The sequence below is a fragment of the Cryobacterium sp. PH31-AA6 genome, from assembly GCF_030063195.1.
Taxonomy (GTDB): domain Bacteria; phylum Actinomycetota; class Actinomycetes; order Actinomycetales; family Microbacteriaceae; genus Cryobacterium.
The window spans coordinates 1-57,671 of the sequence record NZ_JASISS010000010.1 but is presented as its reverse complement, the minus strand read 5'-3'; the positions used below and the strand labels follow the sequence as shown (position 1 = coordinate 57,671).

Below are 57,671 nucleotides of genomic sequence, written 5' to 3'. Positions count from 1 at the left end.
CCTCGCTGATCGCGACCGCGCCGCTCGGCGCCGAGGTGTGGGAGAGCATCGGCTGGGACGGCCTCGAGACCCTCGGGGACATGGCGCACGCGTACATGTACGCGCAGCGAACGGCCGACGACCGGATCGCGATCGGAGGCCGGGGCGTGCCCTACCGCTACGGCTCGCAAACCGATTCGGACGGGCACACCCCGGCGAGCACGGTCGAGGCGCTGCGCGGCATCCTGACCCGGTTCTTCCCGGCGACCGCCGGAGTGGCGATCGACCACGCCTGGTCCGGCGTACTCGGTGTGCCGCGCGACTGGGCGGCGACCGTCGGGCTCGACCCGGTCACCGGTCTGGCCTGGGCCGGCGGCTACGTGGGCACCGGGGTGGCCACGACGAACCTGGCCGGGCGCACCCTGACGGATCTGATCCTCGATCGGGACACCGCGCTGACCGGGCTGCCGTGGGTGAACCACCGGGTGCGCAACTGGGAGCCGGAGCCGCTCCGCTGGCTCGCCGTGCACGCGCTCTACCGGGCCTACTCGTTCGCCGACCACGCCGAGTTGACCCGGCGGCGGACCACCTCCCCGCTGGCCAGCCTCGCCGACGTGGTCTCGGGCCGAGGCCACTAGTCCGTCGGGGTTACGCATAACTCCTGCAAATTCTGCCGAAAGGCCCATTTTCGGCCGATGTCGGCGGAAATTATCGAAATTGCAGGAGTTATGCACGACGGACGGATGTGGTCTACTCGTTGCATGAGCGTTGCGCCCGAGATTGTCGCCGAGGCCTACCGGCTGGCGGATGCCGCTGCCGAGGCGGCCGGCGTGACCGTGCGGATGGCCGAATCCGGCGACATGGCCCCGGTCATCGGTCTGTTCGAGCGCACCTGGGGGGCGGGGCGCAGCCCGGACCGGTCGATGCTCCTCGCCCTCGACTACGCCGGGAACACCGTGCTGATCGCCAGCGAGGGCGGCAAGGCGGTCGGCGCGACGCTGGGCTTCCTCGGCTGGAGCGACGGCGTCCACCTGCACTCTCACATGGCCGCGGTCGTGCCGTGGCGGCGCAGCGGCGGCGTCGGCTACGCCCTCAAGCTCTTCCAACGGGCGGTCTGCCTCGAGCATGGCGTCACCGAGATGCGCTGGACCTTTGACCCCTTGATCAGGCGCAACGCGCACTTCAACCTGGTCAAGCTGGGCGCGGAAGTCGTGCGGTTCCTGCCCGACTTCTACGGGCGTCTGGATGACGTCATCACCGGCAGCGACCGGAGCGACCGCTTCGAGGTGCGTTGGCTGCTCGTGTCCGCGCGGGTGACGGATGCCCTCGCCGGCACCCCGCGACCGATCGGGGAGGCGCGCCTGCGACTGCCGCTCGACGTCGACTACGAGCGGCTGCGGGCCGACGACCCGGCCGCCGCGAGCAGCCTGCGCGCGCGCTCCCGGGCGCTGTTCACGGAGGCTCTGGGCCAGGGCCTCCGCGCCGAGCTGGACGCCGACTCCGGGTACGTCTTCATGTCGCCGACCCCATAGGCGACGACGGATGCGCCGAAGCCCGACCCGGCTCCCGAACCGGCCCGACCGGTCGGTTCGGATTCCCCGACCGCGCAGGGCCTCCCGGGTCTAGGATTCAGGCCATGAACCCGAGCGAACCCGTGGACCAGGTATCGGAGCTGAAGGCCCAGGCGGAGGCCGCGATCGCCGCCGCCCGGTCGGCCCAGGCCGAGGCGGGGGCGGCCGTCGCGCGCGCCGAAGCCGCCCAGAGCGCCGCCCAGGCTACCGCTGCGCAGGCCGCCGCCACCGCCGAAGCCGCCGCCGCAGCCGCCGCCGCGGCACCGCCGGCCACCGAAGCCACCGCAGCCGCCGCCGCCGCCGCCGCAGCCGCCGCAGCCCCCGCCACCGCCACCGCAGCCCCCGCCCCCGCAGCCGCAGCGGCTCAGCCGGCCGATGGCCCCCTGGGCGCAGCGCAGGTGGAGGCCATCCGCGCCGGTTACAGCTTCGATGGCCCCGCGCTCGAAATGGGGGCCCTGGTCAACGGTGAGGCCCGCGCGGACGTGCCCGTGCGCATCCCGCTGGCGATGACCAACCGGCACGGCCTGGTCGCCGGTGCCACCGGAACGGGCAAGACCAAGACCCTGCAGATGCTCGCCGAGCAACTCTCCGCCCACGGGGTGTCCGTGTTCGCGGCCGACATCAAGGGGGACCTCTCCGGCATCGCCACCGCGGGCACCCCGAGCGCGAAACTGCTGGCCCGCACCGAGGGCATCGGCCAGGACTGGTCGGGCACGGCGTCACCCACCGAGTACTTCTCGCTCGGCGGCGTCGGCCGCGGCGTGCCGGTGCGCGCAACGGTCGCCGGCTTCGGCCCGTTGCTGCTGAGCAAGGTGCTCGGCCTCAACGACACCCAGGAGTCCAGCCTCGGCCTCGTCTTCCACTACGCCGACCAGGCCGGCCTGCCCCTGCTCGACCTGACCGACCTGCGGGCCGTGCTCAGTTACCTGATCAGCGACGCCGGCAAGGGCGAACTCACCGAGCTCGGTGGGCTGTCCCCGGCCACGGTCGGTGTCATCCTGCGTGAACTCATTGTCTTCGCCAACGAGGGCGCCGATGTCTTCTTCGGCGAGCCGGAGATCGATACCGCCGAGTTCCTCCGCACCACGGCCGACGGTCGGGGCATGATCAGTCTGCTCGAGGTGCCCGGCGTCGCCGACAAGCCCGCCCTTTTTTCGACCTTCCTGATGTGGCTGCTGGCCGACCTGTTCAACGACCTGCCGGAGGTCGGCGACCTCGACAAGCCCAAACTGGTCTTCTTCTTCGACGAGGCACACCTCCTGTTCACGGACGCGTCGAAGGACTTCCTCGCCTCGATCACCCAGACCGTGCGGCTGATCCGGTCCAAGGGCGTCGGCATCTTCTTCGTCACCCAGACTCCGAAGGACGTGCCGGGCGAGGTGCTCGCCCAGCTCGGCTCCCGGGTGCAGCACCAGCTGCGGGCGTTCACCCCGGATGACGCCAAGGCCCTCCGAGCGACCGTCTCCACCTACCCGAACTCGGGCTACGACCTCGAGGAGGTGCTCACCGTGCTCGGCATCGGCGAGGCCATCGTCACGGTGATGAACGAGAAGGGAGCCCCGAGCCCCGTCGCCTGGACCCGCCTCCGGGCGCCGCAGGGTTCGATGTCGCCGACCCCGGCGGAGCAGATCGACGCGACCGTCTCGGCCTCCCCGCTGCTCGCCGTCTACGGTGCCGCGATCGACCGGGACTCGGCGCGGGAGATGCTCGCGAACAAGCTGGAGTCCGCAAACAAGGTCGCGCTCGCCGAGCAGGCCGCCCTCGACCGTGCAGAGGCCGCCGCCGAGCTGGAGAAGCAGGCGGATGCCGCCGAAGCGCAACAGGCACAGGCGCAGAAGAAGGCGCAGGCCGAGTACGACCGCCTGATGAAGCAGACGCAGGGCTCGGCCCGCGCTCGCACGACGTCACGCCCGCAGAAGAGCGTGCTCGAAGAGGTGCTCGGGTCATCCGTGACCAGGACGATTCTCACCGGAGTCGTCAGCGGCATCTTCGGCACCCGGCGCCGGCGGTGATGGCCGCCGGACGGGCTCACCCCGTGTGGTGGGTGAGGCGGCGCTCGAACCAGTAGAGCAGTTCGGGGCGCACCCGGTTGAGGTCTCGCAGGGTCATCGGCTCCGGCACGCGCACGACCGGCGCGTCGAGCATCTCGACCACGGTCTCCATCGCGCCACGGGAGTAGTACTGTCCGCGCATCCGGATCAGCAGTCTCCCGTCGGTGCCGGTGAGGAAGAGCTGCGGATGCGTGTCCATCGCGCCGCTCTGGTACAGGTCGAGCAGTACGACACTACCGATCTCATCCGCGGCGAATTCGGTGACGCGGCCGAGGAAGCCGCGCTCGGAGATGCCCTCGGTGTCCACCCAGATCACCGTGCGGTAGAACGCAATCGTCCCAACCAGGCAGAGGGCCACCACGACAAGGTCGGCGACAGCGACCGGCTGCCAGGAGTTCGTGGGAATGGTCAGCCAGTACAGTACCGCCGACAACGGTGCGATCAGGGCGAGAACGGACAGGGCGGACTGCAGCAGCAGTCGCCCGTGGGGTCGCAGGGCGTGAGCGCGCGTGCGCACCCCTCTGCTGAACATCACCCGTAGTTCCCCCTTGCCGGTGTAGTCAGATTATCGCGGATTCGGCCGTCGTGTACCAGCCACCGAACCGGGGGTCACCGGGGGGAGCCGGCCCCGATAGCAACCCGTGACCATTCCTTCCGCGATCGTAAGCCCAGCGGGAGGACAACACTCCTATAGTGAGCAGGTGAATGTCCGCGCGACGCAACGCCGCACCCGGCGGCTGGGGGTCCGGCTGCATCCGGCCCAGGTCGTCGCAGCCGCCTTCGCCACGACGATCCTGATCGGCACCGGCCTGCTGATGCTCCCGATATCCACACCGGGCGAAGGGGGCGCCACCTTCTTCGACGCGATCTTCACCGCGACCTCCGCGGTCTGCGTGACCGGGCTGATCGTCGTCGACACCGCCACCCAGTGGTCCGGTTTCGGACAGGTGGTCATCCTGTTGCTGATCCAGGTCGGCGGCCTCGGAATCATGACCTTCGCATCGGTGATCGGGCTCGCGGTGATGCGCAAGCTGTCGCTGCGCTCCCGGATCACGGCGGCCGCGGAGGCGAAAAGCGTGGGCCTTGACGACGTCAAGGGACTCGTCTTCGGCGTCGTGCGGATGACACTGGTCATCGAGGCGAGTGCCGCGCTGTTGCTCAGCCTCCGCTTCCTGCTCGGCTACGGCGAGCCGCTCGGCCGCGCCGTGTGGCTGGGAGTGTTCCACTCCGTCTCCGCGTTCAACAACGCCGGGTTCGCGCTGTTTCCGGACAGTCTCATCTCGTACGCGACGGACCCGTACATCTGCCTCCCGATCGCCGCGGCCGTGATCCTCGGCGGCCTGGGCTTCCCGGTGATCGTGCAGTTGCGCCGGCACCTCCGAACGCCCCGCCGGTGGAACATGAACACGCGCCTGGTGCTGGCCGGCACCCTCACCCTCCTCGTCGGCGGCACCGCGTATCTCACCATCGTGGGGTGGTCCAACCCGGCCACTCTCGGGCCGCTCGATTGGCCGAGCAAGCTCCTGGTCGGTTTCTTCCAGTCCGTGCAGGCGCGCACGGCCGGGTTCAACAGCGTCGACACGGGTGCGATGGACTCGGCCAGCCTGCTCGGCACCGACATCCTGATGCTGATCGGTGGCGGCCCCGCCGGAACGGCCGGCGGAATCAAAATCACCACCTTCGGGGTGTTGTTCTTCATCCTCCTCGCGGAGGTGCGCGGCGATACCGCCGTGAACGTGTTCGGCAAACGGCTCTCCCGCGCCGTGCACCGCCAGGCCATCACGATCGTGCTGCTGGCCGTTGCGGTGGTCACCGCGTCGACGGCGGCCCTGATGCTGATGACCGATATCAGCATGGACAAGCTGCTGTTCGAGGTGATCTCGGCCTTCGGCACCGTCGGCCTGTCCACCGGGATCACGGCCGGACTTCCCGAGCCGGGCAAGATCATCCTGATGCTGCTCATGTTCATCGGCCGACTGGGGCCGATCACCTTCGCGTCGGCGCTCGCCCTCCGCGAACGCCCGACGGCATACGAGCTACCGAAAGAGAGGCCGATCATTGGCTAAGTTCTCCCTGTTTGGGTCGCACGACCCCGCCCGTATCGCCGAATCGGAATCGGTGGTCGTGATCGGCCTCGGCCGGTTCGGCAGCTCCCTCGCCCTCGAACTGATGGAAAGCGGCACCGAGGTGCTCGGCATCGACGGCGACGAAGACATTGTTCAGGCACACAACGGGCTGCTCACCCACGTCGTACGCGCCGACTCGACCAGGGAGGAAACCCTCAGACAGCTGTCCGTGACCGAATTCCCCAGCGCAGTCGTGGCGATCGGCGGCGACATCCAGGCGAACATCCTCACCGCGTCGCTGCTGCTCAAACTCGGCGTCCCCAATATCTGGGCGAAGGCGGTCAGCGACCCGCACGGCGAGATCCTGCAGCAGCTGGGGGTCGGTCACGTCATCTACCCCGAGAAGGACATGGGTAAAAGGGTTGCCCACCTGGTTCGCGGGGTGATGCAGGACTACATCGAGATCGGCGAGAACTTCGCCCTCGTGAAGACGACCCCGCCGCGGGAGATCATCGGCGTGCCGCTCGGCAAGACCCGTATCCGGCCCAATCACGGGGTCACGGTCACCGCGTTCAACCGGGACGGCGTGTGGAGCTACACGACCCTGGAGACCGTGATCGCGGCGACCGACATCATCCTGATCGCGGGGGAGTCCAGGCGGGTCGAGGCGTTCAGCCGGCTGATCTGACCGGCCCTGGGCTTTCGACTGCGGGTAGGCTCGGCCCAATGAGTGCAGCAGCAGCCCGGTTCGTGATGGACGCCGAGCCGGGAACCCGGATCGTCGTGCGGCGGCGCATCGAGGGCGGGGTGACGGATGCCGTCGGCTACCTGCGCTCCTGTGACGAGTCCGAGTGCGTGGTCGAGACCAAACGCGGCCTCGTCTCGATCGCGCTGGCGGACATCGTCGCGGCGAAAGAGGTGCCGCCGCCGCCGGCGCCGCGGCCGCGCCGCCGCCTGGACGACTGAGCAAAGCCCCGGTGAGCGAGCCTGTCGACATCACGCGCCGGGTCTCGACAGGCTCGACCACCGGTGATTGAGCCTGTCGACATCACGCGCCCGGTCTCGACGGGCGCGACCACCGGTGATTGAGCTCGTCGAAATCACGCGCCGGGTCTTGACGGGCTTGATGCCGGTGATGGAGCTTGTCGAAATCACGGGCCGGGTCTTGACGGGCTTGATGCCGGTGATTGAGCTCGTCGAAATCACAGGGCGGGTCTCGACGGGCGCGACCACCGGTGATTGAGCGTGTCGAAATCACGCGCCGGGTCTTGACGGGCTTGATGCCGGTGATTGAGCGTGTCGAAATCACGCGCGGGGTCTTGACGGGCGCGATGCCGGTGATTGAGCTTGTCGAAATCACGCGCCGGGTCTCGACAGGCTTGATGCCGGTGATTGAGCTCGTCGAAATCACGCGCGGGGTCTTGACGGGTGCGATGCCGGTGATTGAGCTTGTCGAAATCACGCGCGGGTTCTCGACAGGCTCGACCACCGGGGTGACGTGTCTTCTTGGCGGAGAATGGGGGATTCGAACGCCGCGAGTGGGCACTGTGCGCGCACCGGGGTGACGTGTCTTCTTGGCGGAGAATGGGGGATTCGAACGCCGCGAGTGGGCACTGTGCGCGCACCGGGGTGACGTGTCTTCTTGGCGGAGAATGGGGGATTCGAACCCCCGAGGGCTCTCACCCAACACGCTTTCCAAGCGTGCGCCATAGGCCACTAGGCGAATTCTCCTGGCCGGCCGTATCCGTGAGGAACGGCCAAGAAAGAATCTTACCTGTTTCCGGGGGCCGCTGTCACACCGGGCCGGGATCGGCGGCAATTGCCCCGCGGTCGCCGGGTTTTGGGGCGGGGGTTTTTCCGCCTAAACTGGCAGTCGGCTCCTCGCGTGGCGCCATCTCGGCCAACTCCCCCAGGACGGAAACGTAGCAAGGGTAACCGGGCTCTGGTGGGTGCGCGAGGAGTCTTTTTTGCGCCTGTGACCGGCGGTCGGCCCCGGTTTTACGCGCCGAAACAGCCCGAATGCCGTTAGCCATGATAACGATTCCGCATTTTCTTCTAGGATGGTATGGCGCAGATAACGCCCCGATAGTGCCTGGAGGCACCCATGGTTGAATCGTCCGGTAAATCCTTCGTCTGGCCTCAGCGCCAGACGCAACCGCTGAGTGCAGAAGCCCTCGCCAGCGTCGACGCCTGGTGGCGGGCGGCAAATTATCTTGCGGTCGGGCAGATTTACCTGCTGGACAACCCGTTATTGCGTGAACCCCTTAATCGTGACCACATTAAACCGCGCCTGCTGGGCCACTGGGGTACGACCCCGGGGCTCAACTTCCTCTACGCCCACCTGAACCGGGCCATCCAGGAACGCGCCATCAGTACCCTTTATGTCACCGGCCCCGGCCACGGCGGTCCCGGCATGGTCGCCAACGCCTACCTCGACGGCACCTATACCGAGATCTACTCCGGCATCGACCAGACCGAACGCGGCGTCAAGGCCTTGTTCCGTCAGTTCTCCTTCCCGGGCGGCATCCCCAGCCATGCCTCGCCCGAGACTCCCGGTTCCATCCACGAGGGCGGCGAGCTCGGCTACGCGCTCAGCCACGCCTACGGTGCGGCCTTCGACAACCCGAACCTGCTCGTCGCCGCCGTCGTCGGTGACGGCGAGGCCGAGACCGGTCCGCTCGCCACGAGCTGGCACTCGAACAAGTTCATCGACCCGCTCGTCGACGGGGTCGTGCTGCCGATCCTGCACCTCAACGGCTACAAGATCGCCAACCCCACCATCCTCGCCCGCATCCCGGAGGAGGAACTCCTCGACCTCATGCGCGGCTACGGCCACAAGCCCTACATCGTGTCGGGCGGCTTCAACGAGGAAGACCCGCTCCTCGTGCACCAGCGGATGGCGGAGACCCTCGACGAGGTGCTCAACGAGATCGCCGACATCAAGGCCCGCGCCCTGGCCGGCGACACCGAACGCCCACGCTGGCCGATGATCATCCTGCGCACCCCCAAGGGCTGGACCTGCCCGACCACGATCGACGGCGTCAAGGTCGTCGACTCCTGGCGTTCGCACCAGGTGCCGCTGAGCAACGCCCGCGACACGCTCGAACACACCCAGCTGCTCGAAGGCTGGCTCGCCTCCTACAAGCCGGAAGAACTCTTCGACGAGGCCGGCGCCCCGGTCGCGAAGATCACCGCCCTCGCCCCGGTCGGTGACCTGCGGATGAGCGCCAACCCGGTCTCCAACGGTGGCCTGCTGCGCACGGACCTTCGGCTGCCGAACTTCCGCGACTACGCGGTCGACGTGCCGTCGCCCGGCGCGACGACCGACGAGGCCACCAAGGTGCTCGGCACCTGGCTGGCCGACGTCATCCGCGACAACCCCGACAACTTCCGCATCTTCGGGCCGGACGAAACGGCATCCAACCGGCTCGCGCCGGCGGTGTTCGCGGCCACGGACAAGACCTGGAACGCCGAGTACCACCCGGGCGACACCAACCTCGACCGGGCCGGCCGGATCATGGAGATGCTCAGCGAGCACCAGTGCCAGGGCTGGCTCGAGGGCTACCTGCTCACCGGCCGCCACGGGCTGTTCAACTGCTACGAGGCGTTCATCCACATCGTCGACTCGATGTTCAACCAGCACGCCAAGTGGCTCAAGGTGACCCGCGAGATCCCGTGGCGCCGCTCGATCTCCAGCCTCAACTACCTGCTCTCCTCGCACGTCTGGCGTCAGGACCACAACGGGTTCTCGCACCAGGACCCGGGCTTCATCGACCATGTCGTGAACAAGAGCGCGGATGTCGTGCGCGTGTACCTGCCCTTCGACGCCAACACGTTGCTCTCCATCTACGACCACTGCCTGCGCAGCGTCGACTACGTGAACGTCGTCGTCGCCGGCAAGCAGCCAGCGCCGAACTGGCTCACCATGGACCAGGCCGTCGCGCACTGCGAGCGGGGCCTCGGCATCTTCGACTGGGCCGGCACCGAGATCACCGGCACCGAGCCGGATGTCGTGCTCGCCGCCGCCGGTGAGGTGCCGACCCTCGAGATCCTGGCCGCGGCCGCGATCCTGCGGGAGGCCATGCCCGAGCTCAAGGTGCGCGTGGTCAACGTCGTCGACCTGATGCGTCTGCAGTCAGAGGACGACCACCCGCACGGGCTCAGCGACGCCGAGTTCGACGCCTTCTTCACCGCCGACAAGCCGATCGTGTTCGCGTACCACGGCTACCCGTGGCTGATCCATCGCCTGACCTACAAGCGCCACGGACACGCCAACCTGCACGCCCGCGGGTACAAGGAAGAGGGCACCACCACGACCCCGTTCGACATGGTCATGCTCAACGACCTCGACCGGTACCACCTGGTGATGGACGTCATCGACCGCGTCCCCGGCCTCGGCGCCCGCGCCGGGCTGCTCCGCCAGGAGATGCAGGATGCCCGGCTTCGGGCCCGCACCTACACCCGTGACCACGGGGAAGACATCCCCGAGGTCACCGAATGGGTGTGGGACGCGCAGGGGACAGGAGCCGGCACCACCAATGCCGTCGCAACGGGCGGGGACAACGAATAATGGCCGACAGCGTCTACATCACCTCCGCCGAGGGCAACACCGGCAAGTCGACGATCGCGCTCGGCGTGCTCGACACCCTGCTCCGCTCGGTCGAAACGGTCGGCGTCTTCCGTCCGGTGGCCCGGTCGGTGAACCACCCCGACTACGTGCTCGAGCTGCTGCTCGCGCACCTGGCCAGCGGCTCGGCGAAGAGCACACCGCCGCTCAGCTATGACGAGTGCGTCGGCGTCAGCTACGACGACGTGCACTTCGACCCCGACGCGGCCCTGGGCCGCATCGTGGCCCGGTACAAGGCCGTCGAAGCGAAGTGCGACGCCGTCGTCGTCGTCGGCAGCGACTACACGGATGTCGGCAGCCCCACCGAGCTCGCCTTCAACCTCCGCGTCGCGGCCAACCTCGGCGTGCCGGTGCTGCTCGTGCTCGGCGGCCGGGTCGGTCCGGGCCAGGGCGAGGTGCTCAACCAGAGCGACCGGCTCGGCCAGAGCGACCCCCGCCGCCCGGAAGACATCCGTCAGCTGACCGACGTCTCCCTGGCCGAGCTGCGGGACGAACACGTCTCGCTGCTCGGGGTCGTGATCAACCGGGCCGACCCCGAACGGCTCGAGGAGCTCATCGGTGCGGTGCGGGGCGTGATCGACGCGCCGGGCAGCCAGCTGGCATCCGTGCCGGTCTGGGCGGTCCCCGAGGACCCCTACATCGTGGCCCCGAGCATGAAGAGCATCCTCAAGGCCACCAACGGCACCCTCGTCACCGGAGATCCGGCGCTGCTGTCACGGGAGGCACTCGGCGTGGTCGTCGCGGCCATGTCCATGGTCAATGTACTGCCGCGCCTCTTCGACGGTGCCGTCGTCGTCATCCCGAGCGACCGGCCGCAGGTGCTGCTCGCCGTGCTGATGGCGAACTCCTCGGCGACCTTCCCGTCGATCGCGGGAATCGTGCTCGTCGGCGGGTTCGCCCTGCCGGAGGAGATCGAACGCCTCGTCGACGGCCTCGCGCCGTCGGTGCCGATCATCCGCACCGAACTCGGCTCCTATGAGGCCGCACTGAGGATCACGCACACCCCGGGCCGGATGGCGGCGGACTCGCAGCGCAAGCACGACACCGCGCTGGCCCTGTTCGAAGGCAATGTGGACGCATCCGTGCTGCTCGACCGGCTCCGGGTGAGCCGCGCCGACGTCGTGACACCGCTCATGTTCGAGTACACCCTGCTCGAGCGGGCCAGGATGAACCGCAAGCGCATCGTGATGCCCGAGGGGGACGACGACCGCATCCTGCGGGCCGCCGCCACCCTGCTCGCCCGCGATGTGGCCGACATCACCATCCTCGGCGAGGAGTTCGAGGTGCGGTCCCGGGCGATCGGCCTGGGCCTGGACCTCTCCAAGGCCCAGGTGGTCAGCCCGTTCGACGACGTGCTGCGCACCCGGTTCGCGGAGGAATACGTGAAGCTGCGTGCGCACAAGGGCGTCACGATCGATCAGGCGATGGATGTCGTCACCGACGTGTCCTATTTCGGCACGATGATGGTGCAGCTCGGCCTCGCCGACGGCATGGTCTCCGGCGCCACCCACACCACGGCGCACACCATCCGGCCCAGTTTCGAGATCATCAAGACCCGGCCGGACACCTCGGTGGTCTCGAGCGTGTTCCTGATGGCGCTCGCCGACAAGGTGCTCGTCTACGGTGACTGCGCGGTCAACCCTGACCCCTCCGCGGAGCAGCTGGCCGACATCGCCATCTCGGCCTCCGAGACCGCGGTGGAGTTCGGAATCGAACCGCGCATCGCCATGCTCTCCTATTCGACCGGAGAATCGGGCAAGGGTGCGGACGTCGACAAGGTTCGGGCAGCGACGGCGCTCGTGCGCGAACGCCGCCCCGACCTGCTCATCGAGGGTCCGATCCAGTACGACGCGGCAGCGGATGCCGACGTCGCCGCCGCGAAAATGCCCGGCTCCGCCGTGGCCGGACGCGCGACGGTGTTCATCTTCCCCGACCTGAACACCGGCAACAACACCTACAAGGCCGTGCAGCGCAGTGCTGGCGCCCTGGCGATCGGCCCCGTCCTGCAGGGCCTTCGCAAACCCATTAATGATCTTTCCCGAGGAGCACTTGTGCAGGACATCGTCAACACCGTAGCCATCACCGCGATCCAGGCGGCGACACTGTCCGCCGTCGCCGCAGCCCAGACCTCGGCGGTGTCCGCATGAGCGCGGTGCTCGTGATCAACTCGGGTTCGTCGTCGTTCAAGTACCAGCTGATCGACATGGAAACCGAGACCGAGCTGGCCAGCGGCCTGGTCGAGCGCATCGGCGAGGCGAGCGGGCATGCCCGCCATGCCGCCGTCGGGTCCTCCCGCGTCGAGCAGACCCTGCCGATCCCCGACCACACGGCCGGTTTCGCCGTGATGCTCGCCGCGTTCGCCGTGAATGGGCCGCAGCTCGCCACGGCGGATGTCGTCGCCGTCGGCCACCGCGTCGTGCAGGGTGGCAGCGTCTTCCAGGGCCCGACCGTGATCGACGACGAGGTGCTCGCGCAGATCGGCGACCTCTCCGACCTCGCGCCGCTGCACAACCCGGCGCATATCCAGGGCATCAATGCGGCCCGCGTTCAGTTCCCGGATGTGCCGCACGTCGCCGTCTTCGACACCTCGTTCCACCAGACGATGGCACCGCCCGCCTACACCTACGCGATCCCGACCGCGCTCGCGGACGAGTACGGCATCCGCCGCTACGGCGCCCACGGCAGCTCGCACAAGTACGTGTCCGAGACGGCGGCCGAGTTCCTCGGGCGCCCGCTCGCCGAACTCAAGACGATCGTGCTGCACCTGGGCAACGGGGCGTCGGCGTGCGCCGTCGACGGCGGACGCTCGATCGACACCTCGATGGGACTGACCCCGCTGCAGGGGCTCGTCATGGGCACGCGTTCCGGCGACATCGACCCGGCCGTCTTGTTCCACCTGCACCGCAAGGCGGGGATGAGCATTGACGAGCTCGACACCCTGCTCAACAAGCAGAGCGGCATGCTCGGGATGACCGGCACCGGAGACATGCGCGACGTCGAAGACAACGCCGTGGCGGGGGATGCCGTCGCCCAGGCCGCGCTCGACGTCTACTACCACCGCATCCGCGGCTATGTCGGCAACTACATCGCCCAGCTGGGTGGCCTCGACGTGATCGTCTTCACGGCCGGGATCGGCGAGAACTCGGGAATCGTGCGGGCCGGCGCGCTTGCGGGCCTCGAGTTCCTCGGCATCGAGCTCGACCCGGCCCGGAACGACCCGTTCGCCCGCGAGGCCCGAGTGGTATCGACGGACGCCTCGAAGGTGACCGTGCTCGTCATCCCGACGAACGAGGAGCTGGAGATCGCCCGCCAGACCATGGCCGTAATCTAGCCCGCACACACTATCGAAACCCGCCTCCGACCCCGTCGAAGGCGGGTTTCGTCGTCCGGTGGCCCCGCCCGGTGGTCGAGCTCGTCGAGACCCGATCAGGCCGCTCCCGCCCCGGTGGTCGAGCTCGTCGAGACCCGACCAGGCCGCTCCCGCCCGGTGGTCGAGCTCGTCGAGACCCGACCAGGCCGCTCCCGCCCCGGGGTTGTGCATAACTCCTGCAAATTGGTGTCGGCGACCGGGGACGCCCGCGGATTTCCGGGCCTCCTGAACGGATGCGGAATCTTTAGCAGGAGTTATGCCCAATCCGGCCGGGCGGGGGTCTCGGCGGGCTCGACCTGCGGAGGTCAGCGTGTCAGCGGCAGCAAGTACGATTGACTCCGTGGTTACCGCCCTGTATCGCCGTTACCGGCCAGAGACTTTTGCCGAAATGATCGGTCAGTCACAGGTGACCGATCCGCTGATGACCGCCCTGCGCACCAACAGGGTCAATCATGCCTACCTCTTCAGTGGCCCCCGCGGCTGCGGCAAGACCACGTCGGCGCGCATTCTCGCCCGCTGCCTGAACTGCGCCGAAGGCCCGACCGACACCCCGTGCGGCGTCTGCCCGAGCTGCGTCGAGTTGTCCCGCGACGGCGGCGGCTCCCTCGACGTGGTCGAGATCGACGCGGCCAGCCACAACGGCGTCGATGACGCCAGGGACATCCGCGAGCGCGCCATTTTCGCGCCGGCCCGCGACCGCTACAAGATCTTCATCCTCGACGAGGCGCACATGGTCACCCCGCAGGGCTTCAACGCCCTGCTCAAGATCGTCGAAGAGCCGCCCGAACACGTCAAGTTCATCTTCGCGACGACCGAACCCGAAAAGGTGATCGGCACCATCCGGTCGCGCACGCACCACTACCCGTTCCGGCTGGTGCCGCCCGGGCCGATGCTCGAATACGTGCAGACGCTCTGCGAGAGCGAGACCATGACGGTTGCGCCTGGAGTGCTGCCGCTCGTCGTGCGCGCCGGCGGCGGCTCACCCCGCGACACCCTGTCGCTGCTCGACCAGCTGATGGCCGGCTCCGACGGTCACACCGTCGAATACGAGCGCGCGGTCGCGCTGCTCGGCTACACCAACGCCTCCCTGCTCGACGAGTCCATCGACGCGATCGCCGCGCGCGACTCCTCCGCCGCGTTCGACGCGGTCGACCGGGTGATCCAGACCGGGCAGGACCCGCGCCGCTTCGTCGAGGACCTGCTCGAGCGCATGCGCGACCTGATCATCGTCGCCGCAACGTCGGCCGCGGGTGCGGCGGCCGTGCTCCGTGGCGTGCCGCAGGACGAGCTCGACCGGATGGCCGTTCAGGCCGCGAAGTTCGGCCCGGCCGAACTGTCCCGCACCGCGGACATCCTCAACGCCGCCCTGACCGAGATGACCGGCGCGACCTCGCCCCGCCTTCACCTCGAACTCATGATCGCCCGAGTGCTCATCCCCGCGAGCGACGATTCCACTCGCGGCGCTCTCGCCCGCGTCGAACGACTCGAGCGCCGGATCGGCGTCGACGGCGCCGGGGCCGGGGCCGGCCCCGCACCCGCCGATGGCTCGGGCCGCGCCAACCCGAGGGCGGATGTCCCCGCCGTCACAGCGCCGGCCGTCCCCGCCTCAGCGCCGGCACCGCCCGCCGGTTTGCCGTCCACGGGTGCAGCGCCGGCGCCCCAGAGTGCAGCCGCAGCGAAGGCCGCAGCGCCTGAATCCAGCCCGGCGAAGGAGTCGAACAGCGCCGCCGCGCCCGCAACGCCTCCCGCGCCGGCATCCGTCACCGTGCGCCCGGTCGGACCGGTCACCTTCCAGCAGGTGAAGGATGCCTGGCCCGAAGTGCTCGAGGCCGTCCAGGCCGCGAAAACCAGCGCCTGGCTCGTGCTTTACACGGCCAAGGCCCTCGAGTTGCGCGAGGGTGATCTGCTCGTTCTGTCATTTCCGAGCCAGAAAGACGTCGAAGGCCTCAAGCAGCCGGCCGCGCCGGGCCAGGGAGTCGGCGATTTCCTCAAGCGCGCGATTAACGACGTGCTCGGCTTCACCCCCCGGCTCACCGCGCGCGTCGACCGCCCGGGCGGCCCCGACGGGCACGATGGGCGCGGGGGCAACGGCGCACCGTCCGCCCCGCCGACTCCCGCGGGCCCATCCGCCTCGGCCCGCACCGAGGAACGCGCCGTCCCGGAACGTGGCGGCGCCGAGACCAACCGCGGCGGAGTCGGGCGAGCCGCCGGCGGCGCGACCGTTCCGGCGACCGAGCCTGCGCCGCCCACCGACGACGACGCACCGCCGGAAGCCGACGACGCACCACCCGACACCGGGCCGGAGTCCGGAGATCGCTCGGGACCCGCCGCAGCACCCGCTTCCGCTTCGGAAACCGACGCGCCGTCGTCCCGGACGCTGACCGCCCCGGCGAGCCCCGCGCCGGCGACCCCCGCTCCGGCGACCCCCGCTCCGGCGACCCCCGCGCCGTCGACCCCCGCCCCGGCGACCCGCGCTCCGGCGACCCGCGCGCCGTCGGAACCGACCGGACCGGCGGTCACCGCTTGGGCCACCGCGGTCATCCCCGGTTCGGCGTCGGCCACCATCGGGCAGCCTGAGGCGCCGACCGCCGCGCAGCCGACCGCCGCGCAGCCGACCGCCGCGCAGCCGACCGCCGCGCAGCCGACCGCCGCGCAGCCGGCGCAGGCCGCACCAGCCCCGGCGCAGGCCGCGCCTCCCGCTCCCGCAGCGGCATCCGCCGCCACGGCTGTGCCGAGCGCATCGCCCGCCGGCGCGACCCACAACGACCCCGGGGCGCCCTCGTTCGACGACGAAGACGAGCCGCCGCCCTACGATGACGGCGATGTCCCGCAGGACGATGAGTACCCGCCCGACCGCTTCGTGCCCTCGCGTCGCGCGGCGTCCGTCGCCGTGGCAACGGTGGCTCCCGCAGGCACGGCCACCCGCACGGCGCCCACGGCGCCCACGGCGCCCGCCCCGGTCGGAGGCGCAGCCCGCCGCGGCCCGGCCTTCGCCGAGAAACAGCGCTACGGGGAGTCCGTCGTGCGCGAGATCCTCGGCGCGACCTTCCTCGAAGAACAAGAACACATCCCGGCATCCCGAAGCAGAGGCGACTAGTCCATGTACGAAGGCATCGTTCAGGAACTGATCGACGAACTCGGCCGGCTCCCCGGCATCGGCCCGAAGTCGGCCCAGCGCATCGCATTCCACATTCTGCAGACCGAACAGTTCGACGTGACCCGGCTGGCGAACGTGTTGCTCGAGGTGCGCGACAAGGTGCGGTTCTGCTCCATCTGCGGCAACGTGTCCGAACAGGAAACCTGCCTGATCTGCCGCGACCCCCGGCGCAACCCGGCCATGATCTGCGTCGTCGAAGAGGCCAAGGACGTCGTCGCCATCGAACGCACCCGGGAATTCAAGGGGCTCTACCACGTGCTCGGCGGGGCGATCAGCCCCATCGACGGCATCGGGCCCGACGACCTGCGCATCCGGCAGCTGATGCAGCGTCTCGCGGACAACACCGTGCAGGAAGTCATCATCGCCACCGACCCCAACCTGGAGGGCGAGGCAACCGCGACGTACCTGTCCCGGCTGCTCACCACCCTGGAGATCAAGGTCACCCGGCTCGCGTCGGGGCTCCCGGTCGGCGGTGACCTCGAATACGCCGACGAGGTCACCCTCGGCCGCGCCTTCGAGGGACGCCGCACCGTCACGCACTGACCGGCCCCAGCGTCACATTGCCGCCACCGAATACAAACGCATTTATGATGGAGTCTTGGGCTGTGACCGCCTACTCGATGTTCAGGAGACCTACGTGAGCTTGATCGTGCAGAAGTTCGGCGGATCGTCCGTCGCCGACGCCGAGAGCATCAAGCGCGTCGCCAAGCGCATCGTCGATACCCGCAAGGCCGGCAACGAGGTTGTCGTCGCGGTCTCCGCAATGGGCGACTCCACCGACGAACTGCTCGACCTGGCCCACCAGGTCACCCCGATCCCCGCCCCGCGCGAGCTCGACATGCTCCTCACCGCGGGTGAGCGCATCTCGATGGCGCTGCTGGCGATGGCGATCAAGAGCATGGGCTACGACGCCCGCTCCTTCACCGGCAGCCAGGCCGGCATGATCACGGATGCCCACCACGGCGCCGCGCGCATCGTCGACGTGACCCCCGGACGCATCCGCGACGCTCTCGACGACGGAGCCGTCGCGATCGTCGCCGGCTTCCAGGGCTTCAACCGCGACACCAAGGACATCACCACGCTCGGCCGCGGCGGCTCGGACACCACCGCCGTCGCCCTCGCCGCCGCACTGGGCGCCGATATCTGCGAGATCTACACGGATGTCGACGGCATCTTCACCGCCGACCCGCGCGTCGTGCCGCGCGCACGCAAGCTCGACCGGATCACCAGCGAGGAAATGCTCGAGTTGGCCGCCGCTGGCGCGAAGGTCCTCTACATTCGCGCGGTGGAATATGCCCGCAGGCACGGCGTGACGCTGCACGTGCGGTCGTCATTCAGTAACAACGTCGGCACGATCGTCTACAACTCGGAGACGACGAGCCCGAACGCCCCCATTCCCATCTCGTCGGTCCCCGAGGCCGCACAGTCCCATCCCGCAGCCACGAATGGAGAGCCAGTGGAAGAGCCCATCATCGCCGGGGTCGCCGCAGACCTGAGCGAAGCCAAGGTCACGGTCGTCGGCGTTCCCGACATCCCCGGCAAGGCGGCACAGATCTTCAAGATCGTCGCAAAGACGAACGCGAACGTCGACATGATCGTGCAGAACGTCTCCGCGGCATCCACGGGGCTCACGGACATTTCCTTCACCCTGCCCAAGTCAGAGGGCCAGCAGGTGCTCACCGCGCTGAGCAACGAGCAGACCAACGTGGGCTTCGCCGGCCTGCAGTACGACGACCAGATCGGCAAGCTCGCCCTGGTCGGAGCCGGGATGCGCACCAACACCGGTGTCTCGGCTCGCCTGTTCGAAGCGCTCTTCGAGGCCGGGATCAACATCGAAATGATCTCGACCAGCGAGATCCGCATCTCCGTCGTCACCCGGGCCGACACCATCAACGAGGCGCTCCGGGTGGTGCACACGGCCTTCGGGCTCGACGCCGCCGACGACGCCATCGTGCACGGCGGCACCGGCCGCTAGCCGCGCCGCAAACCGCAGCCCCCTAGTGGCGCCGGCTCCCGTGTGGCTAACTCAGGAGAATCGGCCCGCATCGGCCCGAAAGGGCGCGACGGGAACGCGATCCACCTGGATTTCCTGAGTTAGCCCCCGTCGCCACGGCACGTCACCCGCACAGCAGTATGCGAGCAGCAGAGGAACAACCCATGACCAGCACCACAGGAATCCAGATCGGCGTCGTCGGGGCCACCGGCCAGGTCGGCGCCGTCGTGCGTCGTCTGCTGGAGGAACGGGATTTCCCGGTCGCCGGCATCCGTTTCTTCGCCTCCGCCCGATCCGCCGCCACGACCCTGCCCTGGAAGGGCGAGAAAATCGTCGTCGAAGACGCGGCGACCGCCGACCCGACCGGCCTCGACGTGGCCATCTTCTCCGCCGGTGCCACCCTGTCCCGCGCCCAGGCACCCCGGTTCGCCGCGGCCGGTGTGACCGTCATCGACAATTCCTCCGGCTGGCGGATGGACCCCGAGGTTCCGCTCGTCGTGAGCGAGGTCAACCCCGAGGCCATCAAACTGGCCGTCAAGGGCATCATCGCCAACCCGAACTGCACCACCATGGCCGCCATGCCCGTGCTCAAGGTGCTGCACGACGAGGCCGGCCTCGAACGCCTCATCGTGAGCACCTACCAGGCCGTCTCCGGCAGCGGCCTGGCCGGCGCCCGGGAGCTGGCCAGCCAGGTGCGCGCCGCCGCGCTCAACGACAACCTGCTCCAGCTGGTGCACGACGGTTCCGCCGTGCCGATGCCCGAACCCGTGCTGTATGCCCGGCCGATCGCCTTCGACGTGGTGCCGCTGGCCGGCTCGATCGTCGACGACGGCGAGTTCGAGACCGACGAGGAGAAGAAGCTGCGCAACGAGAGCCGCAAAATCCTCGACCTGCCCGACCTGCTCGTTTCGGGCACCTGCGTGCGCGTGCCCGTCTTCACCGGTCACTCGCTCTCCATCAATGCCGAGTTCGCCAGCCCGTTGTCGGTCGCCCGCGCGCTCGAACTCCTGGCCACCGCGCCCGGCGTGGTCGTGACGGATGTCCCGACTCCCCTCGAAGCGGCAGGGCAGGACCCGAGCTTCGTCGGCCGCGTGCGCCAGGACCAGGGAGTGCCCGACGGGCGCGGCCTTGCCCTGTTCATCACCAGCGACAACCTTCGCAAGGGTGCCGCCCTCAACGCGGTGCAGATCGCCGAGCTTGTCGCCGCTGACCTCATCGTCTCCTGACCTCATCGCCGCTGACCTCATCCGCTCCTGAGCCGCCGAGGATCGGGCCGGCCCGGGAATCTCACGCCCCCGCGCAGGCGAGCCCGAAATCCGCGCCGGGCACACCGGGACTGGGGGGAGCAGCGGGGACACCGGTGCACTACTCTTTGGAATCATGGGTGGGTATTCGGTGGCATCAATCGTGAGGCGCACCGGCCTCGTCGCGTTCGCCGCCGTCGCCATCCTGATGATCACCGGCGCGATGGTCTTTCTCTTCTCCGCGCCGCCGGAGCACTGGGCCGTTGCCGCCGTCGGAGTGCTCTGCGCCGGGGTGCTCGAACTCACCTGGTTGCGGCTGGGCCGTGTCGCGCACCGCAGCCCGATGGTCGCCCTTCCCGTGCTCGCGCTCCCCGCCCTGGCCACGCTGCTTCCGATGGAGACGGCGATCGGGGTGATCTCGCTCGGCGTGCTCGTCGCCGTGCTCCTCGAGGCGGGCCGGGTCCCGGTCGGCCTCTACAGCGCCGGGCTGCAAGCCGTTGGCGGCCTCCTCGCCGCGCTCCTGTTCACCTGGTCCCGGGCGTTCGCGCTCCACGGCCTCGTCGCCGTCGCCGTGGCGAGCGTCGGCTACGTCGCTTTCGTGCTCCTCGTTGAGATCCTCCGCAAGCAGCTCATCGATCCTCCCGTCGAGCGGGGCGGACGCCCGATGCTCTCCCTGCTCCGAATTTCCGCCACGGCCGGTGGGGCGGCGCTCATCGCCGCGCTGGCGGCGAACTGGAGCGTCGAGGGACCGCCGTTCCTGGTCGAGGTGAGCCCGACCGTGAACACGATCGAGGTGCTCTCGGGGATCGTGATCGTGGCTGCGATCGTCAAGGTCGTCTCCATCTTCGCCGAGATGAGGGCCAGGCTTTCCGGGCTGGTCGCCGGCGCCGGCCTCCTGAGCGCCGGCGCCGAGACCGGCGCGCGGTCGGGGGAGGAGATCGCCCAGGTGCTCTGCCAAACCGTCGCCGACTCGATCGGGGGCGAGAGTGTCGTGGTGCGGGCCGAACCCGCCCGGCCGGGCGAAATCAGCCTCCCGTTGTCATTCGTCGCCGCGGGCGCCAGCCGGCACATCGTCGTCAGCCGGGATGCGATGGATGGCGCATTCACCGGCAACGACCGCCGGGCGCTCGACGCCCTGGTCACGACCGCCGAGATGGTGGTCAGGGCCGGGCAGAACGTCGCCGGGCTCACCCTGCGCGCCAACACCGACCCGCTCACCGGGCTGCCCAACTATGGGGCCTTCCAGGCGGCGTTGACGAACATCAACGATCACCGGGACTACTCGGAGGCCCTCGCGGTCCTCTTCCTGGACCTCGACGAATTCAAGCGCCTCAATGACCGGCACGGCCACGCGGCCGGCGACGAGGTGCTGCGCGAACTCGGCCGGCGGCTCCGGGCAGTCGTGCGCCCCGACGACCTGGTGGCCCGGGTCGGTGGTGACGAGTTCGTGGTCATCCTCACCCACCTCACGACTCTGGGCGAGGCGAAGATCGTCGCCGAACGCATCCTCGCCAGCACCGGGGAACCGCTCATCGTCGGGCCGACCACGTTCAATCCGATGATGAGCATCGGGCTGGCCTACTCCGCCCACCGGGAAACCGACGTCTCCCAGCTGGTGCAGGACGCCGACCGCGCCATGCTCGCGATCAAGAAGACCAGGCGGCGCGGCGGTGCCGCCAACGAGAGCAGCATCAACATCTCGAGTCACCGCTCGAGCCAGATGAACGACATCATCGCCAGGGCGATCGACGAGGACCGGCTCGAGCTCGCCTTCCAGCCCATTGTCAGCCTGGTGACCGGCCAGATCTGGGCCTTCGAGGCGCTCGTGCGCTACACCGACCCCGACCTCGGGCCGCTGTCGCCGCCGTCGATCGTCGAGAAGGCCAAGGGCCTCGGCCGGCTCGACGCGATGACCCGCCAGGTCGCGGTGAAGGCCATGGCCGCGGCCGCGGACTTCCGGCTGGTCGAACCCCGCGTGGTGTGCATGACCTTCAACGTGGAGGCCGGCCAGATCCTGCCGGAGCGGGTCGGCGACTTCGTCGAAGACCTCGCCAACCGCTACCCCGGGATCTCGCTCTGCCTCGAGCTCAACGAGCGGTCGATGGCCAAGGTGACCCCGGCCATCCGCGCCCAGGCCGAGCGCATGCGCGATCTCGGTCTGATGATCGCGCTCGACGACTACGGCTCCCAGGACTCCTCGGTCGACTCGCTGGTGCGGATGCCGATGGACATTCTCAAGATCGACAAGAGCCTCGTCGACGACCTCGACGACGTGCGCCAGCGCGAGGTGCTCACCGCGCTGCAGGGCTTCGGCGACAATCTCGAGTATTCGATGATCGTCGAGGGCGTGGAGAATGCGACCATGGCCTCGCACCTGTCCGCCCTCGGCATCCGCAGCGCCCAGGGCTTCCATTACGGTGTGCCGGAGAGTTTCGAGAACACGCTGAACCGGCTCGAGCAGTACGGCGCGGCCGCGGTTGTGCCGAGGGTCAATCCCGCGCTGGTCCGGGAGGCCGTCCTGCCCGCTGGGGATGCGGCGGCCCCAGCGGTTATTCTGGGGGAATGACCACTACGCCCGTGCCCGCAGAGGTCGAGGACTACTTCTTCGACCTCAAGCCGGAACAGCGCGCCGTGCTCTACCCGGTGATCGACGCGGTGCGCGACGCCATGCCGCCCGGCTACGTCCTGGGCATGCACTGGGGCATGCCGGGCTGGACGATTCCGCTCGAGACCTTCCCGAACACCTACAACGGTCAACCCCTGGCCTATGTGAGCCTCGCCGCCCAGAAAAACTACAACTCGCTCTACCTGATGGGGCTCTACGGCGATCCAGCCGCGGATGCCGCCTTCCGCGCCGAGTGGGCCGCGACCGGCCGCAAGCTGAACATGGGCAAGAGCTGCCTGCGGTTCAAGACCCTCGCCGACGTCGACCTGGGAATCATCGCCCGCACCGTCGCGAGCATCCCGGTCGACCGGTACCTGGCGACCTACCAGCGGATCAAGCCGGCCGCGGGCAAGACTGCCGCCGGGTCGACGCGCGGCGCGGCGTCCGGGGCCACCGTCACCGACTGAGCTGCACGGAGCATCCGTCCGCCAGAGATACACTGAAAAGTGTGAATCCAATGGTGAAGGCTGATGTTGTATTAATTGGTGGGGGCATCATGAGCGCCACCCTCGGTACCCTGATCAAGCAGTTGCAGCCCGACTGGAGTATCGAGGTCTATGAGCGTCTGGGCGAGGTCGCCCAGGAAAGCTCCAACCCGTGGAACAACGCGGGCACCGGGCATGCGGCCCTCTGCGAGCTCAACTACATGCCCGCGGCCAAGGACGGTTCCGTCACCGCCGACAAGGCCGTGAGCATCAACGAGCAGTTCCAGATCAGCCGCCAGCTCTGGGCGCACCTGGTCACGACCGGCGCGCTGCCCGAGCCGACCAACTTCATCAACTCCACCCCGCACATGACCTTCGTGCACGGCAAGGACAACGTGGCCTACCTGCGTAAGCGCTTCGCGGCGCTCGAGAACCAGCCGTTGTTCCACGGAATGGAGTACAGCGAGGACCCGGCCGTGATCGGCACCTGGACCCCCCTGCTGACCAAGAAGCGCCCCAAGGGCCAGAAGATCGCCGCGACCCGGATCGTGTCCGGCACCGACGTCGACTTCGGCGCCCTCACCCGCTACCTGTTCGACAACCTCGCCGACGAGGGCGTCGGCGTGCACGTCAACCAGCAGGTCACCGGCGTCAAACAACTGGCGGATGGCACCTGGAAGCTCAATCTGCGCCGCCTGGTCGGCAATTACCCGAGCACCGTCAACGCCCGGTTCGTCTTCGTCGGTGCGGGCGGCGGCGCTTTGGCTCTCCTGCAGCAGAGCGGCATTCCCGAGATCAAGGGTTTCGGCGGCTTCCCGATCAGTGGGCAGTTCCTGCGCACCACCGACCCGAAGCTGGTCGCGGAGCACCACGCGAAGGTCTACGGCAAGGCCGCCAAGGGGGCCCCGCCGATGTCGGTACCGCACCTTGACACCCGCGTCGTCGACGGGGAGACCTCGCTCCTGTTCGGACCCTACGCCGGGTTCACCCCGAAGTTCCTCAAATCGAGCACCTGGTTCGACCTGCCGTTCTCGATCCGGCTGCACAACATCGGCCCGATGCTCGCCGTGGCCGCGCACAACTTCGGGCTCATGAAGTACCTGATCGGCGAGGTCTTCGCCTCCAAGAAGACCAAGCTCAAGGCGCTGCAGGAATTCATTCCCACCGCCAGGATCGACGATTGGGAACTCATCACGGCCGGCCAGCGCGTGCAGGTCATGAAGAAGGACCCTGAGCAGGGCGGTGTGCTGCAGTTCGGCACCGAGGTCATCACCTCCGCCGACGGCACCATCGCGGGGCTGCTCGGCGCGTCTCCGGGTGCGTCCACCGCGGCCCCGATCATGGTCGAGCTGATCAAGCGTTGCTTCCCCGAGCAGTACCCGGCCTGGGAACCCAAGCTGCGTGAGATGATCCCGAGCCTCGGCACGAAACTCTCCGACGACCCGGCCGCCGCGGCCGCGTCACTGGCCGCCACCGCCGCCGCCCTGCACCTGACCGCGTAGGGGTCCGGCCGCGCCGCGTCGCGCGCCCGGACCGACGGCGGCCAGAGCTCGGCTGGCTGCTTGATTAATGCTCGAACGTGTGTTCGAATGTGTGCATGAGGTGGAGCGCGCAGGAACTGAGCACGGAGCAGACCGGCGCTCTGCCCGGACTGGCCCGCCTGAACAACCTCGTGCGCAGCGTGCGCACGCCGGAGTTCGCCGGCATCACCTTCCACGAGGTGCTGGCCAAATCCGCGCTCAACCGGGTACCGGGCCAGAGCGCGATGCCGTTCGGCTGGACCATCAACCCCTACCGGGGCTGCTCTCACGCGTGCTCCTACTGTTTTGCTCGGCCCACCCACACCTACCTCGATCTGGACTCCGGCAAGGACTTCGACAACGAGATCATCGTCAAGGTCAACGTGGCCGAGGTGCTCCGCAAGGAACTGGCGAAGCCGACGTGGGGCAGGCATCCGGTGGCCCTCGGCACGAATACCGACCCGTACCAGCGGGCCGAGGGGCGCTACCGGCTGATGCCGGGCATCATCGCGGCACTCGCACAGTCCGGTACTCCGCTGTCGATCCTCACCAAGGGAACGCTCCTCCGCCGTGACCTCGACCTGCTCGTCGAGGCGAGCGAGATCGTGCCGGTGGACCTGGCCATGTCCATCGCCATCTACGACGACGAGCTGCAGCACGCGGTCGAGCCTGGCACCCCGTCCACCACGGCCCGCCTGGCCACGGTGACCGCGGTGCGCGAGCAGGGACTGGACTGTTCGGTGTTCATGATGCCGATCCTGCCGTTCCTGACCGACACGAAGGCGCACCTGGATTCCGCACTGCGCCAGGCGAAGGCGGCCGGCGCGTCGAACATCATGTACACGGCGCTGCACCTGCACCCCGGGGTCAAGGACTGGTACCTGCACTGGCTGGACCGCGACCACCCCGAACTGATGCCGCGGTACCGGGAGTTGTACGCCACGGGCGCCTATGCCCCGAAGGAGTACCGCATCTGGCTCGCGGCAAGAATCAAACCGCTGATCCGTGCGCACGGCCTCGAGCGCGGCGAGGAAGATCCGGCGACCGGCGGAGTGCGCTCGAGCGCGCTCGCCCGCCCCGTCGCCGCCGCCCGCACCCGCCGGTCCCTGATCGCGGAGGAGCTCCCGCCGGAGTTGGCGCCCACGCTTTTCTGACCCGGCCGGCCCCGCCTCAGCGCCGCCCACCCGGCGAAGTGGTCCGCCGCGTTCCGCGCCGCAATGAGATACTCGACCAATGCAGAGGAGGAAGCGATGACGCTGGGCTTGCCCGATCACCTGGTCGAACCGGTCCTCAGCCGTGCGCTCTCGCGGGCATCGCACTGGTTCGCGCTCACCTGCCTCCTCGGCGCCGTGGTGTCGGCCCTTGCCCTGGGCGTCTCCTTCAGGTCGAGCGGACTCTGGATCGCGGTTCTGGCCGTGCTCGCCATGGCCGGGGTGCTGGTGGCCCTCAGCCTTCGGCATACCGTGCTGTTGACCGTGGTCTACCTCGTGGTCGGCGGCGGCGGCACCTATCTCTACACGGTCGCCGTGCTGGGCCTGCCCGGGATCTTCCCCGCCTCGAACATCTTCCTCATCGCGCTGCCCAAGCTGGCGCTGATCATGGTCGGCGGTGCGGGCGCCAGCGCGCTCACCGGCGTGCTCTGGAGCACCGCCGGATTCGTCCTGGCCGAGAGTGTCACCGTGCTCGGCGCCGTGCATACGGAGGTCGCCTACCTCCCCGATGTGTTCACCGTCTCCGCCTACCTGTTCCTCGTGGCCGTGCTCCTTCTCGCCGGGTCGACCCGCCGCCCGCACGGGGCGGCACAATCCGCGATCCACCGGGCGGTGCAGGCCGAACAGTCCATGTTGCTTCGCCAGGATCTCGAACAGCGTGCACTGGAACTCAATCAGGACACCACCCTCAACGAGTTGGTCGCCCTGTCCCGGGCCCACGCCGGGCCGCTCAGCGACAATCTGGCCGGCAGCCTCCGTGCCGCCCTGCTCACCCTGCGCGGCACCGACTGGCTGGCCGACGCCGACGCCCGCAGCGTCGGTCGACCTCCGGGGGTGGATGCCTGGCTCGGCAGCGAGGTCTATGCCGCCGTCGAACGCTGCCGCGACCGCGGCCTCGTCGTCGATGTCACCGGTGACCGGTCCGCGCTCGGCCGACTCGACGCCGGCACCGACCGCGAGCTCGGGCTGGCCGTGCAGCAGTGCCTGATCAACGTCATCCTGCACGCCGGAATCGTCTCGGCGGAGGTCGATATCGGCGCCGATGACGCCACCATCTCGGTGATGGTGATGGATGCCGGCCGCGGCTTCACGGAGGCGGAGGCCGGTGCGGACCGGCTTGGCCTTCGCCAGGCCGTGCGCCGCCGGATCGAGCGGCTCGGCGGCTCGGTGACCGTCCTGACCCGCCCGGACGCGGGCACCTCGGTGCTGTTGAGTGTGCCCGCCGCCGACACCGCCCCGGTGATCGACCCCTCGGTGATCGATCCCTCGGTGATCGAGCTTGTCGAGATCCCCGCCGCCGACCCCTCGGTGATCGACCCCTCGGTGATCGACCCCTCGGTGATCGAGCTTGTCGAGATCCCCGCCGCCGACCCTGCCACCGCCCCCGCCCGAGACGGCCAGGCCCCGCGATGATGCCGCCCCCCCTCACCCAACAGCGACTCGACCCGCTCGGCGCCCTCGCCGCCTGGCCGCTCGCGCCGGTCGTCGCTCTGATCGTGGTCGGCTACACGGTGACCACCACGGTGCGGCAGGCCGGCCAGATCCAGTCGCCGTTGCTCTCCGTACTCGCCATCGTGGCGTCCGCCGCCGCCGCCGGCACCCTCGTCGCGGCGAGCCGCCCCGACCACGCACCGTTCGACCGGCCCCTGCACCTGATCATGATCGGTCTCGCCGTCTCCGCGCACCTCCTCGACCAGGCGGCGCGGTGGGGCTACAACACTCGGGTCCAGGACGACTTCGGTCCGCTCTGCATCGGCCTCCTCCTGCTCGCCCTCGCGCCCTACCGGCCGTGGCGGGAGATCGCCCTCTCCGGGGTCGCGGCGGCCGCGGTTGTCGCGGCGGTCACCGCGGTCCAGGCGCCCTCCCTCAGCCTTGCCGTGCCGGTGATGGTGCACGTGGTGGTGACGATCACCCAGGTGCTGGCACCCGCACTCGCCGCCGCCGCGTACTCCCGCCGCATCGTGGCGCTGCTGTTGGCCTGGCAGGCGGACGCCCGCCGTGCCATCACTGCTCGCGCCGAGGAGAGCAGGGGCCAGGTGGTCCGCGCCATGGTCGAGCGGCAGTGGGAGGACCTCGGTGCCGGCGTCTTCCCGCTCCTCAGCGGGGTGCTCGAGCACGGCGAGGTCAGCCGGGCCGACATCGCCCGGGCCGGCGAGTTGGCGGGCGCACTGCGCAAGGAACTCGTGCGCGACATGGACAAGACCTGGCTGGATACTGTCGTCGACCGCGAACGAGCGGTCCTGGTGGAACGCGGCGCGATCCCGCTGCTCGTCGTGGCCGACCCGGAGCATCGGGCCGCCGCCTTCAACGACGACCAGCGGGCAGCGATCGGGGTCCTGATCGGGGTGCTCTGCTCGGCCCGCGGATTCGACCCGTGCAGTCTGGTCGTGCAGGTCGCCGACGGCACGGATGCCCGACGCCGCGCACTTCTGGACCGGGTCGGCCGCGCCCCGACCGGGTCGGCCGGCCCGGCGACGGCCCCGGTGCCCCCGCCCGGACCCGTTGCCGTGACGACGGGGCCGATTGCCCCGGTCGCCGAACTCGCCGCCCGGGAACGTCGGGTCGCCACCGTCACCATCCAGGTCGGCATCGACCTGCCGGAGCGGAGGCTGCGTCGGCTGCTTCGCCCCTACCTCGGCGTGCTGCGCATGGTCTTCGGCCGGGTGCGGGTGTCGGCGCGGCGGCCGCTGCTGATGCTCGAGTTCGATGACGAGCGGGGGCCGTCCGGCATCCGGCGCGCCCTGGGGCCAGTACGCTGAGTTAGGTTTGGCGCCGGAATCGGCGCCACAGGCCGAGGGGCGGGGTTCGTAGCAGTGGCAAAACTGTACTTCCGATACGGGGCGATGAACAGCGGCAAGAGCACCTCCATGCTCCAGGCCGCCTACAACTATGAGGAGCGCGGGCACAAGGTGCTGCTGGCGAAGCCGTCGGTCGATACCAAGGGCGACCGCGGCATCCTCTCCCGGCTCGGCGTCACCCGTGGCGTCGATTTTCTGCTCACCCCCGAGGCGGATGCCTTCAGCATCTTCGGCGAGCACCGCGCGCGGGTGCTCGGCGACTCCGGTCTCGACGTCAGTTGCCTGCTCGTGGACGAGGCCCAGTTCCTCACCGAGCCGCAGGTCGACGATCTGCTCCGGATCGCGATCCTCGAGAACATCCCGGTGCTGGCCTACGGCATCCGCACCGACTTTCAGACCGTCGCCTTTCCGGGCAGCCGCCGGCTGCTCGAGGTGGCGCACAGCCTGGAGGAGCTGAAGACGATCTGCCGCTGCGGGCGCAAGGCCGTGTTCAACGGGCGCAAGATCGACGGCGTCTTCGTCTTCGACGGCGATCAGGTCGCCATTGACGGCGCCGAGGTGACCTACGAGTCGCTCTGCGGTTCCTGTTACCTCGAAGAGAGCGGCGGCGTGCTCAACAACCGCCGGCGCGGCGACGCCTGACCCGACGCGTGACTGCGCCGACGCGAGACCGACCCGACGCGAGACCGACCCGACGCGCGCCGACGAGGAGCGCCGGACGGATCGCGGTGTTCTGTCGCACCCGAATACTGAGCGGGGCGCTCAGCACGCCCGACCGCACGTGGTGCCGCCGGGTGGAGAGCGCCCCACCAACCCCCCAGTGGTTTCCCCCGGTTTACACCATACGAGGCTGAAAACGCTCTGGCCAGCCGTCATTTCTTAGGGCACCAGTCCGGGGGTAAACGCTGTCGGAATGGTCGCGGACATGTCACACTCGTCTAGGCAGGTCCAGAAAAACCCCCGACGAAAGTACGAATATGACTCGCTTTCGAGTCGCGTTGATCGATGACCACGAAATCGTGGCTCGTGGCTTCGCCGATTTGTTCTCCACCATTCTGGAGATCCATGTTGTGGCCACCGTCGCCACCGTCTCCGAGCTGCTGGCCTCGCCGGCGCACGCGAACGGCATCGACCTGGTGATCCTCGACCTCCGGCTGTCCGACGGCTCCACCGTCACCAGTAACGTCGACCGGCTTCGGGCGACGAACGCCGCGGTGCTCGCCTTCACGGCCGGCGATGACGCCCTGCTGATGCGGGCCGCCGCCCGCAGTGGGGTGCTCGGCGTCGTGCGCAAATCCGAACCCAGTGTTGTGTTGCTCGACGCGGTGCGCCGGGCGGCAACGGGGGACACGATCGCCTCAACCGAGTGGGCCGCGGCCCTCGACGGCGACCCTGACCTGGCCGACGCGGGGCTGAGCCCACGCGAACGCCAGGTGCTCTCCCTCTACGCCGCCGGCGCGAAGGCGCCGCTGGTGGCGTCGCAGACGGGGCTGTCCGAGCTCACCGTGATCGACTACATCCGCCGGGTGCGGTCGAAGTACGAGCGGGTCGGGCGCCCCGCCAACACGAAGATCGACCTCTACAAGCGGGCTCTGGAAGACGGCATCCTGCCGATTCCCGGACAACCGTGAGCGCAGGGCAGGCCGTGCGGTCGCCGAAGCCGAGCCGCGCCCCGAAGCCGCGCCGCGCGCCCCGGCTCCACGACGCCGCCGGGCGGACCGCAACCGAGCGCCAGTTGCGCGTGCTCTGCACCGCCACCGGCCCCACCGGCTTCGTCTTCGGGCTGCTCAGCCTCGACACGTTCCGGGCACAGGCCTGGCCGGCCGTGCCCGGCCTCGCGCTGGCCGGGTGGCTGCTCGTCTTCGGTGTCCCCGTGCTGATCGGCATCCTGGCCAGCTGGGCGCCGGTGCGCCTGCTCCGCGCGCTCGCCGTGACCGAGGGCGTCATCTTCCTGGTCCTCCTCGGGTTCTGGCTGGTCGTGCGGGCCGAGCCGCTCCCCGCCGGGGCGGACATCCCCTGGGTCATCTCGCTGACCGGCATTCCGGCCGTTGCGGTCGCCGCGGCCACCCGGGATCGCATCGGCTGGGGCTACACCGTGCTCGTCTGCACGCTCAGCGGGATCCTTCGCGCCGCGACGTCTGCCGACCCGCATCCGGTGCTGGTCGGGATCGAGGATTCGCTCTACGCACTGCTCGTAATCAGCGTGTTCGTCGGCCTGACGATCATGTCCCGGCGCGGCGCCGTGCGGGTCGACGACACCGCACGGATCTCCCGCGCCGCCCTGGCCGTGCGGGCGGCCGGGCTCGCGCGCAAACGGGAGCGGCTCACCATCGACGCGCTCGTGCACGACAGCGTCATCTCGACCCTGCTGATGGCCGGACGTGGCGGCATCCCCACCGAGACCCTGGCCCGTCACGCGGCCTCGACCCTCGACCGCCTCGATGCCATTCGGGTGCCGCGGTCCACTGCGTCGCTCCCCGGCCCCGAGGTGGCCCGTCGGCTGGAGCAGCTCACCATCGAATTGTCGCCGGACGCGCTCGTGCACGGCGAACTCGGCGAGGGCCTGCGCGTGCCGGCCGTGGCGGTGACCGCGCTGCTCGGTGCCGTGGGGGAGGCCCTGCGCAACTCGGTCGAGGCGGCCGGCACCGGCGTGGTGCGCACGGTCACCGTGCAGGCGCGCAGCGGCGGGATCGGGGTGGTCGTGCACGATGACGGGGTGGGCTTCGACCCGGCGCTCGTACCCGGCGAACGGCTCGGGATTGCTCAGAGCATCGTCGGCCGAATGCAACGGGTGTCGGGAGGCGCGGCAACCGTGCAGTCCCGGCCCGGCATCGGCACCGAGGTCGAGGTCTCGTGGACCCCCGAACCTCACCTCCCCCTGCGGCCCAGCCGGCCCCGGCGATCGACCCTGTCGAGCCCAGACGCACCGACCCTGCCTCGGTGGTCGAGCCTGTCGAGACCAGACTCACCGACCCTGCCCCGGTGGTCGACCCTGTCGAGCCCAGACGCACCGCCCACTCCCGCCGACGCCGAGTCGATCGAGGAGCTCGCACCGCGCACCGTCGTGCGGCTCCCGAGGCGACTGTCCCTCGCCATCCTCGTCATGTTCATCGGCGTTCATGCCCTGCTGGCCTTCGGCGACCACGAGCCGCTCTTCGGGCTCCCCTGGGAGATCGCCGGATTCGTCGCGGTGTCGGCGGCAGCCATCCTGATCTCCCGATCGGGGGACGACCGCCTGCCCCGCACCGTCACCCTGGCCGTGGTCGCCCTCTCTTCGGCGGGGGCCGTGCTCGTGTCCTACCCGATGACGGCCGTGCAGGGCACCCCGTTCGGGCACTGGTACCTCGGCGCGATCACCCTGCTCCTGGTCGTGCTCGCCGTGCGGGGTCGTGAAGGCCTCGCCTGGATCGGCTACCTGATCATGTCCGCGATCACGATCGGTTGGGCGCTCAGGCACGGTCTCACCGTCGTCGATGGCGTGCTGCTCGTCGTGCGTCACGCCGGTACGCTGCTGGCCGGCACCCTCTTCGCGGTGGGGCTCAAACGATCGTCGATCATTCTGGCCGGGCTGAACCGGGCCCGCGCCCTGAGCGGTGCCGCCGCCGCGACCGCGGTCGCGGCGATCGAGGAGCGTGAATCCCAGTTGGCCCGGGTGAACGTGTTGTGCCGGCCGACCCTCGAGCGTCTCGCTCGATCCGACGAAATCCACTCCGAGATGCGGGCGGAGTGCCTGCGCGTCGAGGCCACCCTGCGTGACGCGATGCGTGCCCGGGCCCTGTTCGTGGAGCCGCTGGTCGCCGCCGCCCGGGCCGCGCGGCTGCGCGGGGTGCTCGTGACCCTGCTCGACGACAGTGGTGACCACCCGCCCGTCCGGGTCGCCGAGGTCGCCGCGGCCGTGGCCGACCAGCTCAACGCCCTCGAATCCGGAAGCCTGACCGCCCGGGTGTTGCCCACCGACCGGCCGACCATCGCCTCCATCGTCATCGAGGCCCGCGACAACCGGCTCCTGGTGATCACCCCGGACGGAGTCCTCCGCGAGGCCTGACCCGGTCGCCCGCCCCGCTCCCGGTGGTCGAGCCCGTCGAGACCCGGTCCTGGTGGTCGAGCCCGTCGAGACCCGGTCCTGGTGGTCGAGCCCGTCGAGACCCGCCCCTGGTGGTCGAGCCCGTCGAGACCCGTTCCTGGTGGTCGAGCCCGTCGAGACCCGGTCCCGGTGGTCGAGCCCGTCGAGACCCGCTCCCGGTGGTCGAGCCCGTCGAGACCCGGCTCAGGACAGCTACTCGGCCTGCACCCGCGACTTGCTCCGCAGCGGGATCAGCGTTTGGTCCGGATCCACCGATATGGGTGGCCTCAGCCAGTACTCGCTGCCCTCCCGCACGATGCGCCACCCCATGTTGTGGAGCAGCAGGTGATGGGGGTGGCACAGGCACACCCCGTCTGCAAGATCGGTGTGTCCGAAGTCGAGCAACCACCCATCGATGTGGTGCGCTTCAGTCCAGGACGGCGGCCGGTCGCAGTCGGGCCAGAGGCAGCCGCCGTCGCGGAGGCTCATTGCGGCGCGTTGTTGTTCGGTGAATAATCGCTTCTCCCGCCCAACGTCGAGGGCTTGCCCGGTGTCGTCGAAGAGGATGCCGCGCACCCCGGTGTCGCAGATCTGCCGCTCGACTGCGGCGAGTGAGATGGGGAGGGGGCTGCCCTCGAGGTAGCCGTGCCCAGTCGGCGAGGCCAGAGGCGTTTCGGCCTGCCTGAGCTGGTCGGTGGGAGCGTCATCTGCCGCCGGTGCGACCGACGCGGCAGGGGATTCCGGTGCGACCGGTGCGACCGGTGCGACCGGTGCTGCTGGTGTGCCCGCTTTGAGGCGGAGCTGCCGAGTGAGGTCTTTCTGGGTGACGATGACGCGCACTGCGGGGCGGCGGCCGCCGAGCATCCGGCCGGGGTCGACTTCGCTGCCGAGCTTGAGCAACTGGATGAAGGAGTCTGCGGCGATTTGTTCGGTGCTGCGGGGGTCGTCCTGGATTCGTTTGGCCCAGGCGGCACGTTTCTTGTCGACGAAGCGCACCCCGCCGCGCCGGGGGCTGGTGAGGGCGTCGTAGGTGGAGAGCACGAACTCGCCGTCTTCGGGGGCGAACAGTCCGTGCAGACGTATTTTGCCGTCGCGGAGGCGGTAGACGCGCAGGTACCGGTCGTCGTGGGCCTGCTTTTCGCGGGCGGCGATGCCGGCCGTATCGAGGTCGTCGCGCAGCCGCCGGGCCCGGTGGAAGCACTGGTCCGCGTTCAACCCTGCCGCCTCGGCGATCAGAGTGGCGAGGGCGGCGCTGAGGCGCTCGGCGGTCACCGCGGTGTCGATGTCGCCCAGGCCCTTGCGGATCGATTCGGCGGCGTCGACGGAGAGGGTGCCGGCGGCCACAGCGCGGGCGATCGGCGCCTGCCACGACGCGGCCGCGTCCGAAGAGCTGGGTGATCCCACAGAGTGTGGCGATCCGGGCACTCCTCCAGAACCGGTGTCTCCGCTTCCGTCAGTGCCAGGAAGACCGGCTGTCCCGGCGGACTGCCGGTCTGCGGCTTCGGTCGTGGCCATCATCGTGCCAACCGCGACCAGCTTGTAGGCGTCACCCCGCGACGAGCCGGTGACCTTCTGGATCATCGCCTCGGGGGAGAGGAAACCCTGCTGTGCGGCCAGACCCGAGTGGCCGAGCTCGGGACGGGACCGGCGGGCGATCGTGCCGGCCGTCCACGCGGCATACGTCTCCACCAGCCGGCGCAACTCGGCGATCTGCCGCTGGCCGACCAGCACGGCCGCGTCGGAAAGTGACTCCAGGTCGGCACTGGAACAGCCCAGACAGGCAACGGCATCCGCTGCCTGTCTGAGCTGTTCTGCCTGGGTTGCCATAACACGATTCTAGCAAGAATGGAACATAAATGTGAGGGTTTATCAGCTCTTGTGGAAAATTTCTCGAAGATAAATTTGCCTCAGGGGCACGAAGCCACAAGACCCAAACAAAACGAGGAAACTTCGGACCCCGCATGGGGGGTACCCTTATCTAGCCGTATGCAAAGATGATGACGGGGAAAAGGCAATTTCAGCGGTTCCTCTCTGCCCAAGTACCGGAGGAACGCGCGTGGAGCTCAAGGATTACATCAGGATTTTCCACAAAAGCTGGACCCTGATTCTCGCCCTCACGCTCTTCGGCATCGCCGGCGCAGCGGGCGCATCCATCGCCACCACTCCGAAATACGTCGCCACCACCCAGCTCTACGTCTCCGTTCAGGCTGCCGCGGGTGCCGCCACCGGCGACCTGCTTCAGGGCACGAGCTTCGCCCGCCAGGCCGTCACCTCCTACGTCGACGTCGTCAACAGTGCCATCGTGCTCGACGAGGTCATCAAGGAACTGAACCTCGACATGACCGCGTCGCAACTCGCGTCCACGGTCACCTCCTCGTCTCCGCTGAACACCGTGCTCATCGACGTGACGGTGAGCAACAGCGACCCTGAGCTCGCCGCCAAGATCGCCAACTCCGTCGGCGCGAACTTCAGCAAAATCGTCGTCGACCGGCTCGAGAAGCCCGACGGTGAGGCGGCCAGCCCCGTCAAGATCGAGACCATTCAGCCGGCGATTGTTCCCACCAAGCCGGCCAGCCCCAACGTGCCGATGAACATCGCTCTCGGCCTGCTCGTCGGCCTGGCTCTCGGAATCGGTCTGGCCGTGCTCCGCAGCGTGCTCGACACCCGCATCCACAGCCTGCACGACATCGAACTGGTCACCGACACGCCGATGCTCGGCGGCATCACGAACGACCCCGACGCTCGCCTGCGCCCGCTGGTCGTGCACTCCGACCCCAAGAACCCCCGGGCCGAGTCGTTCCGTAGCCTGCGCACCAACCTCCAGTTCGTCAACATCGAGGGTGGGCCGCGCAGCTTCGTGGTCACCAGCTCGGTGCCCGGCGAGGGCAAGAGCACCACGTCGGCCAACCTGGCCATCGCCCTCGCCGAGACCGGCGCCCGCGTGGCACTCATCGACGGCGACCTGCGCCTGCCCCGCGTTGCCGAGTACATGGGCATCGAGGGTGGCGTCGGCCTCACCGACGTGCTCATCGGCCGGGCCGAACTCGCCGATGTGCTGCAGAAGTGGGGCAAGAACAAACTGTTCGTGCTGCCCAGCGGCCGCGTACCCCCGAACCCCAGCGAATTGCTCGGCTCTGCCGCCATGGCCCGCACCCTCGCTGCGCTGACCAGCGAGTTCGACGTCGTGCTCATCGACGCCCCGCCCCTCCTGCTGGTCACGGATGCCGCCGTGCTGAGCAAGCTCTGCGGCGGCGCCATCATGGTGGTCGCCTCCGGCCGCACCAAGCGCAACGAACTGGCCAGCGCGGTGAAGTCGCTCGAGCGCGCCGGCAGCCGACTGGTCGGTATCGTCATCACCATGCTGCCCACCAGGGGCCCGGACTCCTACGGCTACGGTCAGTACAGCTATGGCGCGGTGCACGAAGAAGAGCTCGCCGCGGATGCTGCGGCCCCCGCAGTGCGCGGTGGCTTCCGCAAGGCACGCCGGAGAACCGCCTAGTGAATACCTTCTCCATTCTCACGGTCTGCTCGGGCAACATCTGTCGCTCGCCACTGGCCGAGCAACTCCTGCGCGTTGGTCTGGCGGCCTGGCCCGAGGTCGAACTGGCCAGTGCCGGAACGATCGGTTTAACCGGGCAGGGCATGCCGCCGCAAGCCGCGGACCTGTCTCGCCACTTCGGCGGGGACCCGTCGAACCACGTCGCCCAGGTGCTCACCGAAGAGCACCTGGCCACCGCAGATCTGGTGTTCGCCATGTCGCGTGAGCATCGCCGAGCGATCGTGGAACTCGTGCCCCGCGCCATCCGTTACACCTTCACCATTCGCGAATTCGCGAGGCTGATCAGCGAGCTCACCGACGACGACCTCGAGGAGGCCGCCGCGTTGCCTCTCGACGATGTGGTCGGGCGCTTCTCCACTCTGGTGGGCCTCGCGGCTTCCCAGCGCGGCGCCGTAGCGCCGCCCGTTTCCGCCGACGATGACGACGTGATCGACCCGTACCGCCGCAGCGACGAGGTCTACGTTGAGTCCGCGCAGCAGCTCGTGCCCGCGGTCAACGCGGTCGTCGCCCTGTTCCGTAGCGCCGCCACGGTCGGGCAGGTCTAGGACACTTCATGGCCGCCTTCAAGACAATGAGTCGCAAGAACCGGGACAACCGTCTTCGGCGACGCCTGCTCATTGCCGGCCTGGCGGCATTCCTGATCTTCGACGTCGCCCTGGTGGCATTCGCACTCACCGACTCCAAGCCACCCGCTAACGCGGGCGCGGTGGTCGAGCCCGTCGAGACCAACCCCGCGGTGGTTGAGCCTGTCGGGACCAACCCTCCGGTGGTCGCGCCGGTCGAGACCGCGCCGGCCGCAGTCGAGACCCAGGCCCCCAACCGCATCCTCGCCGCCCTCGACGCGTCGACCGCGTGGCGCGCCACCACCGGCGCCTGCCCGGCAACGACGGCCAACCCTGAGCTGACCACCGACGACGGTGCCACCTGGAACGGGTTCGACGCCTCGGCCGGCACCGACGCCTCCTCCGTGCTCGCCATCGACATCATGAGCAAGTCGCAGGTGTCATTGGTGACGCTCAAAGCCTCGGACTGCACACCGCAGCGCGTGACGACGTATGTGGCCGGCGATGCGTGGCAGGAGTACCCCGACCGCGTTGCCGCCAACTGGTACGTCGACCCCGCGAACCGGGCCGTCGTGCACAGCCCGGCCGGGTCCTTCCCCGCATCCTGCCCCACGGTCATCGCTCTGGCCCCGCGCAGTGACACGGTCGGCGCCGCACTCTGTTCTAATGGAACCCTTCTTCGCACCGGCGACGGGGGTGCAACCTGGGGGCCAGGAAGCCCGCTGCCCGGTGCCGCGAACATCAACGTCAGCGCCGACGGTTACATCGTGGTGGCCGCCAATCAACCGGGCTGCGCGGGGGCTCAGGTATTCTCGACACCCGAAGCACTCGACGGCGCACTCACCCCGGGCGGGTGCCGTGAAGGCGCCTTCAACCCGGGCGACGTGGCGGTCGCCAGCACCGACGGAATCGTGTGGTTGTGGGCGGGGGATGTTGTGAGCAGGTCAAGTAATGGGGGATCAGAATGGCAATAAGTGACTTCGCGACCACCAGGATGCAGGAGCTTCACGGTTCGGTGCCTCTGGTGCGGTTCGGAACGCAATATGCGTTCGATGCGGGCGCCTGGGGGGTCGCCTTGTTCGTGGCCGAGGTTCTTCGCTATGAATTCGAGCTGCAACGTATTGCGGTGATACCGCTCCTGGCGTTGTTCGCGGCCGCCAGCCTGGTTCAATTCTTCGCGGGGGGCGTGTACCACCTCTACCAGGGGCGCCACATCTACGGGAGCTTTGCCGAGGTGCGTGCGCTACTTGGCGTAGTGCTGGTCGCGACGGTCGTGCTGGGGCTCCCGATCGCGGTCGCTGGCACCGTGGTAGGCATTCCGCGCAGCACCGTTTTCATCGCCCTGCCGATGGCCTTCGTTCTGATGGGCGGTGTGCGATACATCAAGCGGCTGTTGGTCGAACGGTCGATGGTCCGCACAGACGACATCCAGAAGGCCCTCATCTTCGGTGCCGGTTACATGGGGGCGTCTATCGCCCGCCGGATGACCACCGACCGAAACTCGCCCTTCCTTCCGGTGGGCATCATCGACGACGATCCGCTCAAGCGCAATCTCTGGCTTCACGGAGTTCGCGTCCTCGGTTCGCGCGCTTCGCTTTCCGCAGCGGCCCAAGCCTCCGGAGCAACAACGCTGGTCGTGGCGATCGCCAGGGCCGATGCCACGTTGTTGCGTCAAATCAACGACGCGGCGAAGGTCGCCCACCTCAAAGTGTTGGTGCTGCCGCCGCTTGAAGACCTGCTCAACGGAAAGGCCCGCCTTAACGATCTTCGCGATATTGCAATCGAAGACCTGATCGGTCGTCACCCGGTCGACACTCACGTCGCCTCGATTGCCGGCTACCTCGCGGGCAAGCGGGTGCTCGTCACGGGTGCCGGTGGGTCCATCGGCTCGGAACTGTGCAGGCAGATCAACAAATTCGGCCCGAGCGAACTTATCATGCTTGACCGAGACGAAACCGGTCTCCAAAGCACACAGATCTCGATTCTCGGTCATGGTCTCCTCGACACGAAGGACGTCGTGCTGGCCGACATTCGCGATTCCCAGGCGCTCAAGGACATTTTCACCGAGCGCAGGCCCGATGTCGTGTTCCACGCTGCAGCCCTCAAACACCTGCCCATGCTCGAGCAATACCCCGACGAGGCATGGAAGACGAACGTGCTCGGTACACTCAACGTGCTCGAGGCCGCCCAGGCTGCGGGGGTCACCACATTCGTGAACATCTCCACCGACAAGGCCGCGAACCCCACCAGCGTGCTCGGCCATTCCAAGAGAGTGGCGGAGAAGCTCACCGCGTGGGCCGCTGAGCAGTCTGAGCACGCGTATCTATCCGTGCGTTTCGGCAATGTCATCGGCAGCCGCGGTTCGATGCTGCCCACTTTCACCACCCTAATCGAGGCTGGCGGCCCGCTCACGATCACCCATCCAGACGTGACCCGTTTCTTCATGACCATCCCGGAAGCGTGCCAGCTCGTCATCCAGGCCGGCGGCATCGGCCGCCCCGCCGAGGTGCTCATCCTCGACATGGGCGAACCGGTGCGCATTCTCGACGTCGCCCAGCGCATGATCGAGATGTCGGGCAAAGAGATTGAGATCGTCTATACCGGCCTCCGCCCGGGGGAAAAGCTTCACGAAGAACTCATCGGCGAAAACGAAACGGATGAGCGACCGATCCACCCGAAAATTTCTCACGCCTCAATCGCACCTATCCATCCGAATCGCCTCGATAGGGCCCGCTGGGCGGAAAGGTGCAACGAAAGCTACTCGGCCACTTTGGGGTCAGCTGTCTGATGGCAGCCCCAGATCTGGTCGCGATTGGCTCTTCCCTGATCGTGAGCATCACCGCGCCCTTTGCCATACGACCGCTACTCGCCAAAATGAAAGTCATCGATTTTCCAAATGAGCGCTCGTCGCACTCGGATCCAGTCCTTCGCGGGGCGGGCCTGGCGCCACTTCTCGGGTTCCTGATCGGCGTGGCGGTGCTGGCTACCACTGGGGGATCACAGATGCCACACCTTCTCGTGATCGGCGTGACCGGCGCTGCCGTCGGTGCTCTCGGGCTTCTAGAGGATCTTCGAGGCGTGAGGATTGTTGTTCGTGCTGGCGCACAAATGGTGTTGGGCGCCGGCGCTACATTCGCGCTCGTGTGGATCTTCCAGGCGGATCTGTGGTGGGTGCCAGTTGGGGCTTTGCTGTTCGCTGGCTACACCAACGCTGCAAACTTCATGGATGGAATCAACGGAATTTCAAGCCTTCACGGCACAACCGTTGGGTCTATATTCGCCATCATCGGACTGTTGACCGACCAACCCTGGCTCATCGGAGTCGGGCTGGTGCTCGCCGTTGCGTTTCTTGCCTTCCTGCCGTGGAACCTAGCTCGACAGCGTATGTTCCTCGGAGACGTGGGGAGTTATTTGCTTGGTGGCGCTATTGGAACGATCGTCATTGCCGCAGTACTGAATGGCACGCCGACGATTGCAGTACTCGCACCACTGGGGATCTATCTGGCTGATACCACGTCGACTCTGGTCAGACGCGTCCTGCGCGGAGAAGAGTGGCAGCAGGCTCATCGTTCTCACACTTACCAGAAACTTACCGATGCAGGATTGCCGCATCTAGTCGTCGCGGTCATCGTCACGGCGGCCACGCTGGCCACAGGCGCGCTGGGCCTGCTCAGCCTCTTCCACTCGATTGCAGTGTCGGCTGCAGCCATCGTTGGGATCATTTTGGTCGCCGTCGGCTACCTGTCGTTGCCGCGGTTGCTGGCTGCGAAGGCCTCAGATAACGAGGCATCGTACGAGGCTACTACGGTGCCTGCCGCGCTGCCGGCACCGCCTGTCGGTCATTCTTCGCTTCGCTGGGTAGTTATAGGCGGCACCGGTTTCATCGGTTCCTCCCTTATTGAGGGTCTGCGCCAGCAGGGTGTCCACGCCGTCAGTGTCACTGCGCCAAGGCTTCGGCTTAATCCCAACGTCACCACGCCGGAGGCCAAGGCCAGGCTGCGCGAGAATCAGGAATCGATCGTTTCCTTGGCGGACACGTTGAGAGATTTCGACGTAGTTGTGAACGCGGCAGGTCTCGCGTCACCGGACGCGCGTGGCGGCGAAGCTCTTTTTGGGGCGAACGCGCTCCTCCCCGCAGCGGTTCTCCGAGCTGCGGAGCTCGCCCAGGTGCATAGGATGATCCACATCAGCTCGGCCGCGGTCCAAGGCAGGCGCGAGGTCCTGGACGAGACGACGGCGACGAGTCCGTTCTCCCCATATTCGGAATCAAAAGCATTGGGCGAGTCCCTTCTGCTGGATTGCTTCAGCGAGTCAGGGAATACGGAGGTGGTGATCGTTCGTGCCACCTCCGTGCAGGGGGAGGGCCGCGCCACCACGGGGCGTCTCCGCCGACTTGCGCAATCCCGGGCGGCATCAGTCGCACGCCCGGGCGACAGGCCCACTGTTGTGAGCTCTGTTCGGGGCCTCGTGGAGTTCCTTGCCAGCGTTGGCTGTTTTCCGACTCCCGTGCCGACAATCGTTCTACAACCGTGGGAGGGAATGACGACCTCGTCCGTTCTTGAAATCGCAGGGGGTCGAGTGCCAATGCGATTACCTGAGTTATTTTGTAGGGCGTTGATCGCCGTCGGCTACGCGGTCGGTGCGGTTGCGTCCCCAGTCAATGGCCTCGTTCGGCGCATAGAGCTCATGTGGCTCGGTCAGGATCAGAAAGCCGCATGGGCTCAGTCCGTTGGGCTGGAGAAGAATTCCCACATAGCGGAAGTTTTCTCGGGAGCGTCGGTGAGACTTCATTGAAGATCGGCATTTTGTCACAGTGGTTTGACCCTGAACCGGGGCCCGCCGCCATCCCGGGGGTCTTTGCCCGTGAATTTTCCCGCGCCGGGCACGAGGTCACCGTTCTGACCGGATATCCAAACTATCCCGAAGGCAAAGTTTATCCAGGATTCCGTCAGCGGATTGGCCGAGTCTCGAATGTCGGCGACATCGCCGTTTCCCGCGTTCCCCTTTTTCCGAACCACAATTCCTCTGCCTCGGGACGCCTTGCGAACTATGCGAGTTTTGCGGCTTCCGCGACCGCTTTCGGCCGGTCGGCTTTGCGTGACGTTGACGCAGTCTGGGTCTACAACTCACCGGTGACGGTCAGTCTGCCTCTGCTTACACACACTAGAAGCGGACGAGTGCCCTATTTCCTCCACGTCCAGGACCTTTGGCCGGACTCTCTGATTGAGAGCGGAATGTTTCCCGGCGGAGTGGTCGGATTGAGTGCCGCGGCTGTAATTCGGCGCATCGTGCGTCTAACGGAGGACCGCTCCGCGGCAGTGGGCATCATCTCGCCGAGCGTTCGGGATGTCATTCTCAGTCGCAACCCAAATATCTCACCCGCCAAGATTACCTACGTTCCGAATCCAACGGATGAGACGCTTTTCCGGCCCGTCTCGGTCTATCGAGAGGCTAAGAAATCGGCCATCGATCGAGACACCTTTACATTGATGTATGTCGGGGCGATCGGCGAAGTCCAGGGCCTGGAGACGCTGCTGGACGCAGCTTGGATCCTGAAGGCGCGTCCAGAGATTCGTTTTGTGATCGTCGGTGACGGTATTGCTCGGGGACGGCTGGAACGGGATGCTGCGGATCGCGGGCTGTCCAGCGTTGAATTCGTGGGTCGCATTCCCAAAGAATCGGTGCCCGAGATGATGGCGACCGCCGACGCCCAACTTGTGTCCCTAGCCGCGTCCGCATTTCTCAGGCACACCACGCCAAGCAAAATTGCTTCTCTCCTGGCGTCTGAGGTGCCGATCATCGGACAGATTGCCGGTGATGGCGCCGAGCTTCTGGTCGCTTCGGGGGCAGCCCTCATCGTTGATCCCGGGGACGCGGCGGGACTTGCGCACTTGGTCGAGTCAATGGCTGACATGTCTCCGCAGGATCGGCAGAGAATGGCTGCCAGCGGACGGAACTTCTATGACCGGAACCTATCCGCGAAGGTCGCGGCGCACAAAATTGTTGAAGCACTATCGGGAGCGATAAATGAGTACTAGCCAGAACCAATACCAGGGAAAGCGCATTCTGATCACGGGTGGCACCGGCTCATTCGGTCACACCGTGACGGAGAAGCTTTTGACACGCGACGTCGCTGAGATTCGCATTCTCAGCAGGGACGAGGCGAAGCAGGATCTCATGCGACACGAAATAGCCGACCCCCGCGTTCGCTTTTACGTGGGAGACATTCGTGACTACCTAAGCGTCGAGCGCGCCGTGCGCGACGTCGACTACGTCTTTCACGCCGCCGCTCTCAAGCAGGTGCCGTCGTGCGAGTTCTTCCCGATGGAGGCTGTCCGCACGAACGTCATGGGCAGCGAAAACGTCGTGAGGGCTGCCGATCGCGCCGGAGTGAAGTCGGTCGTTTGCCTGAGCACGGACAAAGCGGTTTACCCGGTCAATGCGATGGGTATGAGCAAGGCGATGATGGAGAAAGTGGCGCAGTCCTATGGCCTGAATAATCCAAATGCCGAGACAACCGTATCGGCCGTACGCTACGGGAATGTAATGTACTCTCGGGGCTCCGTGATCCCCCTTTTCATTCGTCAGCTGAAGGCTGGCAAGAACCTCACGGTCACGAATCCGGACATGACCCGCTTCATGATGTCACTCGCCGACTCCGTCGACCTTGTTGAGTTTGCCTTTCACAACGCCGATCAGGGCGATCTGTTTATTCGCAAGGCTCAATCGTGCACCGTGCGGGATCTGGCTCAGGCCACAATTAACCTGTTCCAGTCGCCGAGTCAGATTGACGTCATTGGTACTCGGCACGCAGAAAAGCTTTCTGAGGCGCTCGCGAGCAGGGAGGAACTGTCCCGCGCGCGCGATATGGGAGATTACTTCCGAATCCAGGCAGACAACCGGGATCTGAACTACAGCATCTATGTGGAAGAGGGGGACACCGAACAGGCTCAATATGACGACTACGACTCCCACACCGTGGACCGGATGTCAGTGTCCGCCGTGGAGAACCTGCTCTTGACCCTGCCGGAAATTCGGGCCGAGCTCACTGCTGCCGGCCTGCCTCTCGGCGGGATGAACTAATTCCAATGCAAGATGTTGCACTCACCGGGGCAAATGGCTTCCTTGGTTTTCACGTTCGTGCAGCTCTCCGGGAGCACGAGGTTGACGCACGGGCAATCTCCATGGGCGCCACATACGACCAGGACAGCGCGATAAAGTCACTCGACGGATCGAGTCGTCTGATTCACCTGGCAGGTGTGAACCGCGGCACAGATGACGAGGTTCGGGAGGGGAATCTACGTTTTGCCAGCCAGATAGCCGAGGCGGTTGGCTGCGCAAACGTGCCGCCTTCCACGATTGTGTTCGCAAATTCGACGCAGTCAACGAATTCCAGCGTTTACGGAGATTCGAAGTCGACCGCCGCAGATATCCTCCGCGCCGCAGCGGATTCGGTCGGGGCAGAATTTCAAGATGTCCGCCTACCCAACCTCTTCGGCGAGCATGGGCGGCCCTTTTATAACTCAGTCACAGCGACCTTCTGCCAGCTTCTCGCGAATGGCGTGCAGCCTTCGGTAGACAGCGACTCGGAACTCACGCTTCTACACGCTCAGGATGCAGCAGACCTCCTGATCGGCGCGACGACAACAGAAGAAGGTAAAGTCCTGGAGTCTCGCGAGACGGTGAGCGGTCTCCTTCGCCGGCTGACGGCAATGGCTGCGAACTACAATCGTGGGGAGATTCCTGACGTCGCAGAGGACTTCAGTCGGAATCTTTTCAACACTTACCGCTCGTTCACGTTTCCAAAGCAAGCACCAGTGCATCTGACACGGCACGCGGATTCCCGCGGCTCGTTCTTCGAGATCATTCGGTCGCACGGTGGAACCGGCCAGTCGTCATTTTCCACTACTGCGGCTGGGATCAGCCGCGGTAGTCACTTTCACCGTCGAAAGATTGAGCGCTTCACTGTCCTGAGTGGGGTCGGCACGATTTCCCTTCGTCGACTATTCAGTGATGAGGTTCTTACATTCGCGGTAAGTGGGGGCGAGCCAGCTGCAATCGATATGCCCACGATGTGGGCCCACAAGATCACCAACACGGGCGCAGAGCCCCTCTTCACTTCATTTTGGAGCAACGATATTTTCAATCCAGAAGCGCCCGACACGATCGCGGAGGCAGTGTAATCATGGCCAATCGACTCAAAGTGCTAACTGTCGTGGGCACGCGCCCGGAGATTATCCGGTTGGCGGCGACGATAAAAATGCTCGACTCTCACACGGACCATGTGCTGGTTCACACAGGGCAAAACTACGACTATGAGCTAAACGAAGTGTTCTTTGAGGACCTTGGGCTTCGGCGTCCGGACCATTTTCTCGGCGCGGACACGTCTTCGCTCGGCAGGGTTCTCGGCTCAATCCTGATAAACACGGAGGCGGTCATTCTTCAAGAGAAACCCGACGCGATGGTAGTCCTGGGAGACACTAACAGTTGCATCTCTGCTGTGATTGCTAAGAGGCTCAAGGTGCCTGTATATCATATGGAAGCAGGCAACCGTTGTTTCGACGAGAACGTACCGGAGGAGACAAACCGTCGCCTAGTCGATCATGTGGCCGACTACAACCTCGTCTACACAGAGCATGCCAGGCGCAACCTGCTTTCGGAAGGCATTCACCCCTCTAGGATCTTGCTCACAGGTTCCCCAATGCGCGAGGTCTTGGAAGGAAATGCGGCGAGGATCGCGGCGAGCGATGTCCTCGATCGGCAGGGGCTCACGGAGGGGGGGTACTTCTTGGTGAGTCTTCACCGTGAGGAGAATGTGGAGAACGCGGAGAGGCTAGGCTCGGTCCTTGCCGCGTTGAACTGCCTCTCCAAAGAATTTGGGCTCCCTGTGCTGGTGTCAACACACCCGCGCACACGCAAGCGACTTGAGAATCAGCCCGACACGCTGAAAGCTGGGCTCACCTTCCACGCGCCTTTTGGTTTCAATGACTACATTAGGCTTCAGCAGGGAGCTCGGCTCGTGCTTTCCGATAGTGGCACGATCAGTGAAGAGGCAACGCTTTTGGGCTTCCCCGCAGTAACTCTGCGCGACACTATTGAGCGGCCCGAAGCTCTGGACAATGGCAACATAATTACGGCCGGAGTGACATTGGATGGCATCCTCGATGCATCCAGAATTGTCATGTCTCTGCCCAGCCGAGGAAGCGTGCCAGCTGATTATGCGATTGCCGATACGTCGTTGAGAGTGCTCAGCTTCATCCGGTCCACTGCCCACTCGCATCACGCTCGCACTGGGGTGCGTATGTGATCGGCGAGCACTGGAGCGACAATCCGAGATGCTGGGGCTGCGTTCCATACGGTCGCTCCTTGCTGAACGCGAGGACATGAGACGTGACTCTGAAGACGCGAACGGCCTTTTGGCCGGCGCAAATCGTCCTCGCTCTACGCCGTGCTCCGGCCGCTGATATGTAGGGGTTTTTGTCAAGGGGGCATGTTTGAGCGGCGCCCGTGATGATTGATAGTTCGTGTTCTGACGGGGACGCGGGCGTAGTTTCCCGCTTCCCCGTCAGAACACGAGAGGCTGAGTCTCGGGTGCTGCGGGGAGGCTGGTCGCCGGGGACCGGAGTGGTCGAGTTTGTCTGTTCGACACACGGTCAGGCTGATATACGCGGGTTGGATACCGCAGGGCGAAGTGTTCGGCAGGAGTGGAGCCGCAGGTCTAGAAATCGGGCGTCGCCCGACCGAGTGGTCGGGTTGCTCATAGCGGCAAAGCGGGTCACTCCATCGTGTTCGTCGTCACTTCGGTCCGGGGCGATCAGCGGTCTGAGGGGACTTATCCGTCCATGACGGCGAGGGACCAGCACCAGCCGGCGAGTTCCCGGGCGACGGCGACGTTCGCGATGACGGGCCGCTTCTTCCTCGCGGTGAACGCGACCCATTGGTGATGCAACCGCTCGTTGCCGGCCTGGCCGCGGAGCCGCGCCGGGGCGGGTGCTTTCTCCCACCGGGCGTGCAGCACGGACTGAGCCGACGGCAAGTAGTCGCGACGGTGCTGCCAGGCGGCCTCAACGAGGAGCCGGCGCGCATGCGAGTTGCCGGTCTTGGTGATCCCGCCGAGTTGCCGGGATTGGCCTGAGGAGTACTCGGTGTGTTTTGTCAACTCGAACCCGGCCATTTGATCGCTAATTAACCGGCCACTTCAGCACCGTTTCCGGCCATTTGATCACGGTGCCGGCGGCGGTCGGTTTTGGGGTCGTTTCGTCGCGCTGACCTGCGGCAGAGTAGCGTTGGGATGGCCCAATCGGCGTCAGGTTCGAGACCGGCCGGGCCTGGCCGGGGCTATTTCATGAGGGCGTGCTTGACGCGGTAGGACTCGCCGCGGAACTGGAGGAGGCGGCCGTGGTGGACGATGCGGTCGATGACGGCGGCGGCCATGTTGTCGTCGCCGAACACCGTTCCCCAGCGCGAGAACTCCAAATTTGTGGTGATGATCAGGCTTCTTTTTTCATAGCCATCGGCGATGACTTGGAACAGGAGCCGGGCGCCTTCGGTGTCGATCGGAAGGTAGCCAAATTCGTCGATTGCGAGTATCTGGTTTTTCGCTATGTTGGCCAGTTCCCGGTCGAGGCGGCCTTCGTCCTTGGCGCGGCGCAGCTGCATCACCAGCGACGAGGTTGTGTAAAAGCGTGCGGGGATTCCTTGACGGCAGGCGGCGGCGATCAGCGCGCTGGCGAGGTGGGTTTTGCCGGTCCCGACATCGCCGTAAAGGACCAGGTCTTCGGCCCGGGAGATGAATTCCAGCGACGTCAGCTCCTCCCGGCCGTAATCCTCGGGGAACTTGACGCTCGAGTAGTCGAAACCCGTCAGCGATTTCAGCGCCGGCAGCCGTGCGGCGCTCAGCAGGCGTTGGCGGCGTGACGCTTGCCGGGATTCGTGCTCGGCGAGGAGCATTCCGTGGAGGTACTCGCGTTGTTTCGGAGTGCCCTTCTCCGCCCATTCGACCAGCACGCTGTGGGTCAGCGATGCCTGACGGCCGGTCTCGACGATGTCCTGCGCAGTGATCAGAGTCATGCGATCTCTCCCGTCAGAGCGTTGAGGGTGGTGAAGCTTCCGGCGGTGAAGATGTCATAAACACTCAGGTCCACGTTCTCCACTGCCGGGCTGGTGCCGTCGGCCAGGCGCCGGGCGAGCATACCCAACGCGGCGATCTCGGGGGTGTCGCCGCGCTGGATGAGCAGGTCAGCAGCAGTGATGGCAGCGTCGAAACCGGCTGATCCCGCCGCGGCCTCGACCGCACTGAGCAGGCGGCGCCGATTGGTGGCGGTGGCGTTGTCGAGCCAGTCGCGCACCGGCTCGGGGACCAACGGCCGCAGCGGGGAATGGCTCCAGGCTCCGGGCTTGGTCACCAGCAACGGCAGCAGCGCCGCGGGCTCGAAGATCGTCTCCGTCTGTCGGCCGAAGGCCCTCGGGAAGGAACGGACGGGCGTCGACTGCTCGTCGAGGATCTCGACGACGTCGTGGCGCAACCCGACCGTGAGGGTGCGGCTGTGGAAGGAGGAACCGGCCGCATAGGTGTTCCCGTCGATGAGGAGGTTGCCCTTCTTGTCGGCGGTGCGGGACTCATAACGCACCGAGTCAAAGCCCACGCCGGGCAACGCCAGACTGGCAGCAACGTCCTGCGCGAAGAGCTCGCTGATCGGCAGGCCCTTCCGATAGTGCGTGGCCTCACCCAACGCCAGGCACCGCGTCATCAGCACCTCGTTCAGGCCCTGCAAGGTCGCCGCTTCAGGCTCGGGGACCATCAGGTTTCGGCGGAGGAACCCGACCGCATTTTCGACATTGCCTTTCTCGTTTCCGGAGTACGGATTGCAGTACCGGGATTCGGATCGGTAGTGCAGTTTGAACGCGCCGAACAGTTTGGTCTCGACGACCTTAGTGCCGACGCGTCGTCCGATGCCGGTGGCATTGTCAAAGACCAGGTGTCGCGGCGCGGCGCCGATGTGATCGAACACGGTGCGCAGCCCGTGGCAGACGCACTCGGCGGTCTCGCCGCGGTAGGCCTGAACGAAGCGCATGTTCGAGAACGGGAACGTGACGACGAAGATGTGCAGGATCTGGCGGATCCCGCCGATGATGGCCTCGGCCTGGCCGAAGTCGACCTGCGCAGTGCCGGCCGGCCAAACCAGCTCGGTGAAGCCCTCACCGGCCTGGCGGTGTTGGTCGTTCCACTTCCGCACGAAGCGTTGCACCGGGGAGTAGCTGCCGCTGTAGTTCTCCTCGTTCATCAAGCGATCAAAGACCCGCTTGGCTGTGTGGCGTTGCTTGCGCGGCCGGCGTTGGTCCTCGCCCAACCACGTCTCAATGGTGTCTTCAAACCCGGTCAAGGCTGACCCGGCTGGCCTCAGAACGGGTGTCGGTGGTTTCGGTGAATAGTTCTGTTGCCCCGTGTATTTCGCCACCGCATCGCGGCTGACTCCCAACCGGCGGGCGATTTCTCGGCCCGCAATTCCGTGGGAGTCGAGTGTTCTGATATTTTCTTGCACGGACATGGGTACCGTCATCTGCTTCCTGGTTCCTTCCGGCGCGACCGCTTGGCAGTAGACACGCCTTTAGGAACCTATCGGGGGGTGGCGGGCCCATGTCTCCATCGCTTGGAGAGGGCCACGGCCGCCGGGTGATCTCAATCTCTACGCATCCCCAACCCCATTTCTTGGGCGGGATTTGCTGGCCTGATTTTTAGCGCTCATTTGGCAGGAAACCAGCCGCTAACTTGGCAGGAATCCAGCGCCGAAACGGCCTACAAAGAGTTGATCACACACAACTCGGACGGCACCAGGCCCAGGAACGCGCCGATTGTGTTGCCGGTGAAGCGCTGCCAGTCCGTGATCTCCACCGCGAGGGCGAACCCGGTCAACGCCGAGATACCCCGCAGGCAGCCGAGGCGGTTCACCATCGGAGTGAATGATGAATCCGCGGCCATCGCGGTGATCGCCTCACCGAGGCGGTCGCGCCGGGCGAGAGCCTGGATCACGGCTTCGTAGTTCGCATCGAACGCGGTCGTGAACGCGAGGTCACCGGTCCGGTGGGAACGCAGCCAAAGGTCGTGTTTCTGCGTCCACGCGGCTCCGTCGTCATAGACGAACCCGTGCCGGAGCAACAGTTTCGAGAGTCGGTGCCGGGCACTCATTAGGTCTTGTCGGGTATCCTCCCGGGAGCGGACGAGATCACGGGCGGTTTCTTCCTCGACCGAGGGAACTTTCACCGCCGTGATCTCATCCAGATGCATCAACCGCATCAGATGGAACGCGTCCCGGGCATCGGTCTTGACCCGGTCACCGCTGGGGCGCTGCAACTTCGACGGCGCCGCCACAACACACTCCGTGCCAGCGGCGAGTAGCAGGCGGTAGAGACCGAACCCGGTCGGGCCGGCCTCATACGTTGCGATCTGCGGACCCGGCAACAACCGGGTCCACGCGACGACCTCGGCCAGGTCATACCCGAATCGATGCCGGGTGACTTCGCCCGTATCGACGTCCAACGCGCTGCCGACGATAGTTCGTGCGCGCACATCCAGACCAATGAAACTACGATATTGAGTCAACTGGGGCCTCCAAAATTCAGCTGTGGATAGGCCAACCCTCCAAGGTCGGTAACCCACGTATATCTGAACGGAGGCCCCAGCCTCAAGAGCCGGACACCCTCATATCGTCTAGCATTAGTGCGCCGTCCAGCTTGGAAAGCCCGATCCAGGGGGTGCCTTTGGCGAGTTCGCCTTCCGCTATGAACTCACGCAGACTAGTTGAGTCATCTGAGCGTCGATCGAGGCCGGCGGCTCGTGTCCCGGCGCTCTTTTCAAAAATAGCCCCGAAGACACAGTCAGACATAATAGCGAGAGGGCTTCAAGTGCGGTCGATGAAGGTAAAACGTTGGCGGGTTCGACTTGCGCGACTGGGCGCGCCCGAAGTGGGCGTGAGCGGGGCGCGAGCCTCGGCCAATACCAGGCGGGTTGCAGTGTTCGCACCGCTCTTTCCTCCGGCATACAGAGGAGGCGGGCCGATCCGCTCGACGGAGGCGCTCGTTCAGAAGCTCCCACATGGAGTATCGGCTGCTGTCCTCACGTCGGACAAAGACCTTGGGGCCTCAAGCCGGCTAGCGGTACAACGGAACGCCTGGACTAAGAAATCGGGTGGGGACGTCTACTACGCATCGCTGGACAGGCCCGTTGATCTCATGAATGCTTATATTCGGTTGCGTAGGACGCGGCCGGATGTGCTCTATTTCAACAGCTTTTTCCACGCCAGGTTATCGATTCTCCCGCAGTTCCTCTGGCGCGTCGGTTTTTGGGGCGGTGCCATTCGTATAATTGCCCCGAGGGGAGAGTTTGGCGCGGGAGCTCTCGGTCGACGCAACTTCAAGAAGCGAGCTTTCATCGGCCTCTACCGCGGCTTCTCCTTTGACAAAAGAGTCACCTGGCATGCCTCCTCAGACCATGAAGCCGCCGATATTCGCAGTGTGTGGGGAGATCAGAGTCGCATTCTGATTAGCCAAAACGAGACCATGCTTCCACAGGTGGCTCAGGCACCGCCAGCCGGTCCGGCATTGGGCGGCCCAGTGAACGCGGTCTTCTTGGGCCGGTTGGTTGAACACAAGGGGCTTTTGATTGCGCTGGGGGCCTTGTCGCGCGTCGATCAATCGGTGCGTCTGAATATCTACGGGGCGGAGGAAGATGCCAGTTATGTTGCTGATTGCAGGACGGCAGCCAGAGCCCTGCCGACGAACGTTGAAGTGAAATTCTGGGGACCAATTCAGCCTGCGGACGTGCGCGAAACCCTCTCTAAACATGATGTGCTGGTGATGCCGACTGCGGGTGAGAACTTCGGTCACGTGATTGCGGAATCGCTGTCAGTTTCCTGTCCCGTTATTTGTTCTGACAACACACCCTGGAGCGAAGTGCTTCGGGGCGGTGGCGGATGGGTAGTCTCGGACCGCACCGTTGAGGCGTGGGTCGGCGCGCTCAGTGCATACGGGGAATATAGCGCGGTTGCCAGGAGCCTTCACCGTAGGCGCGCCGGAGCGGCCTACGAAGAGTGGAAGGTACGCACCGCCGGTCCGCACCTGTTTTCCATGTTCGACCAATTATGCGACAGCCAGGTCGAACGCTGAACCGCCCCCGCGGCATGCCACAGTATTGATGGCCACTTGAGTCTCTCGACCGACCAGCCAGTCCACTGCTGCCGCAGAAGGCGCTAGCTGTTGGTCTGCATCAAGCCTGAGGTTCCATGTTCGATGCGAGGGCCCGCGCGATTGCTTGCGAGTGTTCCGCCCAATACGAGATAGGGTCGAAGGATTCAACGACTTATATGGGTCAGAGCGGGGTGGTATGACTCCCTATGGTGCTGCCTTGAAATACTCGGCGCTTGACTCTGAGCGTTTCGGACTGCGAGTCTTCCGCGCCAGTGTCGCTAGTTTCGACTCGACAGAGTTCGTGCGCGACCTGATCGCGGCAGACTGCGATGTGGCCATTGTTCGGATGCCGGCGGGACCGAGCAGCTTCGCGCAAGAAATCACTGCCATGGGATTTCCTGTAGTGCATGCAGATACTCTCGTATACTACGAGTGTTCACTCGTGGAGCGTGCAATCGCGGTGACCCCGAGCGAGGGCGTTCTCATCGACCGGGCATTACCCGGAGACAGCGAGGAGCTTTCTGCGCTAGTAGACCTTGTGTTCCAAGACTATCCAAGTCACTATGCCGCCAACGAGCACTTTGATCCCGCTCTTGCCGCGGCAGGCTATGCGGACTGGGCAGTAGGTTTTATCGATTCGGCAAATCGTCACGTTCTCCTCGCACGGATCCAAGACCGAATCGTCGGTTTCTTGACGTTGGAGGTCCGAGAACAGACGGTTGAGATCGTTTTGAACGGAGTGCACCCCGCGTGGACAGGGCGTGGCGTATACGGCAGTCTCGTGCGCGCTGCAAAGTCCTACGCAGGCAGAGAGGGCGTTGCACGGATCATCGTCTCAACTCAAATATCCAACATCGCCGTACAACGCGCTTGGACCCGCGAGGGATTCCGACTGTATGCGGCCTACGACACGTTCCATGTCAACGCCCTTTTGCGCACGGGAATTCCATTTCGTGTATATAACTGGGAGACCCAACGTCACATCTCCGGCAACGATATTTTGCATGCATTGCAAGAGTGCCTGGGCTTTGATGCTGAGGGCAGCTTGCAGGGATCAAGTCTGGACGTCGTGGTTTTGAACGGGATGATTCCCGGGAAATTTGACCTCGTAATGCGCTCGGTGCCAGGCGCTCTTGCACAATCCCAATACCTAGTCGGGTGTTTGCGAGACGCTAAACACGCGACCGTCGCGATCGTTCGCGCTGTAGGCAAACTTGCGACACTAACGGAGGCACCACCGAAATGATCCCGTTCAATCGACCGCCGCGCACCGGCCTTGAAGACAAGTACATTCTCGAGGCTATCAATAGTGACAAAATGAGCGGAGACGGCCGCTTCTCGAATCTGTGTGAGGCATGGTTCGAGAAGAATATGGCAACTCGGCGAGCACTCCTGACGCCTTCCTGCACCCAAGCCTTGGAGATGGCGGCGATCCTCATCGGTATCGAGCCCGGTGACGAAGTAATTATGCCGAGCTACACGTTCGTTAGCACAGCGAACGCATTCGTGTTGCGGGGTGCGAAAATTGTCTTTGTCGATATCGACCCAGCAACAATGAATATTGATGCCCAATTGATTGACGGCGCCATAACTTCACGCACGAAGGCCATCGTCCCGGTCCACTACGCGGGTGTTGCCTGCGATATGGGAGCCGTGATGGAAATCGCGGCGAAAAATGGCCTCTGGGTGGTTGAAGATGCGGCTCAGGCGATGGGCACCGTCCACAGCGACAAGCACCTTGGCACGATAGGGCACTTGGGTGCGTTCAGTTTCCACGAGACGAAGAACTACACAAGCGGAGGTGAAGGTGGCCTGCTCCTAGTGAACGATCCCGAGCTCGTCGAACGTGCAGAGATTATCCGAGAGAAAGGCACAAATCGGAGGGCCTTCTTCAAGGGCCAAGTGGACAAATACACGTGGGTTGACGTGGGTAGCAGCTACCTTCCATCCGAGATTCAGGCCGCCTACCTTTGGGGCCAGCTTGAGGCCTACAACTCCATCGCCCAGGACCGCATCAAGACTTGGAATTTCTACCGCAAAGCGCTCTCGGAAAATGCCACTCATGGGCTCGGGCTGCCCCCTGAGCACGAGGCCCGTGACCACAATGCGCACATGTTTTTTGTAAAGACGTCGAGTTTCGAGGAACGGACCAGGCTCATCCGCCACCTTTCAGACCAAGGCGTCATGGGAGTGTTTCACTATGTTCCGCTTCACACGGCTCCTGCTGGTTTGAGGTTTGGGAGGTTCCACGGCCGAGACATTTATACGACGAGCGAAAGTAGCAAGCTTGTTAGGCTTCCGCTTTGGTATGGCATGAGTAACGCTGTACGTTCCAAAGTCGTCGATGCCGTTTGCAGTTTTGCCTCGTGAACGAGTCGTATCGTGAATCTGTCACCGATGGTTGCATTCCGGGAGCGTCGCAGTGACCGTGAGTGTACTGCACGTGGTCGGGCGGTCACACATCACTGAAGGCCTAATGGATTTCTTCGCGACACTCGATGGCGTGGATACCAACCACGTGGTGCTGCAGACAATCGGCAGCAACCGTTGGACGAAGACCAAGGGTGTCACGCTGGCATCATGCTCCAACCAAATATCATGGTTCTTTACATATTGCCGTCTGGCTAGCCGGGCTGATCGCATCTTCGTGCACGGGCTTGCCGGTGGACGCTTGACTGTCAGTCTTGCTCTGGCTCCCTGGGCGCTTAGCAAATGCTACTGGTTGATCTGGGGGGCCGATCTGTACGCGTACCGCCATCGCAAGCGATCAATCGGCTCACGAATCATTGAACCTCTACGACGGTTTGTGATTAAGCGGTTCGGCCATTTGGTGACCTATCTCAAGGGTGACGTGGATCTCGCCCGCGAATGGTACGGCGCTCGGGGAACGGCGCACGATTGCTTGCTCTACACGGGGAACACCGTGCAAATCGACGACATCCAGACGGAGAAACCCCTGGCGGGTACCCGCATTCAGGTTGGCAACTCGGCGGATCCAGAAAATTTCCACCTCGAAGTATTCGAGGCATTGGCCACAGCGGAAACATCGGTTCAGGTATACAGTCCGCTGTCGTATGGGAACGCCGCGTATCGCGAAGCCGTCATTACCGCTGGGCAGAAGTCCTTTGGGAGCAGATTCGTTCCGATGGTGAACCTCCTGCCAAGTGACGAATATCAGACGTACTTACGCTCCATAGATGTGGCGATCTTTAACCATCGACGTCAGCAAGGTATGGGCAACACGATATCGCTTCTATCGATGGGGAAGCGCGTATATCTTCGCCGAAGTACGGCCCAGTGGGATCTTTTTCAATCACTGGGTGTCGTTGTCTCGGCTTTCGAAGACGGAATCGACGTGTCCCCACTGCCAGCGGAAGTCCGCGCGTCGAATGTCAGACTGATGTCGGAGGTGTTCAGCCGGGAGCGGCTGGTCCAGCAGTGGGTCAGAATGATCGAGGAGCCCAACTGTGATCGTGGAGTTTGACGTCTTGACGTTCGCGCGGCGCGGGACCGGATGTAACCGCAAATGAAAAGACAAACGATTGCCCAATTTGCCATTGGGCCCCTGGGTGCGGGCCTGTTCGGGATCGTAACGGTCCCGCTCGTGGCATGGATATATACCCCCGAGGATGTTGGTCGCCTGTACATTCTCCAAACAGTCGTCGCGCTTGTGTCTCTCGTCGTTTTCCTGGGCCTTGACCAGGCATATGTTCGTGAGTTTCATGAATCCGACGACGTTGCCGCACTGTTGCGCGCAGCTTTTGCTCCTGGTCTATTGCTCTTAGTAATACTTCTAGTTTTCGCGCTCCCGTTTTCGACAACAATTTCCAATTGGCTCTTCGGAGTGCCCGAGGCGCTCTACATTTGGATAACTCTCGGTCTCATTGCCTGCACTGTGGTTTCGCGCCCACTGTCTCTCGTAATGCGCATGCAGGAGCGGGCAGTTGCGTTTTCGTTGAGCCAGTTGCTTCCAAAGGCTGTCTTTGTATTGCTGGTCGCTATCGCCGGGTTCGCAATTCCCGGGGGCAACTTCGTCTGGCTGGCCACGGCCCTTCTGGTTGCCTCGGCCTCTGTCGCAGTCGTGTATCTGGGAATCACTCGTTCAGAATGGGTCCCGGCGATGCGTTCACGCTCTCAGGCGCCAGCCCTGAACAGTCTCTTGCGTTTCGGATTTCCACTCATGGTCACGAGCCTGGCGTACTGGGGACTGAGCGGCACCAGTGCGCTCGTGCTTCGGGGGTTGTCGGATCTTGAACAAGTGGGAATCTATTCAGTCGCAATGAGCGTTGCCGGGGTGGCTGCAATTTTCCAAGCCATCTTTTCCACTATCTGGGCACCAGTCGTCTACAAGTGGGTCGCTCGCGGAGCTGACATGGCACGTGTTGAGACGGTCGCGCGGCAGGCACTAGTCATCGTTGTCCTATTGCTCGCCCTATGCGGAACGTTCTCTTGGGTTTTGGACTTTGTCCTTCCGTCGGCATACTCAGAAGTTAAATTTCTCATCCTGTGCACCGTTGTCCAGCCACTCCTTTACACGCTTTCCGAGGTGACTGGGATAGGAATTAGCGTTACTCGACGCACAGTGTTTTCACTGGGGACGACGCTTCTTGCGCTCTCGGTCAATCTCGTATTGAACATCGTATGGGCTCCGCAACTCGGGGCTTCTGGTGCGGTCATGGCCAACGCATTGTCCTTCCTCGTCTACTTCATTGGCCGAACTGAGGCGTCGGCTCGCCTCTGGCGCAGATTCCGGCGCAACTACATGTACATCGTGGTCGTCGCGGGCGTGTTGCTGTCGTTGGCGTCAGTCCTCCTCGGCGAGGGAGGGGGTCTATTTGTGAATGTCCTTTGGGCAACCTATGGAATCACGTGTCTCGTCGTTCTGCGAGATGATGTGCGCACGCTTTACCGTAGTGTGTCGAGGTGACACCGTCTCTAGGTTTATACCGAGTGAGTATTTGACCCCTTGAGCGCCACCAGTTATTGCGGTTGAGCGCCACTGAATATTGCGTTTCAGCGCCACTGGGTATTGCCGGTGAGCGCCAGGCGGTTCGGCCTCGCGCTCACCGGCGTGGGTCACGCCGCGTTGTCCGCGGTGTGTTCGCGCATGTTGGTGCCGCCGGTCTCGATCCAGATCGTGCGGTGCACGATTCGGTCCATGATCGCGTCGGCGTGAACGCCGGAGCCCAGGCGCTGATGCCAGTCCTTCTTGGCGTATGTCAATGGCCAATCCGAACTGGGCGGTTTCTACCGAACGTCGCATCACTCGATCAAAATGGGGGCTGTTTTCAGGAGCCTATCGAAGTGTGCTTGAGCTGATTCCCAGTGCCGCGGCTCAGCGCGACGAAACGACCCCAAAAACCGACCGCTGCAGGCACCGTGATCAAATGGCCGGAAACGGTGCTGATGTGGCTGGTTAATTAGCGATCAAATGGCCGGGTTCGAGTTGACAAAACACACCAGGGCGCCGAGGTCCTCGAGGCGGAACCACGCAACCCGTGTCAATGGCCAATCCGATCTGCCCACGGGCGGCCAGTAGAAATGCCCGCTGGTGGCCATGAAAACTGCCCACTCATGGCCAACAGATCTGCCCACCTGGGGTTTGGTGGCGTTGGCCATGCGTGGT

42 protein-coding genes, 1 tRNA gene, 1 other RNA gene and 3 pseudogenes (1 of these 47 running past the window's edge) are annotated in these 57,671 nt (G+C 65.8%); 37 read left to right on the top strand and 10 right to left on the bottom strand.

Going from position 1 to position 57,671, the window contains the following annotated elements:
• The 3 genes from QMG61_RS09170 to QMG61_RS09160 all read left to right on the top strand — a co-directional run.
• Window positions 1–617 carry the end of an NAD(P)/FAD-dependent oxidoreductase gene (locus QMG61_RS09170; protein WP_283494038.1) on the top strand. It extends 757 nt beyond the left edge of the window, so 617 of the gene's 1,374 nt are visible here — the last part of the coding sequence; its start codon lies beyond the left edge, outside the window; the stop codon is at window positions 615–617.
• Window positions 618–740: 123 nt separating this feature from the next.
• Window positions 741–1,511: a hypothetical protein gene (locus QMG61_RS09165; protein WP_283494037.1), complete on the top strand. Its 771-nt coding sequence runs from the start codon at window positions 741–743 to the stop codon at window positions 1,509–1,511.
• 104 nt (window positions 1,512–1,615) lie between these two features.
• Window positions 1,616–3,562 carry a helicase HerA-like domain-containing protein gene (locus QMG61_RS09160; RefSeq protein WP_283494036.1) on the top strand — a complete coding sequence of 649 codons (1,947 nt, stop codon included), beginning with the start codon at window positions 1,616–1,618 and terminating at the stop codon, window positions 3,560–3,562.
• Between the two features lie 16 nt (window positions 3,563–3,578).
• Here QMG61_RS09160 and QMG61_RS09155 read toward each other — a convergent pair whose 3' ends face one another.
• Window positions 3,579–4,136, bottom strand: a complete 558-nt coding sequence (locus QMG61_RS09155; protein WP_283494035.1) for a hypothetical protein — start codon at window positions 4,134–4,136, stop codon at window positions 3,579–3,581.
• 166 nt (window positions 4,137–4,302) lie between these two features.
• Between QMG61_RS09155 and QMG61_RS09150 the strand changes: the two genes are divergently transcribed.
• From QMG61_RS09150 to QMG61_RS09140, 3 genes are read left to right on the top strand one after another with little or no spacing between them, the layout of a single operon-like run.
• Complete coding sequence (locus tag QMG61_RS09150) at window positions 4,303–5,667, top strand: TrkH family potassium uptake protein (RefSeq protein ID WP_283494034.1); 1,365 nt, start codon at window positions 4,303–4,305, stop codon at window positions 5,665–5,667.
• A complete protein-coding gene (locus tag QMG61_RS09145; RefSeq protein ID WP_283494033.1) occupies window positions 5,660–6,355 on the top strand; it encodes a potassium channel family protein in 696 nt (231 codons plus the stop codon). The genes QMG61_RS09150 and QMG61_RS09145 overlap by 8 nt, the downstream gene beginning before the upstream one ends.
• A 38-nt stretch (window positions 6,356–6,393) precedes the next feature.
• Entirely contained in the window at window positions 6,394–6,633 is a 240-nt protein-coding gene (locus QMG61_RS09140) for a putative acetyltransferase (protein ID WP_283494032.1), read from the top strand.
• 82 nt (window positions 6,634–6,715) lie between these two features.
• Here QMG61_RS09140 and QMG61_RS09135 read toward each other — a convergent pair whose 3' ends face one another.
• Together QMG61_RS09135 and QMG61_RS09130 are read right to left on the bottom strand one after the other, a co-directional pair.
• Entirely contained in the window at window positions 6,716–7,156 is a 441-nt protein-coding gene (locus QMG61_RS09135; protein ID WP_283494031.1) for a hypothetical protein, read from the bottom strand.
• A gap of 154 nt (window positions 7,157–7,310) precedes the next feature.
• Window positions 7,311–7,398 (bottom strand) — tRNA-Ser (locus QMG61_RS09130).
• A gap of 141 nt (window positions 7,399–7,539) precedes the next feature.
• Here QMG61_RS09130 and ffs point away from each other — a divergent pair.
• The 17 genes from ffs (at window position 7,540) to QMG61_RS09045 (ending at window position 32,722) form a co-directional block, all read left to right on the top strand.
• Window positions 7,540–7,636, top strand: an RNA gene (ffs, locus tag QMG61_RS09125) — signal recognition particle sRNA small type.
• Window positions 7,637–7,771: 135 nt separating this feature from the next.
• Complete coding sequence (locus QMG61_RS09120) at window positions 7,772–10,237, top strand: phosphoketolase family protein (RefSeq protein WP_283494030.1); 2,466 nt, start codon at window positions 7,772–7,774, stop codon at window positions 10,235–10,237.
• Entirely contained in the window at window positions 10,237–12,441 is a 2,205-nt protein-coding gene (gene pta, locus QMG61_RS09115) for a phosphate acetyltransferase (RefSeq protein WP_283494029.1), read from the top strand. Before QMG61_RS09120 ends, pta begins: the two co-directional genes overlap by 1 nt.
• On the top strand, window positions 12,438–13,625 hold the full coding sequence (locus QMG61_RS09110; RefSeq protein WP_283494028.1) for an acetate/propionate family kinase: 1,188 nt from the start codon (window positions 12,438–12,440) through the stop codon (window positions 13,623–13,625). Before pta ends, QMG61_RS09110 begins: the two co-directional genes overlap by 4 nt.
• A 379-nt stretch (window positions 13,626–14,004) precedes the next feature.
• The gene (locus tag QMG61_RS09105; RefSeq protein WP_283494027.1) at window positions 14,005–16,761 is read left to right on the top strand and encodes a DNA polymerase III subunit gamma and tau; all 2,757 of its coding nucleotides are present in this window, start codon (window positions 14,005–14,007) and stop codon (window positions 16,759–16,761) included.
• A gap of 3 nt (window positions 16,762–16,764) precedes the next feature.
• Window positions 16,765–17,364, top strand: a complete 600-nt coding sequence (gene recR, locus QMG61_RS09100) for a recombination mediator RecR (RefSeq protein ID WP_134507565.1) — start codon at window positions 16,765–16,767, stop codon at window positions 17,362–17,364.
• A gap of 94 nt (window positions 17,365–17,458) precedes the next feature.
• Window positions 17,459–18,796, top strand: a complete 1,338-nt coding sequence (locus QMG61_RS09095; protein WP_283494026.1) for an aspartate kinase — start codon at window positions 17,459–17,461, stop codon at window positions 18,794–18,796.
• Window positions 18,797–18,978: 182 nt separating this feature from the next.
• Window positions 18,979–20,040 (top strand): aspartate-semialdehyde dehydrogenase, encoded by a 1,062-nt coding sequence (locus QMG61_RS09090; RefSeq protein WP_283494025.1) that lies wholly within the window; start codon window positions 18,979–18,981, stop codon window positions 20,038–20,040.
• Between the two features lie 169 nt (window positions 20,041–20,209).
• Window positions 20,210–22,624: an EAL domain-containing protein gene (locus QMG61_RS09085; RefSeq protein WP_283494024.1), complete on the top strand. Its 2,415-nt coding sequence runs from the start codon at window positions 20,210–20,212 to the stop codon at window positions 22,622–22,624.
• Window positions 22,621–23,130, top strand: a complete 510-nt coding sequence (locus tag QMG61_RS09080; protein ID WP_283494023.1) for a DUF1801 domain-containing protein — start codon at window positions 22,621–22,623, stop codon at window positions 23,128–23,130. The genes QMG61_RS09085 and QMG61_RS09080 overlap by 4 nt, the downstream gene beginning before the upstream one ends.
• Before the next feature lie 50 nt (window positions 23,131–23,180).
• On the top strand, window positions 23,181–24,650 hold the full coding sequence (locus tag QMG61_RS09075; protein WP_283494022.1) for a malate:quinone oxidoreductase: 1,470 nt from the start codon (window positions 23,181–23,183) through the stop codon (window positions 24,648–24,650).
• Window positions 24,651–24,745: 95 nt separating this feature from the next.
• Window positions 24,746–25,822 carry an Rv2578c family radical SAM protein gene (locus QMG61_RS09070; protein ID WP_283494021.1) on the top strand — a complete coding sequence of 359 codons (1,077 nt, stop codon included), beginning with the start codon at window positions 24,746–24,748 and terminating at the stop codon, window positions 25,820–25,822.
• A gap of 96 nt (window positions 25,823–25,918) precedes the next feature.
• Window positions 25,919–27,292 carry a sensor histidine kinase gene (locus QMG61_RS09065; RefSeq protein WP_283494020.1) on the top strand — a complete coding sequence of 458 codons (1,374 nt, stop codon included), beginning with the start codon at window positions 25,919–25,921 and terminating at the stop codon, window positions 27,290–27,292.
• Complete coding sequence (locus tag QMG61_RS09060; RefSeq protein ID WP_283494019.1) at window positions 27,289–28,638, top strand: hypothetical protein; 1,350 nt, start codon at window positions 27,289–27,291, stop codon at window positions 28,636–28,638. Before QMG61_RS09065 ends, QMG61_RS09060 begins: the two co-directional genes overlap by 4 nt.
• A gap of 54 nt (window positions 28,639–28,692) precedes the next feature.
• Window positions 28,693–29,319: a thymidine kinase gene (locus tag QMG61_RS09055; RefSeq protein WP_283494018.1), complete on the top strand. Its 627-nt coding sequence runs from the start codon at window positions 28,693–28,695 to the stop codon at window positions 29,317–29,319.
• Between the two features lie 335 nt (window positions 29,320–29,654).
• Window positions 29,655–30,308 carry a response regulator transcription factor gene (locus QMG61_RS09050; protein WP_283494017.1) on the top strand — a complete coding sequence of 218 codons (654 nt, stop codon included), beginning with the start codon at window positions 29,655–29,657 and terminating at the stop codon, window positions 30,306–30,308.
• Complete coding sequence (locus QMG61_RS09045; RefSeq protein ID WP_283494016.1) at window positions 30,305–32,722, top strand: ATP-binding protein; 2,418 nt, start codon at window positions 30,305–30,307, stop codon at window positions 32,720–32,722. Before QMG61_RS09050 ends, QMG61_RS09045 begins: the two co-directional genes overlap by 4 nt.
• A 231-nt stretch (window positions 32,723–32,953) precedes the next feature.
• Here QMG61_RS09045 and QMG61_RS09040 read toward each other — a convergent pair whose 3' ends face one another.
• A complete protein-coding gene (locus QMG61_RS09040) occupies window positions 32,954–34,567 on the bottom strand; it encodes a DUF222 domain-containing protein (protein WP_283494015.1) in 1,614 nt (537 codons plus the stop codon).
• A gap of 229 nt (window positions 34,568–34,796) precedes the next feature.
• Here QMG61_RS09040 and QMG61_RS09035 point away from each other — a divergent pair, with 229 nt between their 5' ends.
• From QMG61_RS09035 to wecB, 9 genes are read left to right on the top strand one after another with little or no spacing between them, the layout of a single operon-like run.
• On the top strand, window positions 34,797–36,239 hold the full coding sequence (locus QMG61_RS09035) for a tyrosine-protein kinase domain-containing protein (RefSeq protein ID WP_283494014.1): 1,443 nt from the start codon (window positions 34,797–34,799) through the stop codon (window positions 36,237–36,239).
• Window positions 36,239–36,844, top strand: a complete 606-nt coding sequence (locus tag QMG61_RS09030) for an arsenate reductase/protein-tyrosine-phosphatase family protein (RefSeq protein WP_283494013.1) — start codon at window positions 36,239–36,241, stop codon at window positions 36,842–36,844. The genes QMG61_RS09035 and QMG61_RS09030 overlap by 1 nt, the downstream gene beginning before the upstream one ends.
• Window positions 36,845–36,852: 8 nt before the next feature.
• Window positions 36,853–37,836, top strand: a complete 984-nt coding sequence (locus tag QMG61_RS09025) for a beta propeller repeat protein (RefSeq protein ID WP_283494012.1) — start codon at window positions 36,853–36,855, stop codon at window positions 37,834–37,836.
• Window positions 37,827–39,650: a polysaccharide biosynthesis protein gene (locus QMG61_RS09020; RefSeq protein ID WP_283494011.1), complete on the top strand. Its 1,824-nt coding sequence runs from the start codon at window positions 37,827–37,829 to the stop codon at window positions 39,648–39,650. The genes QMG61_RS09025 and QMG61_RS09020 overlap by 10 nt, the downstream gene beginning before the upstream one ends.
• Window positions 39,650–41,656, top strand: coding sequence for an NAD-dependent epimerase/dehydratase family protein (locus QMG61_RS09015; RefSeq protein WP_283494010.1), 2,007 nt, complete (start codon window positions 39,650–39,652; stop codon window positions 41,654–41,656). The genes QMG61_RS09020 and QMG61_RS09015 overlap by 1 nt, the downstream gene beginning before the upstream one ends.
• Entirely contained in the window at window positions 41,653–42,900 is a 1,248-nt protein-coding gene (locus QMG61_RS09010) for a glycosyltransferase family 4 protein (RefSeq protein ID WP_283494009.1), read from the top strand. Before QMG61_RS09015 ends, QMG61_RS09010 begins: the two co-directional genes overlap by 4 nt.
• A complete protein-coding gene (locus QMG61_RS09005; protein WP_283494008.1) occupies window positions 42,890–43,945 on the top strand; it encodes a polysaccharide biosynthesis protein in 1,056 nt (351 codons plus the stop codon). Before QMG61_RS09010 ends, QMG61_RS09005 begins: the two co-directional genes overlap by 11 nt.
• Before the next feature lie 5 nt (window positions 43,946–43,950).
• The gene (locus tag QMG61_RS09000) at window positions 43,951–45,045 is read left to right on the top strand and encodes a polysaccharide biosynthesis C-terminal domain-containing protein (RefSeq protein ID WP_283494007.1); all 1,095 of its coding nucleotides are present in this window, start codon (window positions 43,951–43,953) and stop codon (window positions 45,043–45,045) included.
• Window positions 45,046–45,047: 2 nt separating this feature from the next.
• Window positions 45,048–46,169: a non-hydrolyzing UDP-N-acetylglucosamine 2-epimerase gene (gene wecB / locus QMG61_RS08995; RefSeq protein ID WP_283494006.1), complete on the top strand. Its 1,122-nt coding sequence runs from the start codon at window positions 45,048–45,050 to the stop codon at window positions 46,167–46,169.
• Between the two features lie 525 nt (window positions 46,170–46,694).
• On the opposite strand, the pseudogene QMG61_RS08990 reads toward wecB, so the two are convergent.
• From QMG61_RS08990 to QMG61_RS08975, 4 genes and pseudogenes are all read right to left on the bottom strand, one after another.
• Window positions 46,695–47,006, bottom strand: a pseudogene (locus QMG61_RS08990) (transposase); the annotation flags it as partial.
• A 194-nt stretch (window positions 47,007–47,200) separates the two neighbouring features.
• Window positions 47,201–47,932: an IS21-like element helper ATPase IstB gene (gene istB, locus QMG61_RS08985; protein ID WP_283494004.1), complete on the bottom strand. Its 732-nt coding sequence runs from the start codon at window positions 47,930–47,932 to the stop codon at window positions 47,201–47,203.
• The gene (gene istA / locus QMG61_RS08980; RefSeq protein ID WP_283494081.1) at window positions 47,929–49,410 is read right to left on the bottom strand and encodes an IS21 family transposase; all 1,482 of its coding nucleotides are present in this window, start codon (window positions 49,408–49,410) and stop codon (window positions 47,929–47,931) included. Before istA ends, istB begins: the two co-directional genes overlap by 4 nt.
• A 272-nt stretch (window positions 49,411–49,682) precedes the next feature.
• Window positions 49,683–50,462: pseudogene (locus QMG61_RS08975) on the bottom strand (IS110 family transposase); the annotation flags it as partial.
• A 668-nt stretch (window positions 50,463–51,130) separates the two neighbouring features.
• Between QMG61_RS08975 and QMG61_RS08970 the strand changes: the two are divergent.
• The 5 genes from QMG61_RS08970 to QMG61_RS08950 all read left to right on the top strand — a co-directional run bounded on the left by QMG61_RS08970 (window position 51,131) and on the right by QMG61_RS08950 (window position 56,972).
• A complete protein-coding gene (locus QMG61_RS08970) occupies window positions 51,131–52,024 on the top strand; it encodes a glycosyltransferase (protein WP_283494002.1) in 894 nt (297 codons plus the stop codon).
• A gap of 322 nt (window positions 52,025–52,346) precedes the next feature.
• Complete coding sequence (locus QMG61_RS08965; protein WP_283494001.1) at window positions 52,347–53,291, top strand: GNAT family N-acetyltransferase; 945 nt, start codon at window positions 52,347–52,349, stop codon at window positions 53,289–53,291.
• Window positions 53,288–54,415: a dTDP-4-amino-4,6-dideoxygalactose transaminase gene (gene rffA / locus QMG61_RS08960; protein WP_283494000.1), complete on the top strand. Its 1,128-nt coding sequence runs from the start codon at window positions 53,288–53,290 to the stop codon at window positions 54,413–54,415. Before QMG61_RS08965 ends, rffA begins: the two co-directional genes overlap by 4 nt.
• A 106-nt stretch (window positions 54,416–54,521) precedes the next feature.
• Window positions 54,522–55,529: a TDP-N-acetylfucosamine:lipid II N-acetylfucosaminyltransferase family protein gene (locus tag QMG61_RS08955; protein ID WP_283493999.1), complete on the top strand. Its 1,008-nt coding sequence runs from the start codon at window positions 54,522–54,524 to the stop codon at window positions 55,527–55,529.
• A gap of 42 nt (window positions 55,530–55,571) precedes the next feature.
• A complete protein-coding gene (locus QMG61_RS08950) occupies window positions 55,572–56,972 on the top strand; it encodes a lipopolysaccharide biosynthesis protein (RefSeq protein ID WP_283493998.1) in 1,401 nt (466 codons plus the stop codon).
• Window positions 56,973–57,121: 149 nt separating this feature from the next.
• Here QMG61_RS08950 and QMG61_RS08945 read toward each other — a convergent pair.
• Both QMG61_RS08945 and QMG61_RS08940 read right to left on the bottom strand, forming a co-directional pair.
• Window positions 57,122–57,262 (bottom strand): annotated as a pseudogene (locus QMG61_RS08945) (ATP-binding protein); the annotation flags it as partial.
• A 210-nt stretch (window positions 57,263–57,472) separates the two neighbouring features.
• On the bottom strand, window positions 57,473–57,671 hold a 199-nt coding region (locus tag QMG61_RS08940), incomplete at its 5' end, for a hypothetical protein (RefSeq protein WP_283493996.1).

Excerpts from the sequence above, each read along its gene's own strand:
- QMG61_RS09165 (WP_283494037.1), top strand. The coding sequence starts at position 741 with ATGAGCGTTGCGCCCGAGATTGTCGCCGAGGCCTACCGGCTGGCGGAT.
- QMG61_RS09160 (WP_283494036.1), top strand. The coding sequence starts at position 1,616 with ATGAACCCGAGCGAACCCGTGGACCAGGTATCGGAGCTGAAGGCCCAG.
- QMG61_RS09140 (WP_283494032.1), top strand. The coding sequence starts at position 6,394 with ATGAGTGCAGCAGCAGCCCGGTTCGTGATGGACGCCGAGCCGGGAACC.
- QMG61_RS09120 (WP_283494030.1), top strand. The coding sequence starts at position 7,772 with ATGGTTGAATCGTCCGGTAAATCCTTCGTCTGGCCTCAGCGCCAGACG.
- pta (WP_283494029.1), top strand. The coding sequence starts at position 10,237 with ATGGCCGACAGCGTCTACATCACCTCCGCCGAGGGCAACACCGGCAAG.
- QMG61_RS09110 (WP_283494028.1), top strand. The coding sequence starts at position 12,438 with ATGAGCGCGGTGCTCGTGATCAACTCGGGTTCGTCGTCGTTCAAGTAC.
- recR (WP_134507565.1), top strand. The coding sequence starts at position 16,765 with ATGTACGAAGGCATCGTTCAGGAACTGATCGACGAACTCGGCCGGCTC.
- QMG61_RS09090 (WP_283494025.1), top strand. The coding sequence starts at position 18,979 with ATGACCAGCACCACAGGAATCCAGATCGGCGTCGTCGGGGCCACCGGC.
- QMG61_RS09080 (WP_283494023.1), top strand. The coding sequence starts at position 22,621 with ATGACCACTACGCCCGTGCCCGCAGAGGTCGAGGACTACTTCTTCGAC.
- QMG61_RS09075 (WP_283494022.1), top strand. The coding sequence starts at position 23,181 with ATGGTGAAGGCTGATGTTGTATTAATTGGTGGGGGCATCATGAGCGCC.
- QMG61_RS09070 (WP_283494021.1), top strand. The coding sequence starts at position 24,746 with ATGAGGTGGAGCGCGCAGGAACTGAGCACGGAGCAGACCGGCGCTCTG.
- QMG61_RS09065 (WP_283494020.1), top strand. The coding sequence starts at position 25,919 with ATGACGCTGGGCTTGCCCGATCACCTGGTCGAACCGGTCCTCAGCCGT.
- QMG61_RS09060 (WP_283494019.1), top strand. The coding sequence starts at position 27,289 with ATGATGCCGCCCCCCCTCACCCAACAGCGACTCGACCCGCTCGGCGCC.
- QMG61_RS09050 (WP_283494017.1), top strand. The coding sequence starts at position 29,655 with ATGACTCGCTTTCGAGTCGCGTTGATCGATGACCACGAAATCGTGGCT.
- QMG61_RS09040 (WP_283494015.1), bottom strand. The coding sequence starts at position 34,567 with ATGGCAACCCAGGCAGAACAGCTCAGACAGGCAGCGGATGCCGTTGCC.
- QMG61_RS09025 (WP_283494012.1), top strand. The coding sequence starts at position 36,853 with ATGGCCGCCTTCAAGACAATGAGTCGCAAGAACCGGGACAACCGTCTT.
- QMG61_RS09020 (WP_283494011.1), top strand. The coding sequence starts at position 37,827 with ATGGCAATAAGTGACTTCGCGACCACCAGGATGCAGGAGCTTCACGGT.
- QMG61_RS09015 (WP_283494010.1), top strand. The coding sequence starts at position 39,650 with ATGGCAGCCCCAGATCTGGTCGCGATTGGCTCTTCCCTGATCGTGAGC.
- QMG61_RS09005 (WP_283494008.1), top strand. The coding sequence starts at position 42,890 with ATGAGTACTAGCCAGAACCAATACCAGGGAAAGCGCATTCTGATCACG.
- QMG61_RS09000 (WP_283494007.1), top strand. The coding sequence starts at position 43,951 with ATGCAAGATGTTGCACTCACCGGGGCAAATGGCTTCCTTGGTTTTCAC.
- wecB (WP_283494006.1), top strand. The coding sequence starts at position 45,048 with ATGGCCAATCGACTCAAAGTGCTAACTGTCGTGGGCACGCGCCCGGAG.
- istB (WP_283494004.1), bottom strand. The coding sequence starts at position 47,932 with ATGACTCTGATCACTGCGCAGGACATCGTCGAGACCGGCCGTCAGGCA.
- istA (WP_283494081.1), bottom strand. The coding sequence starts at position 49,410 with ATGTCCGTGCAAGAAAATATCAGAACACTCGACTCCCACGGAATTGCG.
- rffA (WP_283494000.1), top strand. The coding sequence starts at position 53,288 with ATGATCCCGTTCAATCGACCGCCGCGCACCGGCCTTGAAGACAAGTAC.
- QMG61_RS08955 (WP_283493999.1), top strand. The coding sequence starts at position 54,522 with ATGGATTTCTTCGCGACACTCGATGGCGTGGATACCAACCACGTGGTG.
- QMG61_RS08950 (WP_283493998.1), top strand. The coding sequence starts at position 55,572 with ATGAAAAGACAAACGATTGCCCAATTTGCCATTGGGCCCCTGGGTGCG.